General features: G+C 69.0%; 60 protein-coding genes, 2 tRNA genes, 1 other RNA gene and 1 pseudogene (2 of these 64 cut by a window edge). 25 read left to right on the top strand and 39 right to left on the bottom strand.

Translation table 11 applies throughout. From position 1 onward, the window contains the following. The 8 genes from QNO12_RS06495 to QNO12_RS06460 form a co-directional block, all read right to left on the bottom strand. Nucleotides 1-1,515, bottom strand: the 5' portion of a protein-coding gene (locus QNO12_RS06495) for a class I adenylate-forming enzyme family protein (protein ID WP_257501960.1). Its footprint begins 51 nt before the window's first position; 1,515 of the gene's 1,566 nt are visible here — the first part of the coding sequence; the start codon lies at nt 1,513-1,515; the stop codon falls past the left edge of the window. Next, nucleotides 1,512-2,615 carry a branched-chain amino acid ABC transporter permease gene (locus QNO12_RS06490; RefSeq protein ID WP_257501959.1) on the bottom strand — a complete coding sequence of 368 codons (1,104 nt, stop codon included), beginning with the start codon at nt 2,613-2,615 and terminating at the stop codon, nt 1,512-1,514. The genes QNO12_RS06495 and QNO12_RS06490 overlap by 4 nt, the downstream gene beginning before the upstream one ends. Beyond that, nucleotides 2,612-3,487, bottom strand: coding sequence for a branched-chain amino acid ABC transporter permease (locus QNO12_RS06485; protein ID WP_257501958.1), 876 nt, complete (start codon nt 3,485-3,487; stop codon nt 2,612-2,614). Before QNO12_RS06485 ends, QNO12_RS06490 begins: the two co-directional genes overlap by 4 nt. Further along, nucleotides 3,484-4,236 carry an ABC transporter ATP-binding protein gene (locus QNO12_RS06480; protein ID WP_374761019.1) on the bottom strand — a complete coding sequence of 251 codons (753 nt, stop codon included), beginning with the start codon at nt 4,234-4,236 and terminating at the stop codon, nt 3,484-3,486. The genes QNO12_RS06485 and QNO12_RS06480 overlap by 4 nt, the downstream gene beginning before the upstream one ends. Continuing rightward, nucleotides 4,233-5,000, bottom strand: coding sequence for an ABC transporter ATP-binding protein (locus QNO12_RS06475; protein WP_257501957.1), 768 nt, complete (start codon nt 4,998-5,000; stop codon nt 4,233-4,235). Before QNO12_RS06475 ends, QNO12_RS06480 begins: the two co-directional genes overlap by 4 nt. Nucleotides 5,001-5,015: 15 nt before the next feature. Then, nucleotides 5,016-6,221: a substrate-binding domain-containing protein gene (locus QNO12_RS06470; protein ID WP_257502223.1), complete on the bottom strand. Its 1,206-nt coding sequence runs from the start codon at nt 6,219-6,221 to the stop codon at nt 5,016-5,018. 132 nt (nt 6,222-6,353) lie between these two features. Then, nucleotides 6,354-6,917: a ribonuclease H family protein gene (locus tag QNO12_RS06465; RefSeq protein WP_257501956.1), complete on the bottom strand. Its 564-nt coding sequence runs from the start codon at nt 6,915-6,917 to the stop codon at nt 6,354-6,356. A gap of 124 nt (nt 6,918-7,041) precedes the next feature. Then, nucleotides 7,042-7,114, bottom strand: a tRNA-Lys gene (locus QNO12_RS06460). Between the two features lie 91 nt (nt 7,115-7,205). On the opposite strand from QNO12_RS06460, the gene QNO12_RS06455 reads away from it, so the two are divergent. After that, the gene (locus tag QNO12_RS06455; protein WP_257501955.1) at nt 7,206-8,054 is read left to right on the top strand and encodes an inositol monophosphatase family protein; all 849 of its coding nucleotides are present in this window, start codon (nt 7,206-7,208) and stop codon (nt 8,052-8,054) included. Next, nucleotides 8,051-8,626, top strand: a complete 576-nt coding sequence (locus QNO12_RS06450; protein ID WP_257501954.1) for a hypothetical protein — start codon at nt 8,051-8,053, stop codon at nt 8,624-8,626. The genes QNO12_RS06455 and QNO12_RS06450 overlap by 4 nt, the downstream gene beginning before the upstream one ends. Before the next feature lie 41 nt (nt 8,627-8,667). Here the strand turns inward: QNO12_RS06450 and QNO12_RS06445 are convergent, their stop codons facing one another. The 3 genes from QNO12_RS06445 to QNO12_RS06435 form a co-directional block, all read right to left on the bottom strand. Then, complete coding sequence (locus QNO12_RS06445) at nt 8,668-9,300, bottom strand: class F sortase (RefSeq protein ID WP_257501953.1); 633 nt, start codon at nt 9,298-9,300, stop codon at nt 8,668-8,670. Between the two features lie 30 nt (nt 9,301-9,330). Then, the gene (locus tag QNO12_RS06440) at nt 9,331-10,164 is read right to left on the bottom strand and encodes a DUF4397 domain-containing protein (RefSeq protein ID WP_257501952.1); all 834 of its coding nucleotides are present in this window, start codon (nt 10,162-10,164) and stop codon (nt 9,331-9,333) included. A 113-nt stretch (nt 10,165-10,277) separates the two neighbouring features. Then, nucleotides 10,278-10,655: a nuclear transport factor 2 family protein gene (locus tag QNO12_RS06435; protein WP_257501951.1), complete on the bottom strand. Its 378-nt coding sequence runs from the start codon at nt 10,653-10,655 to the stop codon at nt 10,278-10,280. Between the two features lie 65 nt (nt 10,656-10,720). On the opposite strand from QNO12_RS06435, the gene QNO12_RS06430 reads away from it, so the two are divergent. Then, a complete protein-coding gene (locus QNO12_RS06430) occupies nt 10,721-11,599 on the top strand; it encodes an LLM class flavin-dependent oxidoreductase (protein ID WP_257501950.1) in 879 nt (292 codons plus the stop codon). Between the two features lie 15 nt (nt 11,600-11,614). On the opposite strand, the gene QNO12_RS06425 is transcribed toward QNO12_RS06430, so the two are convergent. From QNO12_RS06425 to QNO12_RS06400, 6 genes are all read right to left on the bottom strand, one after another. Then, nucleotides 11,615-12,832, bottom strand: coding sequence for an aminotransferase-like domain-containing protein (locus tag QNO12_RS06425; protein ID WP_257501949.1), 1,218 nt, complete (start codon nt 12,830-12,832; stop codon nt 11,615-11,617). A 17-nt stretch (nt 12,833-12,849) separates the two neighbouring features. Next, nucleotides 12,850-13,803 carry an FAD-dependent oxidoreductase gene (locus tag QNO12_RS06420; protein ID WP_257501948.1) on the bottom strand — a complete coding sequence of 318 codons (954 nt, stop codon included), beginning with the start codon at nt 13,801-13,803 and terminating at the stop codon, nt 12,850-12,852. Between the two features lie 46 nt (nt 13,804-13,849). Further along, nucleotides 13,850-14,524 (bottom strand): methionine ABC transporter permease, encoded by a 675-nt coding sequence (locus QNO12_RS06415; RefSeq protein WP_257501947.1) that lies wholly within the window; start codon nt 14,522-14,524, stop codon nt 13,850-13,852. After that, nucleotides 14,518-15,543 carry a methionine ABC transporter ATP-binding protein gene (locus tag QNO12_RS06410; RefSeq protein ID WP_257501946.1) on the bottom strand — a complete coding sequence of 342 codons (1,026 nt, stop codon included), beginning with the start codon at nt 15,541-15,543 and terminating at the stop codon, nt 14,518-14,520. The genes QNO12_RS06415 and QNO12_RS06410 overlap by 7 nt, the downstream gene beginning before the upstream one ends. Nucleotides 15,544-15,617: 74 nt before the next feature. Continuing rightward, nucleotides 15,618-16,571, bottom strand: coding sequence for a MetQ/NlpA family ABC transporter substrate-binding protein (locus QNO12_RS06405; protein ID WP_257501924.1), 954 nt, complete (start codon nt 16,569-16,571; stop codon nt 15,618-15,620). A gap of 193 nt (nt 16,572-16,764) precedes the next feature. After that, nucleotides 16,765-18,303 (bottom strand): ice-binding family protein, encoded by a 1,539-nt coding sequence (locus QNO12_RS06400; RefSeq protein WP_285178342.1) that lies wholly within the window; start codon nt 18,301-18,303, stop codon nt 16,765-16,767. Nucleotides 18,304-18,594: 291 nt separating this feature from the next. On the opposite strand from QNO12_RS06400, the gene QNO12_RS06395 reads away from it, so the two are divergent. Continuing rightward, on the top strand, nt 18,595-18,936 hold the full coding sequence (locus QNO12_RS06395) for a hypothetical protein (RefSeq protein WP_257501922.1): 342 nt from the start codon (nt 18,595-18,597) through the stop codon (nt 18,934-18,936). Here QNO12_RS06395 and QNO12_RS06390 read toward each other — a convergent pair. Continuing rightward, nucleotides 18,927-19,196 (bottom strand): hypothetical protein, encoded by a 270-nt coding sequence (locus tag QNO12_RS06390; protein WP_257501921.1) that lies wholly within the window; start codon nt 19,194-19,196, stop codon nt 18,927-18,929. The genes QNO12_RS06395 and QNO12_RS06390 overlap by 10 nt on opposite strands. A gap of 114 nt (nt 19,197-19,310) precedes the next feature. On the opposite strand from QNO12_RS06390, the gene QNO12_RS06385 reads away from it, so the two are divergent. From QNO12_RS06385 to rox, 4 genes are all read left to right on the top strand, one after another. Then, nucleotides 19,311-19,901, top strand: coding sequence for a carboxymuconolactone decarboxylase family protein (locus tag QNO12_RS06385; protein ID WP_257501920.1), 591 nt, complete (start codon nt 19,311-19,313; stop codon nt 19,899-19,901). A gap of 10 nt (nt 19,902-19,911) precedes the next feature. Next, complete coding sequence (locus tag QNO12_RS06380) at nt 19,912-20,805, top strand: RNA polymerase sigma-70 factor (protein WP_257501919.1); 894 nt, start codon at nt 19,912-19,914, stop codon at nt 20,803-20,805. A 90-nt stretch (nt 20,806-20,895) separates the two neighbouring features. Further along, complete coding sequence (locus tag QNO12_RS06375; RefSeq protein WP_257501918.1) at nt 20,896-22,236, top strand: flavin monoamine oxidase family protein; 1,341 nt, start codon at nt 20,896-20,898, stop codon at nt 22,234-22,236. Further along, nucleotides 22,233-23,660, top strand: a complete 1,428-nt coding sequence (gene rox / locus QNO12_RS06370; protein WP_257501917.1) for a rifampin monooxygenase — start codon at nt 22,233-22,235, stop codon at nt 23,658-23,660. The genes QNO12_RS06375 and rox overlap by 4 nt, the downstream gene beginning before the upstream one ends. Nucleotides 23,661-23,702: 42 nt before the next feature. On the opposite strand, the gene QNO12_RS06365 is transcribed toward rox, so the two are convergent. The 5 genes from QNO12_RS06365 to QNO12_RS06345 all read right to left on the bottom strand — a co-directional run bounded on the left by QNO12_RS06365 (nt 23,703) and on the right by QNO12_RS06345 (nt 28,932). Further along, nucleotides 23,703-24,536: an ABC transporter ATP-binding protein gene (locus tag QNO12_RS06365; RefSeq protein ID WP_257501916.1), complete on the bottom strand. Its 834-nt coding sequence runs from the start codon at nt 24,534-24,536 to the stop codon at nt 23,703-23,705. After that, nucleotides 24,533-25,387 carry an ABC transporter permease gene (locus QNO12_RS06360; protein ID WP_257501915.1) on the bottom strand — a complete coding sequence of 285 codons (855 nt, stop codon included), beginning with the start codon at nt 25,385-25,387 and terminating at the stop codon, nt 24,533-24,535. The genes QNO12_RS06365 and QNO12_RS06360 overlap by 4 nt, the downstream gene beginning before the upstream one ends. Then, nucleotides 25,384-26,238, bottom strand: coding sequence for an ABC transporter permease (locus tag QNO12_RS06355; protein ID WP_257501914.1), 855 nt, complete (start codon nt 26,236-26,238; stop codon nt 25,384-25,386). Before QNO12_RS06355 ends, QNO12_RS06360 begins: the two co-directional genes overlap by 4 nt. A 94-nt stretch (nt 26,239-26,332) precedes the next feature. Then, nucleotides 26,333-27,343, bottom strand: a complete 1,011-nt coding sequence (locus QNO12_RS06350) for an ABC transporter substrate-binding protein (protein ID WP_257501913.1) — start codon at nt 27,341-27,343, stop codon at nt 26,333-26,335. Between the two features lie 296 nt (nt 27,344-27,639). Then, nucleotides 27,640-28,932, bottom strand: a complete 1,293-nt coding sequence (locus QNO12_RS06345; protein ID WP_257501912.1) for an HNH endonuclease signature motif containing protein — start codon at nt 28,930-28,932, stop codon at nt 27,640-27,642. 34 nt (nt 28,933-28,966) lie between these two features. Here QNO12_RS06345 and QNO12_RS06340 point away from each other — a divergent pair, with 34 nt between their 5' ends. Further along, nucleotides 28,967-29,218 (top strand): hypothetical protein, encoded by a 252-nt coding sequence (locus tag QNO12_RS06340; protein ID WP_257501911.1) that lies wholly within the window; start codon nt 28,967-28,969, stop codon nt 29,216-29,218. Nucleotides 29,219-29,229: 11 nt separating this feature from the next. On the opposite strand, the gene QNO12_RS06335 is transcribed toward QNO12_RS06340, so the two are convergent. Continuing rightward, the gene (locus QNO12_RS06335; protein ID WP_257501910.1) at nt 29,230-29,457 is read right to left on the bottom strand and encodes a hypothetical protein; all 228 of its coding nucleotides are present in this window, start codon (nt 29,455-29,457) and stop codon (nt 29,230-29,232) included. A 169-nt stretch (nt 29,458-29,626) separates the two neighbouring features. Here QNO12_RS06335 and QNO12_RS06330 point away from each other — a divergent pair, with 169 nt between their 5' ends. The 7 genes and pseudogenes from QNO12_RS06330 (at nt 29,627) to QNO12_RS06300 (ending at nt 36,057) form a co-directional block, all read left to right on the top strand. Continuing rightward, nucleotides 29,627-29,800 carry a DNA-binding protein gene (locus QNO12_RS06330; protein ID WP_257501909.1) on the top strand — a complete coding sequence of 58 codons (174 nt, stop codon included), beginning with the start codon at nt 29,627-29,629 and terminating at the stop codon, nt 29,798-29,800. Nucleotides 29,801-29,926: 126 nt separating this feature from the next. After that, nucleotides 29,927-30,580 carry a DUF6226 family protein gene (locus QNO12_RS06325; protein ID WP_257501908.1) on the top strand — a complete coding sequence of 218 codons (654 nt, stop codon included), beginning with the start codon at nt 29,927-29,929 and terminating at the stop codon, nt 30,578-30,580. A gap of 178 nt (nt 30,581-30,758) precedes the next feature. Continuing rightward, nucleotides 30,759-31,976, top strand: coding sequence for a cupin domain-containing protein (locus QNO12_RS06320; protein WP_257501907.1), 1,218 nt, complete (start codon nt 30,759-30,761; stop codon nt 31,974-31,976). Beyond that, the gene (locus QNO12_RS06315; RefSeq protein ID WP_257501906.1) at nt 31,973-32,680 is read left to right on the top strand and encodes an MFS transporter; all 708 of its coding nucleotides are present in this window, start codon (nt 31,973-31,975) and stop codon (nt 32,678-32,680) included. Before QNO12_RS06320 ends, QNO12_RS06315 begins: the two co-directional genes overlap by 4 nt. Continuing rightward, nucleotides 32,677-33,252, top strand: coding sequence for an MFS transporter (locus QNO12_RS06310; RefSeq protein WP_257501902.1), 576 nt, complete (start codon nt 32,677-32,679; stop codon nt 33,250-33,252). The genes QNO12_RS06315 and QNO12_RS06310 overlap by 4 nt, the downstream gene beginning before the upstream one ends. Nucleotides 33,253-33,266: 14 nt before the next feature. Further along, nucleotides 33,267-34,051, top strand: a pseudogene (locus QNO12_RS06305) (SDR family NAD(P)-dependent oxidoreductase). A gap of 1,088 nt (nt 34,052-35,139) precedes the next feature. After that, the gene (locus QNO12_RS06300; protein ID WP_257501901.1) at nt 35,140-36,057 is read left to right on the top strand and encodes an Ltp family lipoprotein; all 918 of its coding nucleotides are present in this window, start codon (nt 35,140-35,142) and stop codon (nt 36,055-36,057) included. A gap of 220 nt (nt 36,058-36,277) precedes the next feature. On the opposite strand, the gene rhuM is transcribed toward QNO12_RS06300, so the two are convergent. From rhuM to ssrA, 3 genes are all read right to left on the bottom strand, one after another. Further along, nucleotides 36,278-36,910, bottom strand: coding sequence for a RhuM family protein (gene rhuM / locus QNO12_RS06295; RefSeq protein ID WP_257501900.1), 633 nt, complete (start codon nt 36,908-36,910; stop codon nt 36,278-36,280). 239 nt (nt 36,911-37,149) lie between these two features. After that, the gene (locus tag QNO12_RS06290) at nt 37,150-38,010 is read right to left on the bottom strand and encodes a hypothetical protein (protein WP_257501899.1); all 861 of its coding nucleotides are present in this window, start codon (nt 38,008-38,010) and stop codon (nt 37,150-37,152) included. A gap of 153 nt (nt 38,011-38,163) precedes the next feature. Next, nucleotides 38,164-38,532: a transfer-messenger RNA gene (ssrA, locus tag QNO12_RS06285) on the bottom strand. A 159-nt stretch (nt 38,533-38,691) separates the two neighbouring features. Here ssrA and QNO12_RS06280 point away from each other — a divergent pair. The 4 genes from QNO12_RS06280 to QNO12_RS06265 all read left to right on the top strand — a co-directional run bounded on the left by QNO12_RS06280 (nt 38,692) and on the right by QNO12_RS06265 (nt 43,059). Continuing rightward, the gene (locus tag QNO12_RS06280; RefSeq protein ID WP_257501898.1) at nt 38,692-39,342 is read left to right on the top strand and encodes a hypothetical protein; all 651 of its coding nucleotides are present in this window, start codon (nt 38,692-38,694) and stop codon (nt 39,340-39,342) included. Between the two features lie 64 nt (nt 39,343-39,406). Then, nucleotides 39,407-40,081, top strand: a complete 675-nt coding sequence (locus QNO12_RS06275; protein WP_257501897.1) for an SIMPL domain-containing protein — start codon at nt 39,407-39,409, stop codon at nt 40,079-40,081. A gap of 19 nt (nt 40,082-40,100) precedes the next feature. Further along, nucleotides 40,101-41,462, top strand: coding sequence for a M20/M25/M40 family metallo-hydrolase (locus QNO12_RS06270; protein WP_257501896.1), 1,362 nt, complete (start codon nt 40,101-40,103; stop codon nt 41,460-41,462). 136 nt (nt 41,463-41,598) lie between these two features. Further along, nucleotides 41,599-43,059 (top strand): MFS transporter, encoded by a 1,461-nt coding sequence (locus tag QNO12_RS06265; protein WP_257501895.1) that lies wholly within the window; start codon nt 41,599-41,601, stop codon nt 43,057-43,059. A gap of 12 nt (nt 43,060-43,071) precedes the next feature. On the opposite strand, the gene smpB is transcribed toward QNO12_RS06265, so the two are convergent. From smpB to prfB, 4 genes are all read right to left on the bottom strand, one after another. Continuing rightward, nucleotides 43,072-43,548, bottom strand: coding sequence for an SsrA-binding protein SmpB (smpB, locus tag QNO12_RS06260; protein ID WP_257501894.1), 477 nt, complete (start codon nt 43,546-43,548; stop codon nt 43,072-43,074). A gap of 96 nt (nt 43,549-43,644) precedes the next feature. Then, the gene (gene ftsX / locus QNO12_RS06255; RefSeq protein WP_257501893.1) at nt 43,645-44,559 is read right to left on the bottom strand and encodes a permease-like cell division protein FtsX; all 915 of its coding nucleotides are present in this window, start codon (nt 44,557-44,559) and stop codon (nt 43,645-43,647) included. Beyond that, the gene (gene ftsE / locus QNO12_RS06250; protein ID WP_257501892.1) at nt 44,556-45,701 is read right to left on the bottom strand and encodes a cell division ATP-binding protein FtsE; all 1,146 of its coding nucleotides are present in this window, start codon (nt 45,699-45,701) and stop codon (nt 44,556-44,558) included. The genes ftsX and ftsE overlap by 4 nt, the downstream gene beginning before the upstream one ends. Before the next feature lie 115 nt (nt 45,702-45,816). Continuing rightward, entirely contained in the window at nt 45,817-46,926 is a 1,110-nt protein-coding gene (gene prfB / locus QNO12_RS06245) for a peptide chain release factor 2 (protein WP_257501891.1), read from the bottom strand. Nucleotides 46,927-46,994: 68 nt separating this feature from the next. Between prfB and QNO12_RS06240 the strand changes: the two genes are divergently transcribed. Together QNO12_RS06240 and QNO12_RS06235 are read left to right on the top strand one after the other, a co-directional pair. Beyond that, nucleotides 46,995-48,221: an MFS transporter gene (locus tag QNO12_RS06240; RefSeq protein WP_257501945.1), complete on the top strand. Its 1,227-nt coding sequence runs from the start codon at nt 46,995-46,997 to the stop codon at nt 48,219-48,221. Nucleotides 48,222-48,268: 47 nt separating this feature from the next. Beyond that, a complete protein-coding gene (locus tag QNO12_RS06235) occupies nt 48,269-48,679 on the top strand; it encodes a hypothetical protein (RefSeq protein WP_285178335.1) in 411 nt (136 codons plus the stop codon). Here QNO12_RS06235 and QNO12_RS06230 read toward each other — a convergent pair. From QNO12_RS06230 to QNO12_RS06200, 7 genes are read right to left on the bottom strand one after another with little or no spacing between them, the layout of a single operon-like run. Next, nucleotides 48,676-49,128, bottom strand: coding sequence for a pilus assembly protein TadG-related protein (locus QNO12_RS06230; RefSeq protein ID WP_306820596.1), 453 nt, complete (start codon nt 49,126-49,128; stop codon nt 48,676-48,678). The two genes, QNO12_RS06235 and QNO12_RS06230, sit on opposite strands and share 4 nt — an antisense overlap. Continuing rightward, entirely contained in the window at nt 49,125-49,580 is a 456-nt protein-coding gene (locus QNO12_RS06225) for a TadE family protein (RefSeq protein ID WP_257501889.1), read from the bottom strand. Before QNO12_RS06225 ends, QNO12_RS06230 begins: the two co-directional genes overlap by 4 nt. Continuing rightward, on the bottom strand, nt 49,555-49,935 hold the full coding sequence (locus QNO12_RS06220; protein ID WP_306820627.1) for a TadE/TadG family type IV pilus assembly protein: 381 nt from the start codon (nt 49,933-49,935) through the stop codon (nt 49,555-49,557). Before QNO12_RS06220 ends, QNO12_RS06225 begins: the two co-directional genes overlap by 26 nt. 48 nt (nt 49,936-49,983) lie before the next feature. After that, entirely contained in the window at nt 49,984-50,187 is a 204-nt protein-coding gene (locus QNO12_RS06215; protein ID WP_257501887.1) for a hypothetical protein, read from the bottom strand. 18 nt (nt 50,188-50,205) lie between these two features. After that, entirely contained in the window at nt 50,206-51,147 is a 942-nt protein-coding gene (locus QNO12_RS06210; protein WP_257501886.1) for a type II secretion system F family protein, read from the bottom strand. Further along, entirely contained in the window at nt 51,135-51,992 is an 858-nt protein-coding gene (locus QNO12_RS06205) for a type II secretion system F family protein (RefSeq protein WP_257501885.1), read from the bottom strand. The genes QNO12_RS06210 and QNO12_RS06205 overlap by 13 nt, the downstream gene beginning before the upstream one ends. Then, the gene (locus QNO12_RS06200) at nt 51,989-53,146 is read right to left on the bottom strand and encodes a TadA family conjugal transfer-associated ATPase (RefSeq protein WP_257501884.1); all 1,158 of its coding nucleotides are present in this window, start codon (nt 53,144-53,146) and stop codon (nt 51,989-51,991) included. Before QNO12_RS06200 ends, QNO12_RS06205 begins: the two co-directional genes overlap by 4 nt. A gap of 155 nt (nt 53,147-53,301) precedes the next feature. On the opposite strand from QNO12_RS06200, the gene QNO12_RS06195 reads away from it, so the two are divergent. From QNO12_RS06195 to QNO12_RS06185, 3 genes are all read left to right on the top strand, one after another. Continuing rightward, complete coding sequence (locus tag QNO12_RS06195) at nt 53,302-53,520, top strand: PLDc N-terminal domain-containing protein (protein ID WP_257501883.1); 219 nt, start codon at nt 53,302-53,304, stop codon at nt 53,518-53,520. A 155-nt stretch (nt 53,521-53,675) separates the two neighbouring features. Beyond that, nucleotides 53,676-53,757, top strand: a tRNA-Leu gene (locus tag QNO12_RS06190). Between the two features lie 75 nt (nt 53,758-53,832). Continuing rightward, the gene (locus QNO12_RS06185; protein ID WP_257501943.1) at nt 53,833-54,603 is read left to right on the top strand and encodes a DedA family protein; all 771 of its coding nucleotides are present in this window, start codon (nt 53,833-53,835) and stop codon (nt 54,601-54,603) included. 24 nt (nt 54,604-54,627) lie between these two features. Here QNO12_RS06185 and ku read toward each other — a convergent pair whose 3' ends face one another. Then, nucleotides 54,628-55,074 carry the 3' end of a non-homologous end joining protein Ku gene (gene ku / locus QNO12_RS06180; protein ID WP_257501882.1) on the bottom strand. It continues 549 nt past the right edge of the window, so 447 of the gene's 996 nt are visible here — the last part of the coding sequence; its start codon lies beyond the right edge, outside the window — the gene reads right to left on this strand; its stop codon occupies nt 54,628-54,630.

Raw genomic sequence — 55,074 nt, 5'->3', positions numbered from 1 at the left:
GCGCAGTCGCGGACGTGCCAGTTTCTCGATCGTGGAGCGCGGCAGCGCCGTCACGATCTCCACGTGCACCGGGATCTTGAACGCGGCGAGGTTGCGACGGGCGTGGGCGAGCACCTCGTCCACCGAGAGCACTGCACCCGCGGTGGGGACCACGAACGCCACACCGCGCTCCCCCCATACCGGGTCGGCGACACCGACCACGGCAGCGCTGTCGATCAGCGGATGCAGGCACAGCGCGAGTTCCACCTCGGCGGGAGCGACGTTCTCGCCGCCGGAGATGTAGATGTCCTTGATGCGGTCCACGACGCGGAAAACTCCGGAGGAGCTGCGGTGGACCAGGTCGCCGGTTCGCAGCCACTCACCGGCCATCGCCGTCGCGGTCGCCGCCTCATCCTCCAGATAGCCCGCGAACACGCTCGGCCCCCGAACCCACAGCTCACCGGTGGCCTCTCCCTCCAGCGGCAGCAGCGACTCCGGGTCGGCGATCAGCACTCCGACGTGCGGGTAGGGCCGCCCGACCGCGCCCGGATGCGCCGCTGCCTCGTGCGCGGGCAGGTGCAGCACGTTCGGCGCCGCCTCGGTCAGTCCGTAGCCCTGCGTCAGCGACAGGCCTCGCGCCGCCCAGGCGTCGTGCAGCTCTGGCGGCACCGTCGCGCCGCCGACGAGTGCCAGACGAAGGCAGGACACATCCGTGGCCGCCCACTCGCGGTCGGCGGTGAGCATCGCGTACTGCGTGGGCACGCCCATCATGGCCGTCACCCGCCGGTCGCCGATCAGCTGTAGCGCCCGCGCCGGCTGGAACGAGCGCTCCAGCACGACGGTGGCACCGATCCACCAGGCCAGCAGCGGCTGGCAGTTCCACGCGGCGACGTGGAACTGCGGGAGCATCGCCAGGACGACGTCGTCCTGGGTCAGCGGCAGCGCCTGCCCGAGCGCCAGGTTGTTCCAGAAGCAGTTGGCGTGGGTGAGCACGACGCCTTTGGGGGCAGCTTCGCTGCCCGAGGTGAAGATGATCAGCAGCGGGTCATCGTCGCGGACGTGCCGCGTCGGACGCGCCCCGCGCGGCAGGGGCACGGCCCCCTCGACGCCCGTGGAGCCCAGGGCGGTGACCGGCGGGGTCTCCTCCAGCCCGCGGAGCGCCTCTGCGGCAAGCGACGCGTACTCGTCGTCGACGAGCACGAGCGCCGGGTCGGTGCGACGCAGCAGGTCGCCCAATTCGCGCGCTGTCAGCCGCCACGACAGCGGCACGAACGCGACCCCGGCGAGCGCACAGGCGAAGAACGCCACGACATGGTCGATGGAGTTGCCCGAGATGGTCGCCAGCCGCGAGCCCGGGCCGTAGCCGACGCGGCGCAGTCCGTCGGCCAGGTCGACGGCCCGCGCCGCGAGGCCGGCATAGTCGATCGTGACGCCGCGGTCATCGATCGCGATGCGCGCGGGCGACTGCGCGGCGCGGTCGGTGAGCCAGCGCCCGATCGTGTGCGACCCGTCCTGTCCGGCCATGCCCCCGCTCATACCCGTACCTCAGCGGGGACCTCGGTATCGGCATCCGAATCGTCGATGCTCTGCAGCGACAGGCGCACGCGCTCGCCACGGCGGCGACGCCACCACGCGTCGATCGTGCCGGCGATGCCGCCCGGCAGGAACATGACCACGAGGATGAACAGCACGCCGAGGAGGAAGAGCGGCTCGGACAGCGGGATCCGCAGGACGTCGGGAAGGCCGGCGACAGCCTCCGAGCCGGCGACCACGGTGAGGCGCTGGTCCAGCAGCGTGTACAGCACGCCCCCCACGATGGCACCCCACCGGAAGCCCACGCCACCGAGGACCACCATCACCAGAATCGTGATCGTCAGGTCGGCCGAGACCGCGCGGGGCACTGTCCCGGACTGCAGCAGCATGTACGCCACTCCGGCCAGGCTCGCCAGCACGCCGGCGATCACGAAGACCAGCAGCTTCGCCCGGTAGGGGCGCAGACCGAGCACGCGGACGCGCTGCTCGTTCTCGCGCGTGGCGCGGGCGAGGTGACCGAGCCGGGAGGTGTCGACCCAGAGCGTGACCAGGTAGACGATCACCAGGACGGCCAGCGCGAACCAGTACAGGTTGCGGGTGTTCACCACCCCGACCAGCAGGTCGGGAACCTGCTCGGTGTTCAGGCTGAGCCCCTCTTCGCCGCCGGTGATGCCGGAGTTGCGCCGCACCAGCACCGATCCGGCCTGCGCGAAGGCGAGCGTCACCATCGCGAACGGGATGCCGGAGACCCGCATCGCGACCGCGCCGGTCGCGAGGGCTATGCCCATGCCGCCGATCAGCGCGACGAAGATGCCGGGAAAGAGCGGGACACCGAAGTGCTCGAGCGCGATGCCCAGGCCGTAGGCGCCGGCGCCGAAGTACAGTGCGTGGCCGAAGGACAGCATCCCGGCCGATCCGAGGAGCAGGTTGTACGACAGCGCCAGGGCGGCGAACACCATGCACAGCGACAGCAGGGCGAGGGTGCCCGGCATATAGGTGGGGGTGGGCAGGATGCCGGGGATCGAGATGTTCAGCAGCGGCAGCACGGCCATGAGCACGACCAGCGCGGCGCCCAGGCCGAACGGAAGCCAGCGGCGCATCATGCCTTCCTCCCCAGAATGCCCGACGGTCGCACCAGCAGCACGAGCGCAAGGAGGATGACGACGATGAAATCGCCCGTCCCGTTGAGATAGGTGTTCGCGAACTGCTGCAGGATCGCGACGAGCACCGAGGCGATCGCCGCGCCGGCGAGCGAACCGAGCCCTCCGATCACCGTGACGATGAACGCGAAGATCAGCAGAGTCGAGCCCAGGTGGGCCGAGACGAACGTCGTGTAGTGCATCGCGAGGACCCCGCCGATGCCGGCCGCCCCACCGCCGATAGCGAAGACCAGGGTGAAGGAGCGCCGCACGTCGATGCCCAGCGCGGTCACCATCGCCCGGTTCTCCACCCCGGCGCGGATGATCATGCCGTAGCGGGTCTTCTGCAGGAAGATCACCAGTGCGCTGAGTACGAGCAGCGCGGCGATCATGAGCACCCAGTAGGTGTTCGGAATGCGGGCGCCGAGCACCTCGGTGGTCTGCTTGAGCCACGGCGGGCCGGCGATGTTGACCGGATCTGTGCCCCAGATCCCCTCGAAGAGCGCGACCGCGGCGAAGGACAGCCCGACGGTGACCAGGACCTGCTCGATGTGGCGTTCGTACAGCGGCCGGATCAGCACGAGCTCGGTGACCGTCGCGAACACCGCCCCGACCAGAGCGCCCACGGCGATGGAGAGCAGGAACGACAGCCACGACTGCGTGCCGAGTGCCTGCGCGACAAGCCAGCCGATGAACGCGCTGAGGGTCAGGAACGCGCCGTGCGCGAAGTTCAGCACGTGCATGAGCCCGTAGATGAGGCTGAGGCCCGAGGCGACCAGGAAGTAGAGGGCGCCGAGGCCCACGCCGGTGATGAGGGTGAGGACGAGCATGCTCATGCGGTGCCCTCCTCTGCCGGGTGCGGGACGGTTTCGGCGTGCACCCCGAGCAGTCGGCGGGTCAGGGCGTCGTCGTCGAGGATCTCGCGCGCACTGCCGGTGTGCACCACGCGGCCACCGGCGATCACGACCGCGCCGTTCGCGAGGCGCCGCACGACGTCGAGGTTCTGCTCGACGAGCAGGATCGGGACGATCTTGGACGCCTCCGCCAGAGCGTCGGTCACTTCGGCGACGACGCGCGGAGCGAGCCCTTTCGTGGGCTCGTCGACCAGGAGCAGCTGGTTGTCGTTCAGCAGGGCGCGGGCCACCGACACCATCTGCTGCTGACCTCCGGAGAGTGTGCCGGCCATCTGGTCGCGGCGCTGGACGAGGTCCGGGAACAGCGCGTCGACGTAGTCGCGGCGCGGGTTGCGCTGCCGTTCGGCCAGTGCCAGGTTCTCGGCGACCGTCAGCTTCGCGAACACCTCCCGGTCCTCGGGCACGTAGCCGACGCCGCGCTGCACGATCCGGTGCGTGGGGAGGCCGTCGATGCGCTCTCCGTCGAGCGTGATCTCGCCGCGACGGGTGATCAGCCCGAGTATGCCGCGCAGCGTCGAGGTCTTGCCGACTCCGTTGCGACCGAGGACGGCGGTGATCCCGGCTGCCGGAACCGAGAACGTGACATCCTCCACGACCTGCTGGCCGGCGATCGAGCAGCGCAGATGGCGCACCTCCAGGATGCTGCCGGGCAGAGGATTTGCGGAGGTCACGCCGCCGCCGTCCCGAGGTACGCGCTCTGGACGAGCGGGTTTTCCATCACGTTCTGCGGGGTGTCGTAGGCGATGATGCTGCCGAAGTACATCACCGCGACCTTCTGCACCAGTCCCATCAGCACGTCGATGTGATGCTCGACCATCAGCACGGTGCACCCGTTCTCGCGCTGCATGTCGCGGATGTTCTCGACCAGACCTGCGACGTCACCGGAGCCGACGCCCGCCATGGGTTCATCGAGCAGGACGATGCCGGCGTTGGTCACCAGCAGCACGGCGATCTCGAGCTTGCGCTTGTCGCCGTGCGAGATGTCGCCGGCCGCGTGGTCGAGTTTGTGGGTGAGCCCGACGGCCTCGAGCTTGGCCCGTGCCAGATCGGTGGCGGCATCCGTGCGCCGGGGGAATCGCAGCAGCGAGTAGTCGCCGCCGAGGGAGACCTGCGCGGCGAGTCGCACGTTCTCCAGGACGCTGAGTCGCGGGAACAGGCTCGACGTCTGAAAGGTGCGCCCCAGTCCCGCCCGCGCCCGCGCAGGGACGGACGCTGAAGTGATGTCGTCACCGTTCATCAGGACGCGTCCTGACGTGGGCTTGATCAGGCCGGAGATCACGTTGAACAGTGTGGTCTTGCCGGCGCCGTTGGGGCCGATGACCCCGACGAGCGAGCCGGCGGCGACATCGAGCTCGACGTCCTTGAGGATCGTCGCACCGCCGATCTGCAGGCCGAGGCCCTCGATCTTCAGCGCGGACGGGATGGGGGTGCTCATCTCGTGCCTGCGGCGCTACTTGGCTTCGGCAGGAGCGACCGCTGCGGCGTCCGCCGTGTCGACCAGCTCGGCAACGAACGTGCCGCCGTCGGCGACGAGTTTGGTCTGGTACATCTCCTGGATCAGGGCGTGGTCGCCGACGCGCACCTCCATCGCACCCTTCGGCCCGTCGAACTGGAAGCCCTCCAGCGCCGCGATCATCGCGTCGACATCGCCCTTTCCCTCCCGGATGGCGTGCACGATCATGAGGGCGGCGTTGAAGCCGTCAGGGCTGAACAGATCCACCGCCCCGCCGGCGTCCTCGATGAGCTCGATCATCGCCGCGTTCACGTCGTTGTCGTTGGCACCGGGGAAGTAGTGGTTCAGGAAGCTGATCTTCTCGGATGCCTCGCCGTAGGCGCCGAACGTCGCGGCGTCGCCGAGACCGGTCACGACGGGGATCTCGTCCAGCACGCCCTGCTGGCTCATCGCCTGCCACATCGCACCGGATGTCGCACCCGCCCATGCCACGAAGACCAGATCGGGACTGCCGGCGAGCACCTGCTGGGCGAAGGGCGTGAACTCCGTCACGTCTTCGGCGACCAGCACCGAGTTGACCGTGGCGCCCTGCGCTCCGAGAATCGCCTGGACGGCGGCTTCGTTGCCCTGTCCGAAGGCGTTGTTCTGAGCGAACACGGTGATCGTCTTGCCCTCGATGTCATCGAGGAAGGTTCCTGCGGTCGCGACGTCCTGCGCGCTCTGGCGGCCGGAGCGGAACGTGTACTCGTTGATGCCGGTGATGGCGTCGGCGGCGGCCGGGCCCGAGACGAAGAGCACTTTGTTCTGCGCGGCCTGCTCTGCGACGGCCAGGGCGACCCCCGATGAGGCGCTGCCGGCGATGATCGTGACGCCCGCTCCGATGAGCTCCTTGACTGCGGTGACCGCCTTGTCGGGATCCCCGGCGTCGTCCTTGTACTCGACGGTGATCGCGGTGCCGTCCACCTCGTCGGTGCCCTCCGTCGCGTAGTCCAGTCCGGCCTTGAAGGCGTCCAGATACTGCTTGCCGTACCCGGCGAGGGGTCCGGTCTCGCTCGTGACGATGCCCACCGTGATCTCGGCGGGGCCGCTCGGCGTTTCGGACCCGTCGCCGCCCGGGGCGGAGGCCTGCGGCGCGCAGGCGGCCAGGACGAATGCCGCGGCGGTGACCACGGAGCCCAGGAGCAACTTCTTCGTAACCCGCATGTGCGTGCCTTTCACCATCGGAAGGGAATACATGAAACCTGATTCAGGTACTCGTAACCTAGGAACACGGAGGGCGCGCTGTCAAGGGGCGATCCCTGTGGGAGCACGGCGCTGCGCGGGGCGGCGGGCGGGCTAGGTCGCCGCCGCCGCCGTCTTGCGCCGGCGGACCTTGTCGCCGCCCGCCTTGGGCGCGTCGACGCCGACGTCGAGAAGGGGCTGACCCCGATCGGTGGACCAGATGGCTCCGAGCCCGCGGTCGCCGTGCTGCGAGGCGCGCACCGCCCGTTCGTCGGCCCAGCCGTTGAGGCGGTGGCCGGCGTGCCCCCGGACGTGCTCGAAGGTCACGTCCGGTATCCCTGCCGCGCGCCGGCCATCGCGGGCGTCGATCAGCGCACGCAGGATGTCCGCGTTCTTGGTCGGCTCCCCCGTGCTGGTCTTCCAGCCCCGTCGCGCGTGCGCGTCCATCCAGGACCGGTAGGTGTTGATGGCGTACATCGAGTCGGCCTGGATGTGCAGTTCCGCCAGGTGCGCGTGGTCGCGAATGGCGTAGAGCACCGCGAGGAGCTCGCCGATGTTGTTCGTGCCGGCCTCGAGGGATCCGGCCGCCCAGCGCCCGTCCTCACCGACCCACGCCCATCCGGCCGGGCCGGGATTGCGCATGCACGCGCCGTCCGTCGCGACCGTGTACCTGCTCATGACTGGTCCTCCCGGTGCCGCACCCGTGCCGGCTCGCCATGCCGGACTGACATCGCACGGACCTCGCTACCATCCAGCAGAACAGCCCCGGAACCACTGGCGAGTGGATTCCGGGGCTGATCCGTGCACCCCCTGGGACTTGAACCCAGAACCCACTGATTAAGAGTCAGTTGCTCTGCCGATTGAGCTAGAGGTGCATGATTCGCGAGGGCGAACCGAGGCTAAACATTACCATCACGATTGCGTCACTCGGAAATCGGGTGGGCTGCGGCCGGTATCCTGGACACCGTGACCTCGCCATCCGCTTCGGTGTCCTTCCGCGCACCCTTCGACGGGGATCTGCGCGAGGATCTGACCCTCGCGCTGCAGATCGCGGATGCCGCGGACGCGGTGTCGATGGCTCGATTCGACGCGGCCGACCTGGACGTGCAGCTCAAGGCCGACGCGTCCCACGTCACCGAGGCCGACCTGGCCACCGAGCGGGCGATCCGCTCGATCCTGGAGACCGAGCGCCCCGACGACGGCGTGTTCGGCGAGGAGTACGGACGCACCGGCGACTCGAGCCGGCAGTGGATCGTCGACCCGATCGACGGCACCGCGAACTATCTCAAGGGCATCCCGATGTGGACCACCCTGATCGCTCTCTCGATCGACGGCGTGCCCCGGGTCGGCGTGGCCAGCCAGCCCGCTCTCGGCCGCCGGTGGTGGGCGGCGACCGGCCTCGGTGCGTGGACGAACACACCGGAGCGCACCCCGCGCCGACTGGCCGTCTCATCGGTCGGCGCGATCTCCGACGCGAGCGCCAGCTTCCAGAGCATTCGGCAGTGGGACGAGGCCGGACAGCTGGACGCGCTGGTGCGCCTGTCCCGTTCGGTGTGGCGCGATCGCGGCTACGGCGATACCTGGCCCTACATGCTGCTGGCGGAGGGGCGCCTGGAGTTCGTCGCCGAGTTCGGCGTGCAGGAGTACGACATCGCCGCCCTGGTGCCGATCATCACCGAAGCCGGCGGCCGTTTCACCTCCTATGCCGGCGAGGACTCCATCGCAGACCGGTCATCGCTGGCCACCAACGGTGTGCTCCACTCCGCATTCCTGGACCTGCTGGGCGCCACCTCGGAGTCGAGGAGCACGCCATGAGGCGCCGTCGCTCGCTCCTGGGCGGTTCGGTCATGATCGCGGCCGCGCTGCTGGTGGCGAGCGGGTGTGCGAGCACGCCGCCCGCACAGCCGGAGACGTCCCAGACCCCGGCCCCGGCACCGACGTCACCGACACCGACGCCCGAGACCGAGGCTCCGCCGACGCCGGCGGAGGACCCGACGTGCGAGACGATCATTCCGGACCAGACCGTCACGGATTTCGAGGCCGTCGGCTGGACCGCGCGGGCCGAGCCGTTCCGCGTCGGCGAGCTGGAGCTGCCCGAGGGCGTCCAGTGCATCTGGGGTGATTTCTCGACCGCCACCGACCACGTCCAGATCTACGGCTGGGCGCCGATCACGGCCAAGCAGGCCGCGGATGCGCAGAAGTATCTGAAGGACGCGGGCTGGCGTGTCGAAGAGTCAGCCGAGGGAGTGATGCTCACCGAGAGCGCGGACACCACCGTCGCGACCGACGCAGACGGCTACGGTCTGACGTACCTGTTCGGCGACGAGTGGGTGAAGTACGCCGACACCAAACAGGGCCTTCTGCTGGTGGTGTGGCCATTGCCCTGATCTGAGTCCGCCCTGATCTGAGTCCGCCCCACCCGGTTCAGCTAGACCCGAGGCGCGGCCACGACGACCACGTTGTCGGCATAGCGTCCCGTGGAGCTGTCGAAGGCTCCCCCGCACGTGATCAGCACGAGCGCCCTGGTGCCCACACGGGCGAAGATATCGTCCGTGGGCAGGTCCTGCTTGGGATAGTAGGTCACCGACACCACGTCGTAGACGGCCGCCGCACCGTCCCCTCCCAGCACGGTCACTTCGCTGCCGGGTGCCAGTCCGCGCAGCTCGGCGAAGGGCCCGATCGGATACTCGGGGGCGTCGATGTGGGCGGAGATGACCGTATTGCCGTCCGGGCTCCACGGATCCGACCCGAACCGGTACCACCCGGCGATCGCGGGGTTCTCCGGCAGCTCCATGAAGCCGCCGGCCTCGACTCCGACTGGGATCACCTCGATGTCGATCCCGGCAGCGCCGATCTGGACCCGCACGGGCGGGACGGCCTCACGAACAGGGGCAAGGGTGCTCTGCGCGATCGGGACGTCGACAGCGGCTGTCGGGGCGGGGGTGGGCACGGCCGACGGTGTCGGTGGCGCGGGTGCGCCCGCCCCGGTGGGGGCCGGGGCGGGCGCGCACGCGGAGAGCGCGAAGACGAGCGCAACGGGTGCGATCAGTCGTCGTAGCACGGGTATCCCTCCGCGTGGTCGGTCGGTCGTTCAGGCGTCGGTCTTGGCAGCACGTGAACGACGTGCGAGCACGACCGTCACGGATGCCGCCGCCGCAGCGAACGCGATGCCCACGATCCAGCCGGCCTGCATCGCGGTGTCACGCTCGGCGGCATATCCTGCGGTGCCCGAGTTCACTCCACCGGGCGCGGTGTGTCCGACGGTGACGTTCTGCACGGCGAGTGCGAGGTTCCCTGCCTCGGCGCTTCCCCACGCGTAGACGATCGTCAGCACGCCGTCCTGGATGGCGACATCTGCCGGTCCGAGCACGGGCTCGGTCGTGCCCGCCAGCGCGACGGATGCCGAGACGGTGCCGGCCGGGAGGTTCAGCGTCGCCTCATTGGGGTTGACCAGGTCTTCGACCACTGGCGCCCCGCCGGCCAGGATGTCCACCGCGGGTGCGGCCGCCACGTGGCGAACGGTCAGGCGACCTTCTCCGGCAGCGGTCGTCTGGGTGTCGTTCGTGAAGAGCTTCGCCGTGGGATCGCCCGCCTCATCCAGGAACGCCACCGCGGTGTAGCTGGTGTTCGCGGCCAGCGACAGCGTGATCGGCCCCAGAATCGGAGCGCTGGCGTCCGCGGCATCCGTCGCGGTGAGGGCGACCTCGTAGTCACCCGCGGGCAGGTCGAGCGGACCGGCCAGATCGCCGGGCTGGAAGTCGTCGAGCGTCAGTTCCCCGTTGACATAGACATCCACCGGTGTGTCGGGGATGCCGTGAAGCACCGACAGATCGGCCGTGGTCGCCGAGATGGCCTGGGCAGGGGCGATGAAGCCCGCTGCGAGGGCGAAGCCGGCGACGACGCCGGCTGCGATTGTCTTGCGCACTGTGTCCTCCTTCAGGGGCGGCTCTTTCCGCCCTGCACGGAGTACTTCGGCGTCGTCCCTGAATTGGATTCAAATGCATGGACAAATCTCTCCTGAGCGCGCCACGGCGCTGCTCAGGCCTGATCCTCCCGGACCGGACCGGGTTCCATGTACCACTCCACGAACGACCGGGCGCGGCCGTCGTCGGCGAGGCTCACCACCCACAGGTTGGCGTAGATCCGCCCCTCGGACGGATAGTCGGTGCGGCCCTGGATCACGCCCACGCCGTCCGAGAATGCGAGCGGCTCGCCCTGGAACGTCCACGTCCCCGGCTCGTCCCTATGAGCGAGCCAGCCCTCGACGATGGCATCGCGCCCGATCCAGGGCTCCGGGTCGAACGGGCCTCCTGCATAGGTGGCGTCCTCGACGAAGAGCGCGCGGATGTCGTCGGGCTCGTTCGAGGACCACGCGAGGAGATAGCGGTCGAGCCAGCTCTGAAGTTCATCGGCCATCCCCTACGACTACCGCGACGACCGCCTGCGGTCAAGACGTCCGGAGAGCATGACAAGGTGGTCGCATGAACCGCGTCGGAGCGATCTTCACGCCCTACTTCCCGCCTGAGGTGCTGCGCGATGCCGCGCAGACCGCCGACGAATCGGGTGTTCCCGAACTGTGGCTGTGGGAGGACTGCTTTCGCGAGTCCGCGTTCGCCACGGCATCCGCTGTCCTGGCCTGGACCACGCGACTGCGGGTCGGGATCGGCGTCGCGCCGATCCCCTTGCGCAACGTCGCCGTCACGGCGATGGAGATCGCGACCATCGAGCGGATGTTTCCCGGGCGGCTCGTCCCCGGGGTCGGCCACGGCGTGCTGGAGTGGATGGGGCAGGCGGGCGCGCGGGCCGCCTCGCCGCTGACCCTGATGCGTGAGTTCGTGCCTGCCCTCCGGGCCCTCCTGGCCGGCCAGGAGGTCAGCACCTCGGGTCGCTACGTCTCGCTGGATCGGGTCCGGCTGGACTGGCCCCCGGCGCAGCCACCGTCCCTGATGGTCGCCGGCGAGGGGCCGAAGACCGTCCGCCTCACCGGCGAGGTCGGGGATGGAACCGTCCTCCCCGCCGGGAGCACTCCGGACCGGGTCACCCGAACCCTCGCTCTCGCCCGGGAGGGGCGAGCGGCCGCCGGGCGCGACGACGCGCACGAGCTCGTCGTGTTCGTCTCTGCGGCGTTCGGCGGAGGGACGGCCGGGGCCCAGCTCCGCGACGAGCTGATCCGCGTGGCTGGTGGTGCGGACCCCGCCTTGACGGTCGTCGGCGACGCCGAGGCGGTGATGGCGGCGATCGCCCCGTTCTACGCGGCCGGGGCGACCACGGTCGTCCTGCAGCCCCGCGAGGGCGAGAGCGACCTGGCCGGTTTCATGCAGAACGTCGGCGAGGTCGCCCGGATGGTCGAGGCCGGGTGAGCCTCGGCTGCAGCCTCAGCGACCGCCCTCGTCGCGCCACGCCTGCGCCAGCCGGTTGACGCCCTCCCGGAGCGAGTCGACGTCGGGCTCCGCGAAGGACAACCGCACGAAGCCGCGGAACTGCTCGGCACCGGCGGCGAACCACTCGCCGCGCTGGTAGGTGACCCCGAGGTCCTGCGCGGCCTCGAACACCTTCGCGAAGTCCACGTCGCCGCGCAGGCGCGCCCACACGAAGAATCCTCCGGTCGGATCGGACAGCTCCACCCGGTCGCCGAACTGCTCGCGCAGCGCCGACGTGAGCACACGGGCCTTGTCCGCATACACCGCGCCGGCGCCGGCGATCGCGGGATCCAGGCGCGGGTCTGCCAGCATGCGCCCGACGAGGTCTTGCAGGACGCCGCTGGTCTGACCGTCCAGCCGGTTCCGCAGCTTGGTGAAGCCCGCTTCCAGCGCCGTCGGGACGGTCAGCCAGCCCAGGCGGAGCCCCGGTCCGAGCGTCTTGGAGAAGGAGTTCACCGCGATGACCCGGTCGGTGTCGCGCAGCCGCGGTCGGTCGGGGACGACTGTGCCGGGGAACGCGATCTGCCGGTACGGGTCGTCCGAGAGGATCGTGAATCCGTACTGCTCGGCGAGGTCCACCAGCGCCGCCGCCCGTTCCGCGGTGAGGGTGGCGCCCGAGGGGTTCTGGAAGGTCGGCACCGTGAACAGCGCCTTGGGACGAAGGCCCGCGCGCAGTCGGGCGGCCAGGACATCGATGTCGATGCCTTCGGCGGTGACCGGGATCGCCTCGATGTGCACACCGACCAGGTCGAGCACACGCAGGAAGAGCGGATAGACCGGATCGTCCACCACGATCGTGTCGCCCGGGTCGAGCGTGCCGAGCACGGCCAGCGACAGCCCGTGCGCTCCGCCGTCCGTGACGATCACCCGGCCGGGGTCCACGCCCTCGCGGGCAGCGATCGCCGCGCGGAACGCGGGGATGCCTGCGGAGGCTGAGTACCGCAACGTCTCCGGGAAGTCCGCGTCGGCGGTCACGGCGGCCGCGGCATCCCGGTAGAGGTCCCTCGGGAGCACGTCGACGGACGGATTGCCGCCACCCAGGTCGATCGAGCCGGCCGAGAGCCTGACCAGCGTCGCGTCGCCGAACCCCTGGCGTTCCGGCAGGTTCGCCAGCAGCGCGCTGGCTCCCGCGAGCAGTTCTCGCGAACGTGCGTCCTGCAGCGTGTCAGTCATGTCGGCATCCATTCGGGTCAGGGGCGGTAGGGGGCAAGACGCGCGTCGGCGTCTCCGAACACGTCGCGCGCGGCGAGGTCGGCGAGCAGGGGCGCCAGCGTCACGCCGCTGTGGGCGAGCAGGACGTAGATCCGGTCGGCGATCCAGCCCAGCACCGGCAGTCCGTCCGCAGACATCGGCCGTTCCGCCTCATGGATGCTGATCAGTGCGTCCTCGGGAATCTCGCGGTCCAGTGCGGCCGCGGTCCGGGTGCGCAGCTCGGCCCAGATCGTCTCGACGGCGGCGCGTTCACCGCTCGCGGCCCGCATGCGCTCCAGGGGCAGGCTCTGGACGGCCAGGATGCCGTCACCGTCGGGGCGCAGCTGCAGTCCGCCGGTCGATTCGACCCGGGTGACGGCGTGGTCCACGCGCAGGCGCGCCAGGAATCCGCGGGCGCCCGGCGCACTGCCCAGGCGGTGCGCGACGGCGCCGGCGGATCGGGCCAGAGCGGCGGTTCCGGTGCCGGCGGCGATCAGCACGGCATCCGCCACGATGTGATCGCCGGACACATCCGAACCCTCGCTCTCGATCACGATCTCGGACCCGCGTCTGCGGAGTCCGCGCGCCCGGATTCCGGCGCGCACCGCGCCGCCCGCCGCGACCAGCTGGGCGCGGTGAACGGCGATGAACCGCGTGATATCAACGTACCCGTCCTCGGCGGCGACGATCCCGTCCGCGGTCGAGCCGGTCTGAAAGAACCATCCCGCGCCCACCCCACGCTGGGCGTGGACGGCGCGAGCATCGCCCTTCACCGCGGCGTACGCGGGTGACGTGGCGATCGCATTCACCCAGGCGAGGCTGGCCGCCGAGACCCGCGTCGTGCCCGTCGGGTCATCCGTGATCAGCGTCACGGCGTCACCGCGCTCAGCCAGGGCTGCGGCAGCGGATGAGCCGAGCACGCCGCCGCCGACCACGACGATGCGGCGCGTCACCTGCCGGCCCGCCCGCCCGCGACCTCGCCGAAACGCGTGGCGGCGGTCATCCGTCGATGAACCGGCGCGCGATGCGGTTGCCGACGAACTGCACGAGCTGCACGAGGCCGATCAGGACCAGGATGATCAGGATCATCACGCCGTAGTCGAACCGTTGATACCCGTAGGTCAGCGCGAGGTTTCCGAGACCGCCGCCGCCCACCGCGCCGGCCACGGCGGTCGCGTCGATCAGCGCGACGAAGATGAACGTCAGCGACAGCAGCAGCGGCCCGAACGCCTCGCGGACGACGAATCCGAACAGGATGTGCAGCGGCTTCGCGCCCACGGCGGTGGCCGCCTCGACGACACCCGGGTCGACGGCGACCAGATTGGTTTCGGCGACACGGGCGATCCCCACCGACGCGGCGATGGTCAGCGGCAGGATCGCGGCGGCCGGTCCGATGCTCGTCCCGATCAGCGCGCGCGTCAGCGGTGTCAGCGCGATCAGCAGGATGATGAACGGGATCGGCCGGAGCGTGTTGACCACGACGTTCAAAACCGTGTGCGCGACCCGGCTGTGCAGCAGCTGCCCGGGTCGGGTGGCGAACAGGAAGATCCCCAGCACCAGACCGATGATCGCGGCGAAGAAGAACGACACCGTGACCATGAACAGCGTCTCGCCGAGCGCTTTGGCGACCTTGGGGACGACGACGTCCACGTCGACGAACTGTGGGATCACCACGTCGTCACCTCCGTCTGCGCGCTCAGCTCGGCGGTGAAGCGGTCGATGGCATCGTCATCGCCGTAGAGCGCCAGGCTCAGCTGTCCGTACGGCTGGTCCTTGACGCGGGCGACGCCGCCCTGGATCACCGCGAAGTCGACGCCGTGCCCCCGCGCGAGGCGCGACAGCAACGGGCCGTCCACCAGCGTCCGATCCACGGTGACGGAGATCTTCCGCCCGTCGAATCGGTCCCGCAGCGCGCTCTTCTCGGCGTCGGTCAGGGCTGTGCGCGTGTACGAGCCGACGAGCCCCTGCGTGACCGCATGCTCAGGGCGCGCAAGGATCTGGTGGATGTCGCCGGACTCGACGACGCGCCCCTGGCTGAGGATCGAGACCCGGTCGGCCAGACGGCTGATGACGTCCATCTCGTGCGTGACGACGACGATCGTGATCCCGAATTCGCGGTTCACCGATCGCAGCAGGTCGACGATCTCGGTGGTGGTCTGCGGGTCCAGTGCGCTGGTCGCCTCGTCGGCGAGCAGGATCGAGGGCCGGCTGGCGATCGCGCGGGCGATTCCCACGCGCTGCTTCTGCCCGCCGGACAGCTGTCGCGGACGCGCGAAGGCCTTGCCGCCCAGTCCGACGAAGTCCAGCAGCTCGCCGACCCGGCGGGAGATGTCCGCCTCCTTCCACCCGGCGATCTTCAGCGGGGTGGCGATGTTGCCGTAGACGGTGCGGGAGTTCCAGAGGCTGAACTGCTGGAACACCATCCCGATGCCATGGCGCAGGGTACGCAGCTGGCTCGGGGAGAGCCGCTGCACGTCCACGCCGTCGACCAGCACCTGCCCGCTGCTCGGAGCCTCGAGACCGTTGATCATCCGCAGCAGCGTGGACTTTCCGGCGCCTGACCGCCCGATCAGGCCGTACACCTCACCGGCCTCGATCGACAGGTCGATGCCGTCCAGCGCGAGCGCAGGCGTCGCCTTCTTGCGCGTGGGGTACTGCTTGGAAACACCGGTGAGGCGGATGCGCTCTGACATTGAGGACTTTCGATCGGGATGCACAGGGACGTCACGGCGGGCGGCGGCACAGAGCCGCCGCCCGCCGGAGACGACTACTGCGCGGTCAGCTCGGCCAGCGCGGCGCGCAGGTCGGCGACCGGCAGCTGGACGATTGTGGCCTCGCCGCGCTTCTCCTTCTCGAGCGCCGAGACGACCCGGTCGTCCCGGTAGGTCTTCTCCAGCAGCGCCCACGCGGGGTTGTCGGCGTTGTCCGCGGTGGTCGCGACGACGATGACGTACGGGCTGGATGTCGCGGCTGAAGAATCCTCGAGCACGAGCGCGTCCTTGCTGGTGATCTTCAGCGCCGGGTCGAAGTCGTCGGTGGCCACGACGACCGCGTCGATGGTCGGATCGGAATACGCGGTCTGCACGGACTCGTGTGCGATGCGCACCAGCTCGATGTTGTCCGGGTTGGCGGTGATGTCCTCCTCCGTCGGGAAGACACCCGCATCCGGGTCGACCTCGAGCAGGCCGGCGGTCTGCAGGATGAACAGCGAGCGAGAGAAGTTCGCCGGGTCGTCGGGGACCGCGATGCGGGCGCCGGCCGGAATGTCCTCGACCGAGTCGCCCGAGTCGGAGAAGAGACCCCAGGCGGAGATGACGGTGGAGAAGACGGGGGTGATGTCGGCGTCGTTCTCCTTGTTGAACTGGCTCAACCAGGCCACGTGCTGGAAGGAGTTCGCGTCGACCTCACCTTCGACCAGGGCGGTGTTGGGCAGGTACGGGTCATCGAAGTTGATGAACTCGATGTCCAGGCCGTTCTCACGTCCGACCTTCACGATCGCATCCTGGAAGTCGCTCTGCGCGGTGTCGGCGATCGTGAGCGGGATGAGCTCTTCGTCACCGCCCGCGGTGGCTGAGGAGTTCTGCACGACGATCGGGATCGTGATCGCAGCGACGATGGCGATGACGGCGACGACACCGACGATGATGCCGATCCGGCGACGGGACTTCTTCTTCGCCAGATGCGCGTCGATCTCGGCGTGGGTCGAGTTGTCGTTACTCAAGAGCTTCTTCTCCGAAAGTCGGGGGCGGTGTCCGGCGGGGCGCGCAGATCATCTGATTTCCAGCCTGAGTGCACCGCGGCATCCGCCGAAATCGTGCGACCCGGGGCGTAACACCGCGACCCGGACGGGACCGGGGACGCCAGAACGCGCCGTGCGGGTTCGGTCCCGTACGACGCGTTCTGGTATGGAGAAGCTAGCTTCGCTGGGCGCTTCGTCGGCGGGCCTGAGTGATCAGGAAGCCACCTCCGATGGCGCAGAACGCCGCTGACAGCAGGATCCAGAGACTGGATCCGTCGTTGCCGGTCTTGGCCAGCGTCTTGCTGTCGCCAGCTCGCGCGCTGTCGACGGCGGGAGTGACTGCGGAAGGCGTTCCGGCCTGCGGGGTGCCGGGGGCACCACTGCCGAAGCCGCCACCGTTGCCACCGTTGCCGCCGATGCCACCGTTGCCACCGGCTGAGCCACCGTCACCAGTGCCGCCGCCACCTGTGCCGTCGGTGCCGCCACCGTTGCCGCCATTGCCACCCGTGCCGCCACCGCCACCGACGCCACCGGTGCCGCCACCAGCGCCACCATCATCGGCGCCGCCACCACCTGTGCCACCGCCACCAGTGCCACCGCCACCACCGATGCCACCACCGGGGTTCTCACCGCCGACGCCACCACCGGGGTTCTCACCACCGGGGTTCTCACCACCGGGGTTCTCACCACCGGGATTCTCACCACCGGGATTCTCACCACCGGGATTCTCACCACCGGGATTCTCACCACCGGGATTCTCACCACCGGGATTCTCACCACCGGGATTCTCACCACCGGGATTCTCACCACCGGGATTCTCACCACCGGGATTCTCACCACCGGGATTCTCACCACCGGGATTCTCACCACCGGGATTCTCACCACCGGGATTCTCACCACCGGGATTCTCACCACCCGGGTTCTCACCACCGGGGTTCTCGCCATCACCAGGTTCTTCACCCGAATCGGCGCACCCGGGATCAACGAAGACGTTGTTGTCCAGCGTCACCTCGCCGTTGCGGGCAAGGGCGCGGCCCGTAACTTCTGTGCCGGTCGTCACCGTAATGGACGTGAGAGCCATGATGGTGCCGACGAAGTCGGAGTTGGTGCCGAGCGTCGCCGAGCTGCCGACCTGCCAGAACACGTTGCAGGCCTGCGCTCCGCCCGTCAGGGTCACCATGCTGGCCGAGGCGGTGGTCAGCGTGGAACCCATTTGGAATACCCAGACCGCATCCGCGTCCCCGTTGAGGGTCACTTCTCCGGTGAGCGCCATCGAAGAGCCCGAGGTGTACACGCCTTCGAGCAGCGTGCGTCCACCGAGGTCCGCGCTGATCGTCTCGCCCAACGGTTGCGCTACGGCACTGTTGTATGCCGTGACCAGGTCCACCTTGGCCTGCGCGGCGTGGGCGTCAGCGGAGTGGGTGGTGCCGCCCGTGACCAAGCCCGGCGGGAATCCGCTGATCGCGGTTCCGGGGTGCACTCCGAGATCCCCATCCAGGGTGCTGGGACCGGTATTCGTCACGGAGGCTCCACCGAGGACGACGTACGAATCTGCGGTCCCGAGGTCGATCGGAGTTGCCGCGGCGTAAGCGCTCGGGATCACGGCGGTCAAGCCGGCCAGAGTCATGCCGAGCGCGACGGCCGCAGCAGCGGCGGTGCGATATGGTCGCCGGGCGTGCGTCAGCCGGGCGGGTTTGGACGTATGGGCTCCCATGGGAACCGCCTTCTCACCCCAGAGATGCCGGGGGCACGGCCCGAAGTGAGCCACTTTTCACAGTAGATCCATAGACTACTTTTCCCTAAGAAAACCCGAAGATGGCCGGTACTGTTCATGCGAGGCTGGGAATACGCCTGCGTAATCGGTTCATAGCCCCGGTTTGGTGGGTGGCTACACCCCCCATCGGCTACCTTCATTGCCTCGAAAATGCCATTCCCCGCATGCTCTGCAAAAGGAACGGGGGTTTCTCCCGGTGCGGGCGGCACACGGACCGTCTATCGTGCGGCTATGGAGACAGACCCCCTGCCGCCGAGCGTCAACGACATCCTGGAATGCGTGGGCGCCGCCGCAGCGCCCAGTGGGCACGTCCCCCGCCGCGAGGAGGACCAGGTCAAAGCCGACATGATGAACGTCCGTGAACGCTGGATGCCGGTGGACCCACGTGCGTTTCAGATCAAGTGCTACGAGGCCGGTCTCACCTCCCAATCCGCCGGTGCGCTGGTCGGCTTTCTGCGACACATCCAGCGCGGAGGGTCCCTGCGCCCGCGCGACAGCGCGTTCCGGTTCCCGCAGAGTCCCGAATCGGTGAATCCGGGTGAGGACGCACGCACGCCCGTGGGTCAGCGGTAGGGGTTCGCGGATTCCCCGTCGCCGGCATCCGAAATGCCCGCAGCATGGCCGCGATCCCACGCGTCGCCTCGCGCTTCGAGGTCCCGCGACAGCGCGTCCGTGTCGAGGATGCGCCTCGCCAGGCGGACCCACTCCCCCCACGACCCCTCGACCGCCACGGAGTCGTGAGCAGTGCCGCGCACCTCCCAGCGGTCCACCGCATCCGCGGGCCGGATCGAAAGCTTCCCGACGGCGATCGTGGTGCGGCGTGGATCCGGCATGGTCTCGGCCTTTCTGCTGGTGGCACGCACATGCTCTCACGCGACGAAGATGTCACACCCGTTGTCCGGCCGGTGTCTCATGTCAAAGACCGCCCACGACCCCGGGAGCACGAGATGACCGACCACACCCGCATCCCCGCCGCACCGATCACCGGAGCATTCGGCGCCCTCGTCACATTCGCCGCTCGCCGGATGACCGGACGAGTTCCGGACTCGGTCGGCGTGCTGTGGCACAACAAGGCCGTCATGAAGACCGCGATGGGCGCCGGCCGCAAGGTCGAGGGGTGGCACGCGCTGACGCCCGAGCTCTCCTCCTATGCCGCCATGGCTTCTGCCGCCACGATCGGCTGCAGCTTCTGCCTGGATCTGAACTACTTCATGGCGCACAATCACGGGCTGGACGAGGCGAAGGTGCGTGAGGTCCCCCGCTGGCGGGAATCCGCGCTCTTCAGTCCCCTGGAGCGGAAGGTGATGGAATACGCCGAAGCGGCGAGCCAGACACCTCCCGCAGTCACCGACGAACTCTCCGACGCTCTGCTCGCCGAGCTCGGACCCGCCGCGCTGGTGGAACTAGCCGCTCGCGTGGGTTTCATGAACATGAGCGCGCGCATGAACCTTGCCCTCGGCATCCGCTCGGAGCACTTCGCAGACGCGTGTGGGTTGGCTCCGCTGGCAGCACCGCCGGCCGTCGCCGACGCTGCGTAGGATCGCCGGCATGAGCCACCCGAGCCGGCATGAGGACGATCCGTTCCTCGTCCATCGCGGGCTGCTGTTCACTGTGGCCTACGAGCTTCTCGGATCCGCCGCCGACGCCGAGGACGTGCTCCAGGAGTCCTGGCTGCGCTGGGCAGCCGTGGATCAGGCCGAGGTCCGCGAGCCACGTGCATACCTCGTGCGCATCGTCACGCGACAGGCGCTCAATCAGCTGCGCACGGTGGCGCGCCGGCGCGAGGAGTACGTCGGGCCGTGGCTTCCGGAGCCGCTGCTGACCGGTCCCGACGTCGCCGCCGACATCGAGCTGGCAGAGAGTCTGTCCATCGCGATGCTCACCGTGCTGGAGACTCTCGGCCCGGCCGAACGGGCAGTATTCGTCCTGCGGGAGGTGTTCGACGTCCCGTACGACGAGATCGCGGATGCCGTCGGCAAGAGCCCCGCGGCAGTGCGGCAGATCGCGCACCGGGCGAAGGCGCACGTGTCGGCGCGGCAGCCGCGGATGCGCGTGGTCGCGGCGGAGCACGAGGAGGTCGTCGAGCGGTTCGTGAGAGCGCTGAACACGGGCGATCTGCAGGCGCTCATGGACGTGCTCGCGCCCGACGTGGCCTCGGTGGCAGACAGTGGCGGCAAGGTGCGCGGAGCGGCGCGGGGACCGATCGTCGGCGCGCAGCGGCTCGCGCGCTACCTCACTGGCAACCTCGCGAAGGTCGAGGGGACGCTCACGGCCAGCACCGCGCGCGTCAACGGACAGGCCGCTCTCCGGGTCGAGCTGGATGGCCAGCTCATGGCGGTCGTGACCTTCACCGTCGAGCACGGACTGATCACGCGGATGTACACGATCGCGAACCCGGACAAGCTCGGACGACTGGATGAGGAAGCGTCGCTCAGTCGGTGATCGCTGCTGCGTTCCGGACGGTGTCCCCGGTCCGCTGCCCTCGGTAGGGTGACGCATGGAGCTGCCGGGCCGTGAGGGAGAAGCACCAGGGTGTTCGACACGATCGTGATCGGGGCAGGCGTCGCCGGACTCACCGCCGCACGACTGCTCGCCAGGGCAGGGCGGACCGTGGTGGTGCTCGAGGCCCGCGACCGCGTGGGCGGGCGGGTGTGGACCGACCGGCGCGACGGCCTGGTCACCGACTTGGGCGCGTCGTGGATCCACGGCATCAACGACAGCCCCGTCGCAGCGGCGGCCGAGGCCTTCGGCATGCAGACGATGGAGTTCACGGTGGGCGGCTACCAGCCGGACAGCCGCCCGATCGCCTATTACGGCCCCGACTGCTGCAGACTCTCGGATGCCGCGGCGCGGAGCTTCACGCAGGACATCCACGCCGTCGACTCGACGCTCCTCGATGTGGTCGCGGCGTCCTCCCCCGATGCCTCCTACCGCGACGTCACCGACGCGGCGCTGGACTTCCAGGGCTGGGACGAGGAACGCCTCCAACGGGTGCGCGAGTTCCTCGAGCACCGCGCCGAGGAGCAGTACGGGGCGTGGATCGAGGACCTCGCCGCGCACGGCCTCGACGACGACGCCATCGACGGGAATGAGGTCGTGTTCCCGGACGGGTACGACCGCCTTCCCCTGCGGCTCGCAGAGGGCCTCGACATCCGTTTCGCGCACGTCGTCTCGCGCGTGCAGTGGTCATCGGAGGGCGTCGTCGTCACCACCGACCGCGGCAGCTTCGCCGCGGACACGGCAGTGGTGACCGTGCCGGTCGGCGTCCTTCAGTCCGATGCCTTCCGCATCGAGCCACGCCTCCCTTCCCCTGTCGCCGATGCGCTGGGCCGGCTCAGGATGAACGCCTTCGAGAAGGTGTTCCTGCGCTTCCCGACCAAGTTCTGGGACGACGATGTCTACGTCGTGCGCCAGCAGGGACCGCAGGGCCGCTGGTGGCATTCCTGGTACGACCTCACCGCTGTGCACGGTACGCCCACGCTGCTGACCTTCGCCGCCGGACCCGCCGCCATTCAGACCCGCGGCTGGGACGACGACGAGGTGGCCCGGTCGGTGCTCGGGCAGCTGCGTCGTCTCTACGGCGCTCGGGTCCAGAACCCCACCTCCGTGCACATCACGCACTGGCAGGACGACCCCTTCGCCGGCGGGTCCTATGCCTACATGACCGTGGGTTCCACGACCGCCGACCACGACGACCTCGCCCGCCCGGTCGGCGGCGTGCTCCATATCGCCGGGGAGGCGACCTGGACCGAGGATCCGGCGACCGTATCCGCGGCACTGCACTCCGGCCACCGCGCGGCATCGCGCATCCTCCACCGCGAGATCCCGATCGCCGACGCGTGGACCGCTGCCACGACCGGGAGGTTCCCATGACGGACGTGATCATCGTCGGCGGCGGTCCGACGGGCATGATGCTCGCCGGCGAGCTGCGGCTGCACGACGTGCAGGTGCTGGTCCTGGAGAGGGACACCGAGCCGAGCCGCCTCGTCCGGTCCCTCGGCCTGCACCCGCGCAGCATCGAGATCCTGGATCAGCGCGGGCTGCTGGACCGGTTCGTCGCGCAGGGCCGGGAGTATCCCGCGAGCGCCCGGTTTGCGGGCATCGACAAGCCGTGGCCGCCAGACCTGGACACGGCGCACGGCTACGTCCTCGGCATCCCCCAGCCGGTCACCGACCGTCTGCTGACCGAACGTGCCGCCGAACTCGGTGCCCAGATCCGCCGGGGCGTCCAGGTCACCGAGATCGAGCAGGATGCCGACGGAATCACGGTCGGCATCGCCGACGGAACGCGATTGCGCGGCCGCTGGCTGGTCGGCTGCGACGGCGGCCGCAGCGTCGTGCGGCGGCGACTGGGAGTGGAGTTTCCCGGGGAGCCGGCTCAGACGGAATGGCTGCTCGCGGAGTTGGAGGTCGCGATGCCGGCCGACGAGGTGGCCGCGGTGATGACCGAGGTGCGGCAGACTCACCGCGGGTTCGGCATCGGCCCCGCCGGCTACGGACTGCACCGAGCGGTGGTCCCCGCCGCCAGCGTGTCCGAGGACCGCACGACGCCGCCGACTCTGGAGGAGTTCCGGACCCAGCTGCGCGCGTACGCGGGCACGGACTTCGGGGTGCACTCTCCGCGCTGGATGTCCCGGTTCACCGATGCGACCCGGCTGGCCGAGCAGTACCGGTCCGCCCGGGTGTTCCTGGCCGGCGATGCCGCACACGTGCATCCCCCGTTGGGCGGCCAAGGGCTGAACCTGGGGATCCAGGATGCGTTCAACCTCGGCTGGAAGCTCGCGGCTCAGGTGAGCGGCTGGGCGCCCGCTGACCTGCTGGACACTTACGACGTGGAGCGGCGCCCGGTCGCGGCGGACGTGTTGACCACGACTCGAGCGCAGTCCGAGCTCATCTCTGCAGAGCCCGGTCCGCAGGCGGTGCGGGCTCTGCTGACCGACCTGATGGACTTCGACCAGGTGAACCGGTTTCTGATCGAGAAGGTCACCGGAATCGGGATCCGCTACGACTTCGGCCCAGCGGAAGAGCCCGTCGGCAAACGGCTGCGAGACATCCGTCTCTCACATGGTCGACTGTACGAACTCATGCACCGCGGGCGCGGGCTGCTTCTGGATCAGACCGGTGCGCTCTCCGTGGAGGGATGGCGTGATCGGGTCGATGCGGTCGTCGACACCACCGACGAGTTGTCCGCACCGGCCGTGCTGCTGCGACCGGACGGTCATGTGGCGTGGATGGGAGATGAGCAGCGCGGGCTGCTCGTCGCTCTGCGCCGATGGTTCGGGACGGCGGGGCCGTAGTCGGGACGACCACCGCCGGCCCGTGACCGACCGGCGCCGACTCTAGGAGGCTGCCCCGTCGGTCGCGATCGCTCCCGCCGTCGGGCGCCGCGTCGACTGGTCGCGGATCATGCGGGCGATCCCTGAGCGCAGCTGCACGAACTGGTCCAGCTCGCGGGTCGAGACCTGGTCGCGCGGGCGCGGCAGGTCGACGTCGATGGTCGCCACGATCGTCGAGGGCGACTTCGAGAGCACCAGCACGCGATCGGCCAGATAGACGCTCTCGTCGATGTCGTGCGTGACGAACAGGATCGTCATGTCGAAGCGTTCGCGCACCGCCAGCATGAGGTCCTCGAGCTCGGCCCGCGTCTGTGCGTCCACGGACGCGAACGGCTCGTCCATGAGCAGGATCTTGGGCCGGTAGGCCAGCGCACGAGCGATCGCGACCCGCTGCTGCATTCCCCCGGAAAGCTGCCACGGGTACTTGTCGGCCGAGCCGGTCAGCCCCACCGCGTCCAGGCTTTCGTCGACCCGTGCCTTGCGCTCCGCGGCGGTCAGGCCGCGTCGGGGCAGGACGAACGCGATGTTGCCCGCGACCGTGCGCCACGGGAACAGCGACCGGCTGTAGTCCTGGAAGACCAGGGCCAGGTCGCGCGGAACGCCGAGCACGGGCTCGCCCTGCAGGAGTACGGTGCCGCGCGTGGGCTTCATCAGCCCCGAAAGGCAGCGCAGCATCGTGGTCTTGCCGCAGCCGGAGGGCCCGACGATGGAGATGAACGACCCCTCGGGGACGGTGAAGTCGAGCCGGCCGATCGCCTCGTGACGCTGGCGGCCTTCGTAAACGTGACCCAGACCCTCGATCGTCAGCAGGTCGGTCGCAGTGGTGGTGATCGTCATGACAGTCCCTCTCGTGCGCCCCGGTGCCATCTGGTCACGCGTGATTCCACCAGGGCGAGGATCGCGTTGAGTACGTAGCCGAGGATGCCGAGCAGGAGGATTCCTGCCCACATATCCAGCATTCGGAAATTGCGTTGCGCGCCGAGGATGACGAAGCCGATGCCGTCCGGCTTGCCCACCATCTCGGAGATGACCATGACGATCAGCGCGACCGACAGGCTCACGCGCAGGCCCGCGAAGATCTTGGGAGCTGCGCTCGGCAGCACGACGCCGAAGAAGATCTTGCGGCGGTCGAACTCGAACACGCGCCCCGTGTCCAGGTGCAGCGTCTCGACGGACCGGACACCGTCGATCGTGTTGAGCAGCACCGGCCAGATCACCGCGAACGCGATCAGCGCCACCCGCATCTCGTTTCCGAATCCGAGCAGGATCAGGAAGATCGGGATGAGGGCCGGGGGCGGGATCGCGCGAACGAAGTGGATGATCGGCTCGACATAGTCGCCGAGCACGCGGCTGCGGCCGATCGCGACACCCAGCACGATGGCGAAGGCCACCGCGATGGACCAGCCGCCCAGCATCCGGACAAGGCTGGGCACGATGTCGGTTCCGACACGTTCGGTCAGGAACAGCGACGACGGCGGTCCGGAGAACCAGATCGCCACGAACCGCTCGATGATCGCCGAGACCGGCGGGAAGAACGGGGACTCGGCGATGCGGGCGGCGAGCTCCCACACCAGGCCGAGGGCCAGCAGGGCACCCCAGCGGATGCCGAATTCCCGGAGTTTGCGAAAGTCCCGACGAGGGCGTCGGACGACACCCATCCAGGTGGTCTTAGTGGTCGCCTCGGTCATTCCGAACCCTTTCCGGTCTGACGCAGGGCCGGCTGCCACGACAGGAAGCGGCGCTCGATGAGCACGAGCACTCCGTTGATGGCCAGTCCCAGCAGTCCCGCGATGATCGTCGCCGCGTACACGAGGTCTGGGCGGTTGCCGGTGGCGCCGGCATCCAGCATCCATCGCCCCAGTCCGTCGGATGCCCCGGCGAGCAGTTCCGCGCTGACCGCGACGATCAGCGCCACGGATGCCGCAATTCGGATGCCGGTGAAGATGAACGGTGCGGCGCTGGGCAGCGACACCGAGAACAGGGTGGCGACGCGTCCACGGCCGAAGCTCTGGGCCGTCAGCTTGGCGATCGGGTCCACGTCGTGCATGCCGTAGATCGTGTTGAAGAGGACGGGCCACAGGGTCGAGAAGACGATGAGCGCGATCTTCATCTCGGCGTCGTTTCCGAACACCAGGATGGCGAGTGGAATGAGCGCGACCGACGGAATGGGGCGCAGGAACTCGATGACCGCCCTGCTCGCCGAGTACGCGCCGCGGGAAGATCCGAGCACCACCCCGATCGAGACGGCCACGACGATGCAGATCAGCAAACCGATCCCCCACGCCTGAAGCGTTGCGAGCACGGCGCCGATGAAGCCCGGGTCGACGAGCAGCTCGGCGGTGCGGACCAGCACGAGAGAGGTCGGGGGCAGGAATGCCGAATCGACGATGCCGGAGCGGGAAATGAGCTCGGCGACGACGAACAGGACGACCAGCCCGATGGCGCCGCGGATGATCGACTTGCGTTTGGCCGAACCGGCGCCGGGAGTGGAACGCCGCCGGGCACGTGCCGGGGTCGGTGTCTGGGTCAGGACCGCCAAGGGTCACCGCCTCCATTGTTCGTGGGAGTGGAATCCGGGCTGGCCGGAGGAGGCCGGACGGAGGCCCGAGGGTACGGGCCTCCGTCCGGGTACGTCACTTGCCTTGCCAGGCGTACTGCGAGAGGTCCTCAAGCGGCTCCTCGAGCAGGCCGTACTTGAGCATCAGCTTCATCGCGCTCTCGGCTCCATCGGTGTTGGGCGTGCCGTCCTCGACGAAGCTCGGCGACGTGATGGCCGCGGCCAGCTCCGGCGTGAGCGTCGTGAACGTCGGCAGGATGTCGATGAGCACCTGAGGGTCGTCGATGGCCAGCTTGGTGGCCTTGTCCATCGCACGCACGAATGCGGCGACCACGGCGGGGTTCTCCTCGGCGTAGGCACGCGAGGTGTTCCAGGTCACGATCGTGCTGTTGCGCTGCGTCTCGTTGCACACCGACGTCGCGAGGATCGAGCTGAGTCCCTGCGACTTGCCGATGGTGATGAACGGCTCCGGGACGAAACCGGCGGCGATGCGACCCTGTGTGACGGCCGCGCCGACCTCGGGGAACGGCACCTCGACGAGCTCGTAGTCGCCCTCCTCGAGCCCCGCTGTGGCGAGGCAGTCGCGGATCTGGGTCTCGGTCGCGGAAGCCAGCGTGTTCACCGAAAGCGTCTTGCCGCGCAGGTCCTCGACCGACTCGATGCCCGAGCCGTCAGCGGCGATCAGGCCGTTGATGCCCTCTTTGTCGGAGTCTGTGCCCTCACGGACGACCTGGATCTCGAGGCCCTGCGACACGGCGCTGAGCACGTTGGTCCAGGTTGCGGAGCTGAACTGCAGGTCACCGGAGACGAGCTGGGTGACGCCGACAGCACCGCCGGCGATGATCTCGATGGTGACGTCGAGGCCTTCTTCTTCGAAGTAGCCCTCAGCGTCGGCGATGTACAGCGGCGCGTAGTCACCGGCGGGCAGTGTGCCCACGGTGATCGCGACCGGCTTGGCCGGATCCAGGGTCTGCTCGGTGTCGCCCGCCTCGGGCGCGGCGGAGCCGGAGCAGCCGGCCAGCAGGCCGACCACGGTGATGGCCGCGGCGACTGCTGCGACGCGTGTGCGTGTGCGTGGGAACGTCATTGGTGTCCTCTTGATCTCTTCTGCGAGATAGTGCATACCGGCCTACGGGAGTCGGTCCGGATAGTTACAGGCTAACTGAATACCTCGGGAATCGCAGGTTGCCTGAATACATTTAGATCACATTTGGGACACGTGGACATGGCGCAGGATCGTCTGTGGTGACGGCGGCGCAACGAACGGCGAGGACGCTCAGGACACGGTGCTGGTGCCGGTGCCGGTGCGGGTGCCGGTGCCGGTGCCGGTGCCGGTGCCGGTGCCGGTGCTGCAGCGAGCTGCGGTGGCCGCCGGACCGCGCGTTAGAACGGCGGACGATCGGTGCCGTGCACCTGGGGGCTCCCACCCGAAACGGTGAACACGGGCACCCGACGCTCCGGTGCGACGACGTATCTCCGACCTGAAGGTGACATCCATTCGACGGCACCGCCGCTGTCGGGCAGCTGTCTGAGATGCCAGCCGCCGTGGTGTTTCACTTTGTGATGGCCCTTGCACAGTGGGGCCAGGTTCTCCAACGAAGTGGCGCCTCCGTGCTCCCACGCGATCGTGTGGTCTACCTCGCACCGGGATGCCGGCATCCCGCATCCCGGACCCATGCACCGGTCGGCCCGCCATTTCACCAGTCGTTTCAGCGCTGCCGGCGGCGAATACTGGGTGCGACCGACCGAGAGGATCATGCCCGTCTCGGGGTGCGTGAGCACGCGCATCCAGGTCGCATCTCCCCCGCACAGCTCCCGAGCTCGCGCGATCGGGATGGGCCCGATGCCTTCGACGGTCGCCGGGTCTGCACCGGAGGCCACGACCGCCTCGTCCGAATCCTCGAGCAGCGCGAGCGCAGGTACCGTCACGACGACGGTGGCACGGATGCCGCGCGCCTCGCTGGGATGCGCGGCCACGGTGCCCTCGATCAGGAGGTCTGCCATCACGTCTGCACGTATCTGATCGAGGGTGCGTGTCTCGCCGTCCTGGGCGAGGATCGTCTTCGCGATCGCGGTCGCGCGACCGTACGCCGCGTGAGCTTCGACCTGAGGGCCGAGCAGATGCGTCCACGCCATGCCGTCCTCGACCGGCTCGACATAGACCCTCCGCTGGGACAGCGCCGCTTCGTGGCGCTCGGCGAGAGTCACGACACGTGCGGAGTCGACCAGGTTGCGCAGGGATCGGCGGAATTCGCCAACAGGCTGCTGTTCGGCAAACGCCAGCGCACGATCGAACACTCCGGCGCGAAGCTGGGGGTCCAGTTCGTCGAGACCGCCCACCAGGATCTCGGCGTGCCGCTCAGTGATACGAGCGCGTTCGAGGGCGTGCAGGGCTTTCGGGTAGCGATGCACCATCGCCTCCGCGAGCGCGATCAGGTTGCCCGCCGCGTGCTCGGTGATCCGACTCGCCGAGGCCAGCTCGAGCCGTAGTCCGCGCAGCACAACGTCGGTGAAGCGCTGACCGGCCGCTTCGGCATCCGCGAGATACGCCCGCCGCAGCAGATCGATCTGCCCCAGTCGCTCCGCCGCCCACATCGCCATCGTGGCCTCGAGATCGACCACCACATCGAGCGGGCTGGGGTGCCCCACGTGTGTGTCCAGCGGGTCTTCGAACATGCAACCAGATTAGAACGTACCTCCGACATTGAGGATGCCCCACCATCAGCCCGACCACGCCGCCGAGCGGCTTCTGATCGGATCCCTCGTCGAGCCCGGCGGGGTGTGCCGCGACAAGGCCGTCCCCGCCTCCCGTGCCGACGCGTTCGCCGCCACGGGGATGGGCGTGTCCTCGAGTTGGAGCGTCCTCTGCGCAGACGACCGCCTCGCCTTCACCGACCGCTTCTCCGCGGTCGGCGAAGCGACGCCGCGCGCGCCTGTGGATACGGCACCGTTCATGTGCTGACGGGCAGCCGATCACGGTGCGCTTCCCGTGCGTGGTCGGTCACGTCGGTGCCACACCCTGTACGCGGCGGCCGTGACCGTCATTGCCAGCCCGAGCGCGCCGATCGGCATCCCCGCCAGGGTGAGCGCACCCGCCCCGATGTTGGCATCCAAGGCCGTCGGGTCGTGAATCAGCGCGGCCGCGGCAAGCATCGCGAACCCTGCGCCGAGGAGAACTGTCCCGATGGTGCGAACGATCACTGTGACCTCCTGATGTGCGTGGTAATGCCCAGCACAGACCATGTGGTGGGCACCGAGTCAACCTGTCCGGAGCATGAGCCTCGGGGAGGGCGCGCGGTGGACCCCTGGCCGCCGATCTGGCGCGGGTCTACGTGTTGAGGCACGCGGTTCAGTGCGTAGTCTGCGAGACATGGACACTCCACGCCCTCTCCCGAACATCGGCGCACCAGCCGCGAGAGCGCTCGCCGAGGCCGGGGTCGAGAATCTGGATGACGTAGAGAAGGTCGGCATCGGCTACCTCGCGACACTCCACGGAGTCGGGCCGAAAGCGGTGCGGCTGTTGGACGCAGCTCTGGAGGAGTAGCGGTCGGCCGACTCGACGACAGCTCGACGTATCCGCCGATCTGTTCCGTCGCACTCGGCGGGACGGGCGGCGTCACGGCTCTCGCCGACCGCACCCCGGTGCCCCGAGGTACGACAGGATGACGGGGTGAGTTCCTACGTGCGCCCCTCGATCGATGCGCCGGTGTTCCGCGACGCCGACGGTGAGGTCATCGACTACGGGAACCGGTGGGCCGGTTCGCCCCCGGAGGACACCTACTCGGTGGAAACGCACCCGGAGAGGTTCGCGCCCCTCCACGCCGTCGCGGATGCCCTCATCGCGCACCTCCGTGAAACCTACGACGTCGAGGTCGACGACGGCGCGGAGACGGCGGCGGATCTGCTTCGCCCCGCGTATCACGACGTGGTGCGCGCCGTGCGGATCCGACCGAAGGACCCGGCGTCCGCGTCCCTGACATTGGTCTTCACCGCGTACCCGGGGATTTCCATGCACGCCGGACTGCTCAACGACTTCCAATACCCGGTCTGCGGTTGCGACGCCTGCGACTCGAACTGGGAAGGGGAAGCCGACGACCTCGAACGACAAGTGCTCGCCGTCGTCACCGGGCACTATCGCGAGAGCATCACCCACGGCATCCGGCCTTGGGTAGAGCACAGCTTCAGCTACCCCGACGGGGGTGGACGTGGTGGCCGGTCTCTCGCGCAAGACATCCCTGCGGCGCGCGTCAAAGCGGCTGAGCCCATCCTCCGGAACCTCCCCGACGGGTGGGCCGCATGGCCTCCCCCACCCTCATCGTCCTGATGGATCGCGGCACGAGCGTTGTTCGAAATCCCGCCCAGGTCAGCCGAGATTTCCGGGCATGCTGATCTGCGTCCGTCAGGGGGTCTCCCTGCGTCGTTCCGGGTATTGACCCCCAGTTATACGCTCCGATACGGTGCGCGTAAATGCCCGATGAGGCCGGAAGCCCGAGGAGGCGGCCATGGACCCGAAGCCCGCTCCGCACCACGAATCACCCGTACTAGGCAATCCTGACCTGCCCCCGGAGGGCGAGATCAATACGAGCGGCGACCCAACCGCCCTCGCGATGACCGGCCCGCAGAACCCGGCATTGGCGAATCTGTTCCCGAGCCAATTGCACGCACCGCCCACCGACGTCTCCACTCAGGCGTTCTTCTGGTCGTCCTTCAACATCTCGCCGCGGCGGGTGCAGGCGGGCGGATGGGCGCGGGAGGTGACTCAGCCGGACTTCGCCATCTCCGACGAGATCGCCGGCGTCAACATGTACCTCGACGCGGGCGCGATCCGCGAGCTGCACTGGCATCAGACGGCGGAGTGGGCACTGATGACGCGGGGCGGATGCCGCATCACCACGCTCAGTCGCACCGGATTGCCGAGCGTCGAAGACGTGTACGCGGGAGACCTGTGGTTCTTCCCGCCGGGCCTGCCGCACTCCCTGCAGGGGCTGGGTCCGGAGGGAGCCGAGTTCGTGCTCGCCTTCGACGACGGCGCGCAGTCGGAGTCGAACACGCTGCTCCTCACCGACTGGTTCTCGCACACCCCGCCCGATGTGCTGGCGAAGAACTTCGGCGTCGCCCAAGAGGTTTTCCGCGACATCCCGCTCCACAACCTATGGATCTTTCCCGGTGAGGTGCCGGGTGAACTGGAGAAGGATCAGCTCGCCGCGGGCGTCCAGTGGGGTGACGACCAGCCGGTGATCTTCCGGCTCGCGCAGTCCGCGCCGATCCACGAGAACAGCGGAGGCAGCATCCGCATCGCCGACTCGACCAACTTCCCCGCCAGCACCACCGTCGCCGCGGCCCTGGTGACGGTGGAGCCGGGAAGCATGCGAGAGCTGCATTGGCACCCCAACGCCGATGAGTGGCAGTACTACCTCAAGGGGTCGGCGCGGATGACGGTCTTCAACACCGGCCCGCATGCAAACACGATGGATTTCACCGCGGGCGATGTCGGTGTGGTCAAGCGCAACTACGGGCACTACATCGAGAACACCGGCGACGAGCAGCTGATCTTCCTCGAGACTTTCCGCAGCAACCGATACGAGGAGGTGTCGCTGGCGAACTGGCTGGCGCACCTTCCGCCCCAGTTGGTGTCAGCGCACCTCAACATCCCCGCGGAGACGCTTGCTACGTTCCCCCGCACCACGCAGGGCATCGTTCCCCTCCGCACCCCGTCATGACCGCGGCCGGGCAGGCCGCCCCGCCGTCTGCCCGGTTCTCAGCCCTCGCGGTGCCGAACTACCGGCGGTTCATCGCCGGTCAGGGAATCAGTCTTATCGGCTCATGGACTGAGACCGTGGCGCAGGGCGTGCTCGTGCTGACCATGACCGGGTCGGCCTTCGACCTCGGGCTCGTCGCCGCCGTCCGCTACCTCCCCGTGCTGCTGCTGGCCCCGTACGCGGGCGTGCTCGTCGATCGCCACGATCGTCGGCGCACGCTGCTGGTCACCCAGACGGCGCTGGCCTTGCTGGCCCTCGGCTTCGGGATCGTCATCCTCACCGGCCACCACTCCCTCATGCTCGCCCTCCTCGTCGCGGTGGTGTTCGGGGTGCTGACAGCCGTCGACAATCCGGCACGGATGGCCCTCATCCCCGAGCTCGTCGGGAGGGAGGTGCTGCACAGCGCCGTCACGCTCAACAGCATCCTGGCGAACGTCGGACGCGGAGTCGGCCCCCTCGTCGCCGCCGCACTCATCGGCACCGTCGGCCTCGGGTGGTGCTTCATCGCGAACGCGGCGAGCTTCACCCTCGTGATCGCGCTGCTGCTGTCGATGCGCACCGCGCAGATCCACTCGGAGGGCAGGATCCCCCGCCGCCCGGGCAGGTGCGTGCGGCACTGCGGGTCGCGCGGACGAATCCCCAGCTCCTCGGGCCGCTCGTCATGATGACAATCGTCGGCACACTCGCCTACGAGTACGAAGTGAGCCTGCCCGTCTTCGGCGAGCACTCACTCGCCGGCGGCGCGGACGAGTACGCCTGGCTGACGGCAGGATTCGGCGCCGGGTCCATCGCCGCAGGGGTCTTCCTCCTCTTCTGGCCGCAGACAGGCCTCACCCGCATGGCGATGATCAGCGGCGCCTATGGCGTGACGCTCGGCCTCACCGCCGCAGCCCTCAACTCGCTCGTCGCCAACGTCACGATCGTGTTCGTCGGAGCGTGCAGCATCGGGTTTCTCACGACCGGCAATTCCACCGTGCAGCTGTTCGCGCCGGCGGGAATGCGAGGGCGCGTCACCGCACTGTGGACCACGGCGTTCATCGGCACGACTCCCATCGGTGCCGTGATCGTCGGCGGAGTCGGCCAGGCGTTTGGTGGGCGCGCGTCGCTGTTCCTCGCGGCAGCGGCCTGCCTGACCGCAGCGGGGGTCGGGGCGCTCATCGGGCGCATCCGGCCTCGCGACGACGCCCCGCCGACACCGTCATCCCCGACCCGTCCCCCGCTCGAAAGACGACCATGAGGCTCAAATGCACCATCCCGATCAATCTCGCCGGAAAGACGGCACTCGTGACCGGCTCGACCCAGGGCATCGGCCATGCGATCGCCACGCGACTGCTCCAGGCCGGCATCCGTCATCATCAACGGCCGGAGCGCCGAGACGGTGGAGCGTGTTGCCGGCGAACTCCGCGCGCACGACGACGACGTCACCGGGATCGCCGCTGATGTCACGACCGCGGAGGGCGCGCAGCACCTCGTGGCGCAGGCGGGGCGGATCGACATCCTGGTGAACAACCTCGGCATCTTCGGCTCCACTCCTACACTGGAGATCACGGACGAGGAGTGGCTTCGCTACTTCGACGTGAACGTCGTCAGCGCCGCGCGGCTGACGCGGGAACTCCTCCCCGCGATGATGAGCCGCGGGTGGGGCCGGGTGCTGAACATCGCTAGCGACTCGGCGATCGTCATCCCCGAGGAGATGATCCACTACGGCGCGACGAAGACGGCGATGCTGGCCTTGTCGCGAGGGTCCGCCAAGGCGGCTGCCGGCAGCGGCGTCACGGTCAACTCGGTGATCGTCGGTCCCACGCGCACGCCGGGGGTCGAAGACTTCGTCTACCAGCTGGTGGACCGGGACCTCCCCTGGGAAGAGGCTCAGCGCGAGTTCATGCGGAAGGCCCGACCGCAGTCGTTGCTCGGCCGGCTGATCGAGCCCGTGGAGATCGCGAACATGGTGGCATACCTGTCCTCCCCGCTCGCCTGCCACGACCGGTGCGGCCGTACGCGTCGACGGCGGCTACGTCGATTCGATCGTGCCCTGACACGCACCAGGGCCGGACGGATCGTGGCGATCTCTGCGCGGGCGGTCTCTTCCCAGGAGTCCTCGTCGAGATTCTCGGGCTTGTTAGGGCAGGAGGTTGCCCACGCGCGACGGTCGATCTGGCTGCGCACCCCGGCCCAAGGTGCGGCGCCGCCGTGGGTTGTGCTTCAGTCCGCGGTCAGGCGTGCGCGGTTCGCTTCGAACTGAGCGGAGCTGTCCACACGGAGCACAACATGCGAGGGCCTGTCCCCCCCCGTATCGAGTGCCACCCGCCCGCGAATCCCTCCGCGGCGGGCGGGCACTACATCAGAAGAGACAGCGCCTCGGCGTAGGCGGCGTCACGTCGGTACGTGGCCGCGTGGCCAAACTCCATGTTGCCCGTCTGGTGCCTCCCAATCGAAATCACCACCCGGTCGTTCCGTCCAGCCGCGACAGCCGGGATCCTCGCAGCGGGCGCGGCACGCCAACTGATTCACGCCCACACCTCCGACTTCCGATCGCGGACCCATTCAATTGGGGATGATCCGTAAGCCACCTGTGGCAGCGTGGACACGGCGTCCGACCCGCAGTCGCCTGGGAGATCCGCTGATCGTTCAGATCGTCAAAATGGGCCTCGTAGCGGCGCTTCTTCGTCACGCGGCCGGCTCACCCTTCTCTGGCCGAGAACGATCAGGTTACGCTGCCGCCACCGACGGGAGATGGCACAGTCGGGAGAAAGACCAATTCGCAGCTTGCGCACTCGAAACCCGCACCATCAGCGTCACGCAGTACGGTCGCGCAATTGGGGCGGCGGGGCTGGGCGAGGTCGTCGAATTCGTCCTTCCGACAGCGTAAGACCCGTACGCGGCCGACACCGAGGAAACCGGATGGCTGTGGAAAACCCAAAGAGTCGCCCAGGATTTTGACGGCGGCTGGCCTTGGCCACCCCCGTCCGATATGTTCAGGCAGGCTGTGGATTCGACGTCGAATGGCCCGCGTTCTCGCGCAATATCGACGCGATTCGCGGACGACTGAACGAGCGGGGCGCTGGGACCTCGACGTATTTGCGATCAATGGGTACTGCCCATTGATCAATCCGAGAGGAACCACATGACCGACCCGACTACGCCCGCCGCCCCGGCCGGCTGGTACCCCGACGGCTCCGGGCAGCAGCGCTACTGGGACGGCGCGACCTGGACCGAACACTTCACCCCGCTGACCGCCGGGGACGCTCCGACCGAGGTGATTGCCCCGGCCACGGGCGGGGCGGTCTACTCAGCGGCGGGCACCACCATGCTGGAAGCCCCACCTAAGAAGAAACGCAAGTGGCCGTGGATTGTCGGCGGTGTGGCCGGCGCGTTCATCCTGGTCGGCATCATCGGCTCACTGAACGGGGGCGGCGACGATGAGGCCGTCGCCGAGAAGAAGCCAGCCGCCGTGGTCCAGACCGAGGAGGCCGTCGAGGAAGTCGCGGCCGCCGTGCCGGATGTGCTCACCCTCACCGCCAAGCAGGCCAGCGCACTGATCGAGAACGCCGGCCTGGTGGTGGAGTTCTCCGCCGCCTCCGGCGTGGTCCTGGATCAGGACAACTGGACGGTGACGGGCACCATCCCGGCCGCCGGCAGCGAGCTCAAGGCCGGCGACACCGTGGTGGTCACGGTGGTCAAGACGGCGGAGCTGAACAAGGCAGCCGAGCCGGCGAAGCCCGCCGAGCCGGTCGCTCCCGCGGCACCGAAGTACACCCTCGCCCAGCAGAACGCGATTAAGGAGGCCCAGTCCTACCTCGCCTACTCCGGATTCTCCCGCAGCGGGCTGATCGGCCAGCTCGAGTACGAGGGCTACACCACCGATGAGGCCACGTTCGGTGCGGACAATGCCGGCGCGGACTGGAACGCGGAGGCTGCCGAGTCCGCGACCAGCTACATGGAATACAGCTCGTTCTCCCGTGATGGGCTGTACGAGCAGTTGGCCTACGAGGGGTTCTCTGACGCGGAGATCCTCTTCGGATTGGCAGCCGTCGGCTACTAGACCCCGGATCTGCGGAGAGTGTGCTTCGATCGATCCCGGGACACCAGATGTGCGGGTACGGGTACGAGCGCGCTGTTGCGCGAGCTGGGATCGATCAATCAGCACAGGGCATCGAGGGCGAAAGGGCTTGCGCTGCTGGACCTGCCGTGAACATTATCAAGCAGATCGATCCGAGCGGCTGGGAAGCGACCGGCTCGGTGACGTGACCGCGCAATCAGTGCTATCGGGTGGCTGCGACGGCGAAGGCCTCGAGATCGTCAAGCAGCCCCGATAGGATCTCGCGACCCCTGAACGGACCGCGCTGCGGTCCCCGTTGCAGTAGATCGCCGGGACGCACGGGATCGGGCCGATCCACGAGCGGTATCACCTGCGCAACGTAGTCGCGGAGGGTCCGCAGGCTCGGAAGGTAGCGTGCGACGACTTCCGCGACGCCCGCCACCAGCTGATCACTGGAACGCGAGAGCACCTGCACGAACGAATCGAGTTCGCGAAGCCGGCGCTCGTTAGTCGCAACACCCTTGAGGAGGTAGCGCTTGAGGACGTCGGTCGCCCAGGGGCGGAACTCGATCGCCCGCGCGGAGTTGGCACGGTAGCCGACTGCCAGCACCACGTCGAGACTGTAGAGAGTGACCAGGCGATCCGACCCAGCAATATGCACTTTCTGCATATTGCTTTCGGCGGCGACTTCCTCGGTTCGGAGGATGTTGCGGATGTGGCGAGAGACGCCCGACTGGTCGATGCCGAAGAGTTCCTCGATGTCGGCCTGAGATGCCCACACCGTTTCGCCCTCGCTGCGCAGTTCGAGGGAGACCACTCCATCGGTGAACTCGAAGATCTCGATCGCCGACGTCATTCCGCTAGTTCACCATGAAGTGCAGACGCGATCATACGGCCGGGGCCGATCCATCGGGCCGACAGTCAGCCGCCCAGCGATCGGTGGGGGCGCAGTGCCCGGAGCGAGCGGTTGATAAGCGCAGCTCGCCGCGCAGCGGAGAGCGGAGTCTGCAAAAAGCGAGCGTAGGGACCGGAGCCGTCGACGATCGCTACAATCCCGGCGTCGGGGCCGACAGATGTGTGGACCTCCTTCGCTGGTCAGCGTGAGAGCCCGCGCCCTGACATCTGCGAGGTGAAGGGCCCTTGGGCGGCCGCCTCGTTCCGTGAGCGCGACGCGCGTGCCAGTTCCGCTTCAGCGGCGCGGACAGCGTCTTGCATCGTCAGTTCGGTGCTACCGCGCAGCACGCAGGCGGCGACGATCGCTGGTGCGGCCGGTTCGGTGCGTGCGACGGCGATCACCTCGTTATGCACCCGACCACGAGTGAGGCCCACGCACAGACCGGCGGCGTCCACATCCGGTCCGACGATCGATGCATCCACCGTCTCTCCCTGGATGCCGTGGACCGTGGACGCGTAGGCGAGCTGCAGGTGCTCGATCGCATAATCCTGGGTGACCTGCCGCATGATTCCGCTGTCGTTGGTCGACGTGAGCAGGATGGTGTGCTCCCGGATGCTGGTCACGATCCACAGCGCACGGTTCTCGACCCCGATATGGCGGTCGTTGCGTCGCGTCTGCACGGTGTCGCCGACGAGGATGCGCTGCTCCCCCATGCCCCACGCGGACTTGGTGGGGTCGAGCTCGCTGCGCTCGACACGGCGCCGTTGGATCTCGTCGTTGATCGCGTTCGCTTCGCTGTTCGTAGCCGTGACGAGGGCCACGCGCTTGCCGCGGGAAGTCCACGCGAAGTACGCGTCGACCATCTGGTCGCGGGCGGCCTCGTGGTGGTCGACGCGCGTGAGGTGTCCGCGCTTCGCCAGCTCGCCGGCGATCTCCCCGGCTTCCTCAGGATCGCGAACATCGCGCAGCCGCAGGGTGAGTGCTCCGTAGTCGGCATCACGGAACCGGTGCACGGTGTCGAGCTCAACGGCAGCACCGGCGAGACCCACAGCTGTCGCCATGGCACCGGCGTGCCCGACGGGCAACGTATACGCCCCGAAGGGTTGTGGGCGATTTGTGGGCGATTGGCTTCAGGGCGCCTCACCGGCGACGAACAAAGGCCCCGAAACCCGCGTGATTACGCGGTTTTCGGGGCCCGTCCGGTGACAGCGGAGTGGTGGAGATGGGGGGAATCGAACCCCCGTCCATCGCTGTGTCTCTGCGCCTTCTACGGGCGTAGCCTGTGCAGACGTTCTACTCGGCCCCGACCTTTGCCACAGGCATCTAGGTCGACAGGCCCAGTCTGGAAAAAGTCCCACGCGACGTCCAGACGCCGTCACGCAGCAAGTCCCCTAGATGACGCCAGGGTCCGTAGCGGGAACGCCTACGGTCTGACGGAGTTCAGGCTCGCTTATGCAGCGAGGGCGAACTCAGTGCGCTTTGTTTCGGCACTTGTAGTTTTGCAGAGATCGTTTACGAGATAACCCTGCATCCTCGGCCCGCTTCTCGCAGGAGCTCAGGCGATGTCGAAACCGATCATCCCCATGAACCCTCATGTGCAGAGGGCCACTGTCACGCGCTGTTGAATTTTCACTCACCCGGAACCGCAAGGTACCGAGCGTCACAGTCTACAACGGATGCCGCGCGCCGATCATTCCGCACGCCTCCCCGGCACAGCGCCTCGCCGCGGATAGGTTCTACGGGTGTCGACAAAACGCCTGTGGCTGATTGCGGGAAGCGCGGTCGCGCTCGTGGTCGTCCTCATCGTGATGGCGAACCTGTTCGCTCCGAAGGAATCCCGCGCTGTTCCGACGCCGACCGCGACGGCGCCGGCATCCGCTCCCCCCGCGCCGACGAACTCCGCCACCCCCGCGCCCACCCCGACCCCCAGCGCCACGGCGACCGCCCCACCGGATGCCGGCCCGACGTGCGATGACATCGCCACGACCGTCTTCCGTTCGATGATGGCCTCGAACGGCTGGGTCTCCTGGCAGACGCAGGACCAGCCGACCGGCTCCCGCCCGTTCGATGCCTTCTACAACGGCACCCCGCCCGGCGCGGTCATCTGCCGGTGGGGTGCAGATCCGCAGCTCGCAACGGACAACGTGAGCGATCTGGCCTGGGCTCCGATCGATCCGGAGAACGCCGTCGACGCGATGCTCACTCTCGCCCAGCGTGGCTTCACGCGGATCGACGCGGTCGAGGGCGTCTATCTGGCCGCCCAGGGACCCGCCGGCCACACCGATGCCGAGGGATGGGGCGAGACGTACTTCTTCACCCCCAAGGACGTGCGGTGGGCTGTCACCAAAGCCGACGTGATGGCGTACGTGAAGTCGCCCGTCCACCCCGACTGACGGGCGCATTCTGCGAGTCGCATGATCCGCAGGATCGCCACGCCCCGCGCGTAGAGTCTGACTCATGAGCGAAGTGACCATCACCGTCCGCGGGGAGCACGAACAGCGCGTGGCCCCCGAAGAAGTCGTTGCGCACCTCTCCGTTCGCACCGAGGGCCCGCAGCGTGACAGCGTCGTCGCGCGAATGACCGCGCTGGCCGCACCCCTGCAAGCGGATCTCGAAACGAGAACGGACGCAGGCGGCGTCAAGGAGTGGTCGACCCAGCGGATGTCGGTGTGGGCCAACCGACCGTGGAACAACGAGGGCAAGCAGCTCGCCCTCGTGCACTACGCCTCGGTGGAGATGTCCGCGACCTTCACCGACTTCGCGGTGCTGTCCCGGTGGATCACCGACGCCGCCGAACGCGAGGGTGTGCAGGTGGACGGCTTGACCTGGCGTCTCACGCCCGCGACCGCGAAAGCCACCGAGGCGCAGGTCGCCGCGCACGCCGTGCAGGTCGCTGTCGATCGGGCCACCGCGTACGCCGGCGCCATCGGACTGGCCTCCGTGACACCCGTGGAGATCGCCGACCTCGGACTGATCAGCCGGGCCCCGGACCAGACTGCACCCGCGCCCAAGATGATGCGCGCGATGGCCATGGGCGTGATGGATGCCGGCAACGGCGGCCCCGCGGTCCAGTTCCAGCCCGAGGACATCGTCGTCACCGCCGCGGTCGAAGCGCGCTTCGCCGCCAACTGAGCCGCCCACTGATCCACGCATGACCGTCGCAGCCACCGCTCCGTCGCTTCCGGTCACACCCCGGCCGGGGGTCGGCGACCGCCTGTCTCGCATGATCCGGCTCCCGACCGTCAGCGCCGAGCTCGAGGCCCGCGGATCCGAACCGTTCGAGGACGTCGTCGCGCTCCTGGCTGAGCTGTACCCCCTGGTGCACGCGAACCTCGTCCGCGAGCGGATCACGGACTTCGGCCTGCTGTTCCGTTGGCAGGGTGCCCGGGCCTCCGAAGCGCCCCTCGTGCTGATGGCGCACTACGACGTGGTGCCGGTGGACGAAGACGACCCGTGGACTCACCCACCGTTCGAGGGCCGCGTCGCCGACGGCTGGGTTTACGGACGCGGCGCGCTCGATGACAAAGGTCCCCTCGCGGTGATCCTCGAAGCGGTGGAGAACCTGCTCGCGGCAGGCTTCACCCCCGCGCGCGACGTCTACCTGTCGTTCGGCGGAAACGAGGAGACGTACGGCGATGCCGCCGCCACGATCGCCACGACGCTGCAAAAGCGCGGGGTCGTGCCGTGGCTCGTGCTGGACGAGGGCGGCGCGGTCGTGGACGCTCCGCTGCCGTTCGCGCATGGTGACGCTGCGATGGTCGGCGTCGGCGAGAAGGGCGTCCTCACCGTTCGTCTCACCGCGCGCAGCGAGGGCGGGCATGCCTCGGCCCCGCCGCGCCTGACCGCCGTGGGCCGTATCGCGCGTGCGGTGGATCGGCTCGGCTCCCGCACGTTCCACGCCCGCACCCCCCGCGGGATCACCCGGATGCTCAGCCTGTTCGCCGACACTGCGCACGGCCCCGGCCAGCTCCTGCTCCGGACCCTCGCGACCTTCCCGTGGCTCACCGCCGGCGCATTCGCGCTCATCGGCGGCGAACCGGCCGCGCTGGTACGCACGACCGTGGCTGCGACCATGCAGCAGGGCGGTACGGCGGCGAACGTCCTGCCCTCCCAGGCCTCCGCCGTCCTGAACCTGCGCATCGCGCTGGGCGAGACCGTCGCGGGTACGCTCCGGCGCGTCCGCCGCCGGATCGGTGACCGATCGGTGGAACTGACCGTCCTGGAGGCCAGCGAACCCTCGCCCGAGTCCCCCACCGACAACGCTCAGTTCGCGCTGATCACCCGCGCGGTCAGGGAATCGTACCCGGATGCCGCGACGGTCCCGTACGTGATGATGGCAGCCACCGATTCCCGCCATTTCCACCGCTTCTGCCCCGCCGTGTACCGCTTCGCTCCGCTGGAGATGACCAGCGCCCAGCGCGCTTCCATCCACGGCGTGGACGAGCGCGTCCAGATCGCATCGCTGGAACGCGGCGAGCGCTTCCACCGCGCGCTCCTGCAGAACCTGGTCTGATCCCCCCGCACCGGCGGGTTGTGGCCCGGTCCACGGGCGCGCACTTGGGCAGCCGCTACAGTGAGCCCACCCGAATCCACGTCGACAGCATCCGCACGAAGAACTCGACAGGATCCCGCACGAAGAAGGAGCCGCGATGAAGCGCGCCGCCGCCCTGGGCACCCTGGCCACCGTCGTGGGCTTCCTCGCGTTCGTCGAATTCACCAGCGGCGTGCTGCAGGGCTACTACACGCCCATGCTGACCGACATCGCGCGCCATCTGGACATCCACGACGCCGACGTCAACTGGCTCGAGGGCGCGCAGCTGATGCTGTCGGCGCTGGTGGTGCCCGCGTTCGCCAAGCTCGGCGACATGATCGGCCACAAGCGGATGCTGCTGATCTCGACTGCACTGACCGCCGCGGCCGCACTCGTGCTGCCGTTCACCGACTCGTTCGGCATCTTCCTGGCCGCATGGGCGCTGATGGGGTTCTACGTCGTCTGGCTGCCTCTGGAGATCGCGCTGATCTGGTCCCGGTCCCGGCGGATGGAGGGACGCTCCATCATCACCGCGCGAGCGGCCGGACTGCTGGTGGCCGCGCTGGAACTGGGTGCGGTCGTCGGCGCACTGGTCGGCGGCGCGCTCGTCGATGCCCTTCCCCTCACGGTGGTGCTGCTCGTCCCGGCGATCCTGATCGTGGTGTGCTTCTTCGTGATCCTGTTCGGGGTGCAGGAGTCGCCGGAGCCGACCGGTGGTGTCTTCGACACCGTCGGGCTGGTGCTGATCTCGGTCGCACTGATCTGCTTCACCGGCGGACTCGGGATGCTGCGGCTGGAGGGCGGCATGGCCAATCCCTGGTCGTGGGGGGTCGTGGTACTCGGCGTCGCACTGGTCGTGCCGTTCGCGCTCTGGGAGCTGCGCCACGAGGACCCGCTCATCGACGTCCGGATGTTCCGGTCCCCCGCCCTCGGGCCGGTCTTCCTCACGGCGGGGCTCTTCGGAGTCAGCGTCCTGGGCGCGCAGGCACCGCTGTCGACGTTCGCGCGGACCGATCCCGGCCAGTACGGCTACGGACTGGGCACGACCGGTTTCGCGACCTCGCTCATCATCGGGGTCTACCTGATCGCCATGATCACCGGCGCCCTGCTGTTCCCGCTCATCGCCCGGCTCACCGCGCCTCGGCTCACCCTCATGGGCGCATCCACTCTGGTGGGCATCGGATTCCTCCTGTTCCTGCCGTTTCACGACACGTACATCCAGGTCATCGCGAACATGGTGATCGTCGGCCTCGGCTCGGGCGCTCTGGTCGCCGCGCTGCCGGCGGCCGCGGCATCCGCTGCGCCGGCGACGCAGACCGGGGTCGCGACGGGCCTCACCAACTCGGTCAAGACGGTCGGCGGCGCGATCGCATCGTGCGTGTTCGGCATCGCACTGCTGCACGGTGCTGTCTCGGGTGCGACCGAGGGCACGGCCGGCTCCCTGGCCGGCTACGTCACCGTCTGGATCGTCTGCGGCGTCACCGCGCTGATCGCGGCCGCCGCCCTGGCGTTCGTGCCGAAGACGGCGTTCACGGACCGGGCGGTCGCCGAGGCGGCGTCCGCGCCGGCGGTTCCGTAGCAGCGCGGAGGGTCAGTCCCCGAGGCGGTTCTTGGAGCGCATCGCCCGCTCGGCTTCGCGCTTGTCCTGCCGCTCGCGCAGCGTCTGGCGCTTGTCCCACTCGTGCTTGCCCTTGGCGATCGCGATCTCGACCTTGGCCCGGCCGTCCGAGAAGTACAGCTTGAGCGGCACGAGGGTGTAGCCGCCGGCCGAGACGGCGTGCGAGAGCTTGATGATCTCGTCCTTGTGCAGCAGCAGCTTGCGGACGCGCTTGGTGGCGTGGTTAGTCCAGTGCCCCTGCGAGTATTCGGGGATGTGCACGGCATCCAGCCAGGCCTCGCCGCCGTCGATGTACGCGTACCCGTCGGAGAGGTTGGCGCGACCCTGCCGCAGCGACTTGACCTCGGTGCCGGTCAGGACCAGTCCTGCCTCGTACGTCTTCTCGATCGAGTACTCGTGGCGTGCGCGACGGTTGGTCGCGACGACCTTCTCACCGCGTTCCTTGGGCATCACGACACTCCTGCTGGTACCGGCCGGACGGATCCGGGCGCCGTGCGGGCGCACGGCAGCCTGTCAGTGTAGCAACTGCGCGGTGCAGCCGCCCGATCAGGCCCGCAACCACCTCCGGATCGCGAACCCCGCCGACAGAGCCGCGAGCACCCCGCCGATCAGGATCAGGAACGGGACCACGAGCCATGCGTCCTGCACACCGACCCAGGTGGTGACGAAGTCGACGCGCTGCCGCAGGTATTGATCCACTCCGAAGTGCACGCCGGCGAGCACGGCGACCCCGGCCAGCACCGAACCCAGGAGCGCCGCGAACACGCCCTCCAGGATGAAGGGGGTCTGGATGAAGCGGTTGGATGCGCCCACCAGCCGCATGATCCCGATCTCCCGCCGTCGCGCGTATGCCGACAGGCGGATGGTCGTCGCGATCAGCAGCACCGCGGCGATCAGCATGAGCACCGCGATTCCCACCGCGATGTAGGTCGCGACCGTCAGGGCGGAGAACAGTGGCTCGAGGTACTGCAGTTGGTCCTTGACCTCTTCGACGCCGTTCATGCCCTTGAACGCTTCGACGAGCACCTCGGACTGGCTCTGGTCGACGAGGTTGATCCAGTACGTCTCGTTGAGCTGCTCGGGGGTGATGACGCTGGCGTAGTCATCGCCGAGCAGCTCGATCACGTTCGCGTACGCCTCCTCACGGTTCTCGAAGCGCAGATCGCGGATCAGCGGCGCCAGCGCGGGACCGTCGAGCTTGGCGTCGACCTCGGCCAGCTGATCGTCGCTGGCCACGCCGTCCACGCACGTCGGCGCTTGTGAGATGGCCGTGCACATGTAGATGGCGACCTGGGCGCGATCGGACCAGTAGTCCTTCATCTGCCCGATCTGCATCTGCATCAGCATCGCGGCGCCGACGAAGGTGAGCGAGACGAACGTGACCAGCACGACCGAGATCACCATCGACGCGTTGCGGCGGAGGCCGGACAGCGCCTCAGAAAGGACGAGACCGACCCTCACGATGTCGGCCCCACTTCATCGTCGGGATGCGTCTGGCCGAGCCCGAGGCGATCCGCCAGTCCCAGCTCGGCCACGTCGACTTCGGCGATGTCCGCGATCGGGACCGGCTGCGTGCGCGGTGCGCGCGTCTCAGCCGGCGGTTCCGGCGTCGGCTCGGAAACCGGCTCGGAAGCCGGCTCGGAGTGCTGCGGCGCTGAGTCGTGCGGCGCGGAGTCCTGCGGCGCGGAGGCGGGCTCGGTGACGTTCGCCGACGGTGCGACCGGTTCCGCAGCGGAGGGCGCGGCATCCGCTCGCACCACCGGCTCTGCGGCGGCCGCGGTCACGTCGTGGCCGTAGGCCGAGGAGACGGCCGCGGATGCCGACATCGCCGTCTCGCGCTGAACTTCCAGCACCGCGGTCAGCGCGGCGACCGCAGCAGCACCCTGCTCGGGTCCGGGCGCCAGGCTCGGCAGGCTCGAGGTGTCGCCGTAGCCGCCGTGCCGTTCGTCGCGGACCATCTCGCCGTCGGCCAGTTCGATGACGCGCCGCTTCATCTGATCCACGAAGCCCGCCTCGTGCGTGGCCATGACCACGGTCGTGCCGCTGGAATTGATGCGCGCGAGCAGCTGCATGATGTCGACCGAGGTCGCCGGGTCCAGGTTTCCGGTCGGCTCGTCCGCCAGGAGCACCTGTGGACGGTTGACGAGTGCGCGCGCGATCGCGACGCGCTGCTGCTCGCCACCGGAGAGCTCGTGCGGGAACCGCTTCTCCTTGCCGGCGAGACCGACCAGTGCCAGCACCTCGGGGACGGCCTGCTGGATGAATCCGCGGGATGAGCCGATGACCTGCAGCGTGAACGCGACGTTCTGGAACACCGTCTTGTTCGGGAGCAGCCGGAAGTCCTGGAACACCGCCCCGACATGCCGGCGGAAGTAGGGCACCTTGCGGTTGGAGAGCGAGCGCAGGTCGCGGCCGAGTACGACCACGCGGCCGTCGCTCGGGGTCTCTTCGCGGAGGATGAGGCGCAGACACGACGATTTGCCCGAGCCGGAAGCGCCGACGAGGAAGACGAACTCCCCGCGCAGCACTTCGAAGTCCACATTGCTGAGGGCCGGCTTCGCCGTGCCGCGAAAGCGTTTCGTGACGTTCTCGAACCGAATCATGGCCTACTGAGCCTAAGCGGGGCGGACTCGGACACGACGAGCGACACCCGGGGTGCGGCATCCGGCCTGAACCTCGGCGATGAGGATGCCGCGGCATCCCGCCCGGGACCGTGGGTCAGTCGTCGGTGGGGCGCTTGCGCCAGCGGATGCCGGCAGCGATGAACCCGTCGAGGTCGCCGTCGAACACGGCGGAGGGGTTGTTGACTTCGTAGTCCGTGCGCAGGTCTTTCACCATCTGGTACGGCGCCAGCACGTAGGAGCGCATCTGGTCGCCCCAGCTGGCGGTGATGACGCCGGCGAGGTCCTTCTTGATCGCCGCTTCCTGTTCCTTCTGGAGGATCATCAGGCGCGACTGGAGCACCCGCATCGCGGCGGCCCGGTTCTGGATCTGCGACTTCTCGTTCTGCATCGACACGACGGTGCCGGTCGGAAGGTGGGTCAGGCGCACGGCGCTGTCGGTCGTGTTGACCGACTGGCCGCCGGGGCCGGACGAGCGGTACACGTCCACGCGCAGGTCGCTCTCCGGGATGTCGACCTCGACGGCCTCATCCAGGAGCGGGATGACCTCGACGGCGGCGAAGCTGGTCTGCCGCTTGCCGGCCGAGTTGAACGGACTCATCCGCACCAGGCGGTGCGTGCCGGCCTCGACGCTGAGCGTGCCGAAGGCGTACGGCGCGTCCACCTCGAAGGTCGCCGACTTGATGCCGGCCTCCTCCGCGTAGGAGGTGTCCATGACCGTGACGGGGTACTTGTGCTGCTCGGCCCAGCGCAGATACATGCGCAGGAGCATCTCGGCGAAGTCCGCGGCATCCACTCCGCCGGCGCCCGCCCGGATCGTGATGACAGCCGGACGCGCGTCGTACTCGCCGTCCAGCAACGTCTGCACCTCGAGCTGGCCGACGACGTCCTCGAGTTCGGCGAGTTCGTGACGGGCTTCTTCGGCGGCGTCCTCGTCGTCCATCTCGTTGGCCAGTTCGACCATGACCTCGAGGTCGTCCAGGCGCCGGTCGATGCTGTTGATGCGGGCCAGCTCGGACTGACGGTGACTCAGGGCGGAGGTGACCTTCTGCGCCTTGTCGGTGTCGTCCCACAGGTCGGGGGCACCGGCTTCTTCGCTCAGCCGGGCGATGTCGGCGGTCAGCGCATCGACATCGACCACCGACTTGATGTCGGTGAAAGTGGAGCGCAGCGCCTGGATGTCGGCGGAAAGATCGAAGTCAAGCATGACAGCTCCAGACTAACGTGGATGCAGTGACCGACCGCGCAGCCTCCATCCTTCTGCGCTTCGGGCCGATGATCTACGGCCCCACCGTGCTGTTCGCCCTCGGTGAGGGCGCCGTCATCCCGCTGATCCCGATCATCGCCGCGCGGCTCGGCGCAGATGTCGCCCTGGCCGCCCTCGTCGCATCGGCGCTGGTGGTCGGTCAGCTCTGCGGCAACCTGCCGGCGGGGTGGGCGGTGGCGCGCATCGGCGAGCGGCTGACGATGGCGATCGCCGGGACGCTGTCACTGCTCGGCGTGGTGGGCATGGTGTTCGCGCCGGTCCTGGGCGTCTTCGCGGCATCCGTGTTCCTCATCGGCTTCTGCGCGGCCGGGTTCGGGCTCGCGCGGCACTCGTTCATGACGACCCGCGTGCCGCTGGCGTTCCGCGCGCGTGCACTCTCGGTTCTGGGCGGAACGTTCCGGCTCGGCATGTTCGTCGGACCCTTCGTCGCGGCGGGTCTGCTCGCACTGTTCGGTGACGAGCATGCGGCGATCTGGTTCTTCGGCGGATGCCTGGTCGCGACGGTGCTGCTGGTCCTGTTCGGCCCCGATCCGGAGAAGCAGGTCGCCGTCCAGACCCGCCCGAATCCGGACTCCTCGATGGCCGAGGACACCGGCGAGGCGGTGACCGGCTCGATCCCCACGTCCGAGCGAGTGGGGGTCTTCCGCACGATGTGGCGGTTCCGCACGGTGCTGTCCCGCCTCGGCCTGGCCGCGGCATCCCTCTCCGCCGTCCGGTCGGCACGGCAGGTCGTGCTGCCGCTCTGGGGCTTCTCGATCGGACTGGATGCGCAGACCATCGCGCTGGTCGTGGGCATCTCGGGGGCGATCGATTTCGCACTCTTCTACGCCAGCGGTCAGGTGATGGACCGTTTCGGGCGCCTCTGGGCGGCGCTGCCGGCGATGGTGCTGATGGGGCTGGGCTTCCTCGCCCTCGCCGTCACCCACGACCTGGACTCCTCGGCGATGTGGTTCGCGATGTTCGCCGCGGTGCTCGGAGTGGGTAACGGGCTCTCCAGCGGCATCCTGCTCACACTGGGGGCGGACGTCTCGCCGAAGTCCGATCCGGCGCCCTTCCTCGGCTCGTGGCGGACACTCACCGACGCGGGTGGGGCGCTGTCTCCGCTGCTCGTGTCCGGGATCACGGCGGTCTGGTCGCTGTCGATCGCCACCGGCGCGGTGGGCGTCATGGCGCTGCTGGGTGCGGTTGCGTTCGTGCGCTGGGTGCCCCGGTTCGTGCCGCGCGTGCGGGAGTGAGCTGAAACGCCGGTCCGCGTGCGTGCCCGCCTATACTCGGGCCTGACGTGACGGCGGAGGGGGAAGCCATGCTGTTCGTGTTCCTTGCTCTGTATGTCGCTCTGGGCATCGGGTGCATCGCCGTCGGGATCATCCGGCGCGAGCGGTCAGCGGTGGCATGCGGCATCATCGCCGTCGCGATCGCTGCGGGGTCGCTGATCGCGTGGATCCTCTACGTCGCCGGCGCCACGCACTGGACGATCTCGGCGCTGCAGGCGGTGCTCTCACCGATGCCCGAGTCGCTGGTTCAGCCCGACTCCCTGGAGTCGACCGGGCAGGGCATCGGCGTTCCGGGGTTCGCGGTCGTCGTGGTTGAGCTGGTCGTCTCCATCGCGATCTGGGCGATCCCGGTCCTGGGAATCGTCAGTGCCACGCGCGCACCACGGCCCGGCTCCGTCCCGCGCAGCGAGACGGTCTAACGCAGCGCCGTCCGGCTGGTCGCGGTCGCCTCCAGCGCCACGCCGTCGGGCACGAACAGCGCGATGACCGGCGGCCGCCACGTTCCGGCGACCGTCACCCGCGCGGAGACACCATCCGGCGTTCCCGCGTCGACCACGACAGCGTCGTCACCCAGCTCGCCCACGACGGCCTCGGCCTGCTCGCGCACCCCATCCGAGGTCAGTTCCGCCTTCGGCTCCTCCCCCTCGACCACGAACGTGAACCCGTCCGCTCCGGCCAGGGCGGCCGCGTCAGCGAGCGCATCCAGCCGCTTCTGCGCCAGGTACAGGCTGGTCGCGTCCACGCAGACGAGCACGACCATGATCGCGAGAAGCGCGTAGCCGAGGGTCAGGATCAGGATGCTCCCCTCGTCGCCGGCGACTCCCCTCCGCGGCATCCACAGCGGCACGGCCCGCAGGCGCGCACTCATTCCGGCTCCCAGAAGCGCGACACCTTCTGCACAGCGGATGCCTGAACCGGCACAGCCGCGAAGCGGTCGAGTCCGAGCACGGGCGGCACCAGGGGAAGCGTGACGCTCGTCGTGAGGGTCACCACGAGCGTGGCGCCGGCTTCGGGGCACGTGGCGCCGGCCGGCCGGCACTCCAGTGCGACGCGGACCGATTCCGGATCCAGTCCGTACTCATCCACCACCGAGCTCAGGATCCGGTCAGCGCCGGCGCGCGCGGCGTCCGCGTCCTCTGCGACCGAGAGGGCGCGAGCGATGTGCCGCGCGCCGGCCTCAGCCCCGAGAGCCTGCCCTTGGATGAGACCGAGCGAAACGACGAGGTACACGAGGGGCACGAGGAGCACGACTCCGACGAGGATGAACTCGAGCGCCGCCGATCCCCGCTCGTTCTCACTCGAAGGATTCCAGCGGTGCATGCGCCGTCACCTCCATCATGCGGGGCGGGCCGAGCAGCCCGACGAGCGGCAGCGGCGCCCGCACGCTGATCCGCACGGTGGGCTCTCCGAGTTCGCCGGACTCCTGCACTGTGATCTCCGCGGCGTACTCTCCGCCGACCGTGCGGGTCACGATCTGCCGGGTGCGCTGGATGCCCTCATCCAGCGCAGTGTCCGCCAGCGCAGCGTGATACGCGCCCTCGACCGCGGCGTCGTGCACGACGTTGCGGACGTATACGACCAGCCCGAACTGGATGACGCCCAGCGTGAGCAGCGTCAGCAGCGTGCCGACGAGGACGAACTCGACGGGGCTCGACCCGCGCTCGTCCGCCACCATCGCGGCGAACCTGCGACGGATGCCGACTCCCCCGGGCGCGTGCACGGGCTAGAGGCCCGACACCCGCTCGATCGCCTGCTGGAACAGGTCGGCGAGCGCGGGACCGGCCAGGGCCCAGATGACGACGACCAGCCCGGCCGTCATCAGCGTGATGAGCACCCAGCCGGGGACGTCACCGGTCTCATCGTCGTACGCGTCCTGCGCGACGGCGCGCAGCCGGTGCACCACGCGCTCGAGAGGGATGCGGATCATGGGGTTCTCCTTCCGGCGTCAGCCGATTCCGAGTCGAAGCATGAAGATCCCCGGAAAGACGGCGAACAGCACGCTCAGGGGAAGGATGAGGAACACGAGCGGTACGAGCATGTAGATCTCTTTGCGCCCGGCCTGTTCGATGAGTGCGCGCTTGGCGTCCTCACGCGCGTCGAGCGCCTGGGAATGCAGGACGTGCGCGAGCGGCGCACCCCGGTCGATCGCGGCGACGAGCTGATCGATGCTGCGCGCGAGTGCGGGTGTCTGCAGCCGGGCGGACAGCGCACTGAGCGCCTCGGAGAGCGGCGAACCGGTTCCGACCGCCAGCACTACGCCGCGCAGCTCGGCGGCGAGCTCCCCGGCACCGGCGGTGCCCACCCGCCGGAGCGAGTCGAGGATCCCCTCACCCGCCGACAGGCACAGCGCCAGGAACTCCAGCACCGTGGGCAGCTCCTCCTGGATGCGCCCGACGCGAACCCGAGCGGCGTGGCTGAGGCGGGCATCGTAGGCGACGGCGGCGATCACGCCGGTCAGGGGTGGCAGCAGAACGGTCGCACCGGACGCGCGCCCCAGCAGGACGAGAGCGACCACGCCCGCGCCGCCCAGAGCGATCCCTGCGATGGACCACCCCAGCTGCCGACCGCGGAAGGCCGCGGCATCCATCGTCCACCCCGCCTGGTGAAGACGCCGGTCAAGCGCGGCGGACCCGCCGGCCAGACGGGCCACGCGGTCCCGCAGCCCGTGCCACAGCTCGCCGAGGGCCGCGGAGCGCGCATCGAAGGCGGGGGTGAGGCCGCGCGGATCCGTGACGTCGCGGATGTACGGCGCAATGCGTCGCGCAAGGGAGGGGGCTCCCCACCGCGGCGCCAGGGAGACGAGCAAGCAGACCCCCAGGCCGAAGGCGCCGCCGAGCACCATGGCGAAGGCGATGTCGGTGCCGCCCACGGGGGTCACCCGAACCACCGCCGAGGCTCCGGCAGACGGCCGATGCGCAGCATGACGCGGTACGCCGCGAAGGACACCGCCGCCCCCGCCAGGATGAGGATGACACCCTCCGGGCTGCTGTAGGCCCGCGCGCCCTCCGGTCGCATCGCGAGCAGGGCGAGGATCACCCAGGGCGCGGCCACACCGAGCACCGCTGCGCCGCGGATCCACGACTGCCGCGATTCGACCTCGGCACGCAGGGCGGCGTCCGCGCGGACCGACGCGGCGAGCGCACGCAGAACCGGTGTGAGCTCGGTTCCGCCGACCTGACGGGCCATCCGCAGCGTCTCCACGATCCGATCGCCGACCGGGTCGGCGAGGGCGCGCTTGAGCAGCTGCGCGCTCGAGTCGAAGTGCCCGGATGCGGCGATGTCGCGGGCGAAGGCGGCGAACGGGGGTCGCAGCGGTGCGGGCGCGGACTCGGCCAGGCTGGCGACGGCATCCGGAAGCGACATCCCGGCCCGTACCGACGCGATCAGCAGGTCGCAGACGTCAGGCCACAGCGCGCGACGGGAGCGCAGCAGGCGCGAGCGTCGTGCGCGCAGCCACCCGAACGGCGCCAGCGCCCCCACGACGCCGGCGACCAGGGTCAGGGCGCCGACCTGAGTGAACAGCCAGGCGGCAGCGGCCAGGACGGCCGCGCTGCCGGCCGAGGCCACGATCGCACCTGCCGGCGGGACGCGCGGGAGTCCGGCTGATTCGAGCAGTCTAGCGAGGTGTCCGGGTGCAGCGGGCGTGGGTGCGACGGCACGCGATGGCCAGACCCACGGCGAGACGACCAGCAGGATGCCGGCTGCCAGTGCTGCGCCCCAGACGAATGTCACGATGCCTCCGCGCGGTACAGCGTCGTGGCCTGGACGGTGCCGCCGGCCACACCGGCCGGCTCCACCAGTTCGACGACCCGGCGCCGGCCGGACGCATCTCGTTCGCAGTGGGCGACCAGATCCACGGATGCCGCCACCGCGGGCAGCACGAACCCCGAGTCGATGTTGCGCCCGGCCAGCAGGGGCAGCGCGGCGAGTTTGGCGAGGGCCTCGCGCGCCGAGTTGGCGTGGATGGTCGCCGCCCCCGGCACGCCGGTGTTCAGCGCCAGCAGCAGGTCGAGCGCTTCGGCATCGCGCACCTCGCCGACCACCAGCCGGTCGGGGCGCATGCGCAGCGCCTCCTTCACCAGGCGTCGCAGGCTCACCTCGCCGGTGCCTTCCAGGCTGGGCTGCCGGCCCTGCAGGGCGACCAGGTCCGGCGCGTCCACGGCCAGCTCGAACGTCTCCTCGACGGTCACGATGCGGTGTTCCGGCGGACACGCCCCGATCAGCGCTGCCAGCAGCGTCGTCTTGCCGGCGTGGGTGGCTCCGGAGATGAGGATGCTGCGGCCCGTCTCCATCGCCTGCCTCAGCAGCCGGGCGGCCGGTGGCGCGATCGAGCCGGCCGCGACGAGCCGGTCCAGGTCGCGGTAGGCCGGCAGGAACTTGCGGATGTTGACCGACCAGTGCCGGCGGGTGATGTCGGGGATCACGACGTGCAGCCGGCTGCCGTCGGGCAGCGAGGCGTCCACGAACGGCTGGCTCAGGTCGACGCGGCGGCCGGTGGCATGCAGCATCCGCTCCACCAGGTCGCGCACGGCGGCATCCGTCAGCGCCAGCGGCACCCGTTCGGCCACGCCCTCGCGGGCGATGAAGATCCGGTCCGGCGCGTTGATCCACAGCTCCTCGACGGTCGGATCGTCGAGGTAGGCCTGCAGCGGACCGTACCCGGCGACCGCGGCGAGCACATCGCGCACGCACGACGCCTCGTCATCGACGGGGTCCAGCCCGCGGGCGAGGGCGAAGTCGTTGTGGCGGCGCACCTCCGCGCGGGCGATCCGCGCGGCCAGCTCCGGATCGCGCGTGGGATCGGCCAGTTCCGCCCGCAGCCGGTCGCGCACGCGCTCGGCCACCACGGCGGCGGTGGTTCCGGCGGGAGCGAACGCGAGAGTCACGCGAGCATCCTCGCAAGCACCGGAGGGTCGCCGGAGAAGTTATCCACAGCAGGCGAGCGAAGTGCCGGGCCCGGGCCGTGCGAGCGATTTCGTCCCTCGCGGATGCGAGCGGTGCGTCGGAGGGGCAGGATGGGAGGACCAGCGAAAGGGGCACCATGACCACGCTCACCAAGAAGCAGATCACGCCCGGAGGGCGCGTTGCGCTCGGCATCCTGGGGGTGATCCAGGCGGCCTACGCCTTCCTCGCGTTCTGGGATCTCGCGCATCGCTCCGAGGACGAGATCCGCGGACCCAAGCCGATGTGGATCCCGGTGATCCTGGTCAACTGGATCGGACCCACCGCCTACTTCTTCGTGCACCGCAGCCGCCGCTGAGCCGCCGTCCACCGACTCCCCTGTCACAACACGCCGAGCGGGACAGCAGTGTGCGACAGGCGAGCGGCTGTGCCGGGTTGCCGGCCGCCGGGCCGCCCGGTCGGGGGCCGGCCCCCCAGCGGCCCCAGAGCCTCGCAGATAGACTGATCGCACCCGCGGGAGTGGTGAAACTGGCAGACACGCAGGATTTAGGTTCCTGTGCCTCCGGGCGTGTGGGTTCAAGTCCCACCTTCCGCACGCGCATTCGCGCGCGATCCACCCTCCGTGGCCATCGCAGCTGACCGCCGACCGAAACGACCGACGGGAACCGTCTTGCACCCCACCGCCCTCATCCCCTGGCTCGACCCTGAAACGATCATCGCGGCGGCCGGCCCCTGGGCACTTCTGGTGGTGTGCTTCATCGTCTTCGCCGAGACCGGGCTGCTCGTCGGCTTCCTCCTCCCCGGTGACACGCTCCTGGTGATCGCGGGTCTGCTGACGAACACGAGCAACATCTTCGGGCTCAACATCTGGGCGGTCTCCCTCCTGATCGCACTGGCCGCGTTCGTCGGCGGCGAGGTCGGCTACCTCATCGGCCACAAGGGCGGGCCGGCGGTGTTCGAACGCAAGGAATCCGGAGTCTTCAGCGTCAAGAACGTGGAGCGGACGAACGCGTTCTTCGAGCGGTTCGGCGGGCTGACGATCATCCTGGCCAGGTTCGTGCCGATCGTTCGCACCTTCGCCCCGGTCGCGGCCGGTGTCGGCCACATGCCGTGGCGCCGGTACACGCTCTACAACTTCATCGGCGCCATGCTGTGGGGCTTCGGGCTGACGATGCTGGGCTACCTGATCGCGTTCATCCCGTGGGTGCGCGACCTGGTCACCGAGTACATCGACATCATCCTGCTCATCGCCGTCGGCGGCACGGCGCTTGTGACCCTGTGGCACTACTTCAGCGAGCGCCGCAAGGCGAAGAAGCTCGCAGCCGCGGGCGCCGACATCATCACCGACCCCGAAGAGGCACGCGAACTGGTCCTGGACCCCGAGGTCTTCGAACGCGGCCCGGAGCACCCGAACGCCGAGGACGGGTCCCCCAAGCCGTAGCCGTTCGCTGCCTTCCGGCGCTGTTCAGGAGGCCTTGGCCGCCTTCTTCGCCGGCGTCTTCTTGGCCGCGGTCTTGGCCGTCGAACTCTTGGCAGCCGAAGTCTTCGCGGTGCTCTTGGCCGGCGCCTTCTTCGTCGTGCCCTTCTTCGCGGATGCCGTGTCCGAAGCCTTCGCGGCGCCCTTGGCCCCGGCATCCTTCCCGCCGGAATCCTTTCCGCCGGCGCCCGAGCGCGCCGCGCGGCTGCGCTCGACGCTGGCCCGCAGCGCCTCCATGAGGTCGATGACCTCGCCGCCCTTGGCCTCTTCCTCCTGTTCGCCGAACGTCTCGGACGTGTCCAGCGCATCGCCCTGCTCGAGCTTCGCCTCGATCAGGGTGCGCAGCTCGTCCTGGTACTCGTCGGAGAACTCGGCGGGATCGAAGTCCGCCGCGAAGCTCTCCACGAGGGATGCCGACATCTCCAGTTCCTTCGC

The organism is Microbacterium sp. zg-B185, from assembly GCF_030246885.1.
Lineage (GTDB): Bacteria > Actinomycetota > Actinomycetes > Actinomycetales > Microbacteriaceae > Microbacterium.
This window is presented reverse-complemented; position numbering and strand designations above follow the sequence as displayed.

Coding starts and splice junctions, on each gene's coding strand:
- QNO12_RS06380 (WP_257501919.1), top strand. CDS start 19,912: ATGAGCCACCCGAGCCGGCATGAGGACGATCCGTTCCTCGTCCATCGC.
- QNO12_RS06340 (WP_257501911.1), top strand. CDS start 28,967: ATGCCCCACCATCAGCCCGACCACGCCGCCGAGCGGCTTCTGATCGGA.
- QNO12_RS06475 (WP_257501957.1), bottom strand. CDS start 5,000: ATGAGCACCCCCATCCCGTCCGCGCTGAAGATCGAGGGCCTCGGCCTG.
- QNO12_RS06195 (WP_257501883.1), top strand. CDS start 53,302: ATGACCACGCTCACCAAGAAGCAGATCACGCCCGGAGGGCGCGTTGCG.
- QNO12_RS06360 (WP_257501915.1), bottom strand. CDS start 25,387: ATGACCGAGGCGACCACTAAGACCACCTGGATGGGTGTCGTCCGACGC.
- QNO12_RS06290 (WP_257501899.1), bottom strand. CDS start 38,010: ATGGCGACAGCTGTGGGTCTCGCCGGTGCTGCCGTTGAGCTCGACACC.
- QNO12_RS06490 (WP_257501959.1), bottom strand. CDS start 2,615: ATGATGCGCCGCTGGCTTCCGTTCGGCCTGGGCGCCGCGCTGGTCGTG.
- QNO12_RS06270 (WP_257501896.1), top strand. CDS start 40,101: ATGACCGTCGCAGCCACCGCTCCGTCGCTTCCGGTCACACCCCGGCCG.
- QNO12_RS06465 (WP_257501956.1), bottom strand. CDS start 6,917: ATGAGCAGGTACACGGTCGCGACGGACGGCGCGTGCATGCGCAATCCC.
- QNO12_RS06385 (WP_257501920.1), top strand. CDS start 19,311: ATGACCGACCACACCCGCATCCCCGCCGCACCGATCACCGGAGCATTC.
- QNO12_RS06315 (WP_257501906.1), top strand. CDS start 31,973: ATGACCGCGGCCGGGCAGGCCGCCCCGCCGTCTGCCCGGTTCTCAGCC.
- QNO12_RS06310 (WP_257501902.1), top strand. CDS start 32,677: ATGATGACAATCGTCGGCACACTCGCCTACGAGTACGAAGTGAGCCTG.
- QNO12_RS06320 (WP_257501907.1), top strand. CDS start 30,759: ATGGACCCGAAGCCCGCTCCGCACCACGAATCACCCGTACTAGGCAAT.
- QNO12_RS06430 (WP_257501950.1), top strand. CDS start 10,721: ATGAACCGCGTCGGAGCGATCTTCACGCCCTACTTCCCGCCTGAGGTG.
- QNO12_RS06450 (WP_257501954.1), top strand. CDS start 8,051: ATGAGGCGCCGTCGCTCGCTCCTGGGCGGTTCGGTCATGATCGCGGCC.
- QNO12_RS06300 (WP_257501901.1), top strand. CDS start 35,140: ATGACCGACCCGACTACGCCCGCCGCCCCGGCCGGCTGGTACCCCGAC.
- QNO12_RS06215 (WP_257501887.1), bottom strand. CDS start 50,187: ATGATCCGCATCCCTCTCGAGCGCGTGGTGCACCGGCTGCGCGCCGTC.
- QNO12_RS06410 (WP_257501946.1), bottom strand. CDS start 15,543: ATGTCAGAGCGCATCCGCCTCACCGGTGTTTCCAAGCAGTACCCCACG.
- QNO12_RS06485 (WP_257501958.1), bottom strand. CDS start 3,487: ATGAGCATGCTCGTCCTCACCCTCATCACCGGCGTGGGCCTCGGCGCC.
- QNO12_RS06345 (WP_257501912.1), bottom strand. CDS start 28,932: ATGTTCGAAGACCCGCTGGACACACACGTGGGGCACCCCAGCCCGCTC.
- QNO12_RS06275 (WP_257501897.1), top strand. CDS start 39,407: ATGAGCGAAGTGACCATCACCGTCCGCGGGGAGCACGAACAGCGCGTG.
- QNO12_RS06330 (WP_257501909.1), top strand. CDS start 29,627: ATGGACACTCCACGCCCTCTCCCGAACATCGGCGCACCAGCCGCGAGA.
- QNO12_RS06400 (WP_285178342.1), bottom strand. CDS start 18,303: ATGGGAGCCCATACGTCCAAACCCGCCCGGCTGACGCACGCCCGGCGA.
- rhuM (WP_257501900.1), bottom strand. CDS start 36,910: ATGACGTCGGCGATCGAGATCTTCGAGTTCACCGATGGAGTGGTCTCC.
- QNO12_RS06390 (WP_257501921.1), bottom strand. CDS start 19,196: ATGCCGGATCCACGCCGCACCACGATCGCCGTCGGGAAGCTTTCGATC.
- QNO12_RS06225 (WP_257501889.1), bottom strand. CDS start 49,580: ATGCACCGCTGGAATCCTTCGAGTGAGAACGAGCGGGGATCGGCGGCG.
- QNO12_RS06265 (WP_257501895.1), top strand. CDS start 41,599: ATGAAGCGCGCCGCCGCCCTGGGCACCCTGGCCACCGTCGTGGGCTTC.
- QNO12_RS06470 (WP_257502223.1), bottom strand. CDS start 6,221: ATGCGGGTTACGAAGAAGTTGCTCCTGGGCTCCGTGGTCACCGCCGCG.
- rox (WP_257501917.1), top strand. CDS start 22,233: ATGACGGACGTGATCATCGTCGGCGGCGGTCCGACGGGCATGATGCTC.
- QNO12_RS06230 (WP_306820596.1), bottom strand. CDS start 49,128: ATGAGTGCGCGCCTGCGGGCCGTGCCGCTGTGGATGCCGCGGAGGGGA.
- QNO12_RS06350 (WP_257501913.1), bottom strand. CDS start 27,343: ATGACGTTCCCACGCACACGCACACGCGTCGCAGCAGTCGCCGCGGCC.
- QNO12_RS06425 (WP_257501949.1), bottom strand. CDS start 12,832: ATGACTGACACGCTGCAGGACGCACGTTCGCGAGAACTGCTCGCGGGA.
- QNO12_RS06365 (WP_257501916.1), bottom strand. CDS start 24,536: ATGACGATCACCACCACTGCGACCGACCTGCTGACGATCGAGGGTCTG.
- ftsE (WP_257501892.1), bottom strand. CDS start 45,701: ATGATTCGGTTCGAGAACGTCACGAAACGCTTTCGCGGCACGGCGAAG.
- smpB (WP_257501894.1), bottom strand. CDS start 43,548: ATGCCCAAGGAACGCGGTGAGAAGGTCGTCGCGACCAACCGTCGCGCA.
- QNO12_RS06240 (WP_257501945.1), top strand. CDS start 46,995: ATGATCTACGGCCCCACCGTGCTGTTCGCCCTCGGTGAGGGCGCCGTC.
- QNO12_RS06435 (WP_257501951.1), bottom strand. CDS start 10,655: ATGGCCGATGAACTTCAGAGCTGGCTCGACCGCTATCTCCTCGCGTGG.
- prfB (WP_257501891.1), bottom strand. CDS start 46,926: ATGCTTGACTTCGATCTTTCCGCCGACATCCAGGCGCTGCGCTCCACT.
- QNO12_RS06220 (WP_306820627.1), bottom strand. CDS start 49,935: ATGGTGGCGGACGAGCGCGGGTCGAGCCCCGTCGAGTTCGTCCTCGTC.
- QNO12_RS06395 (WP_257501922.1), top strand. CDS start 18,595: ATGGAGACAGACCCCCTGCCGCCGAGCGTCAACGACATCCTGGAATGC.